This window comes from Polynucleobacter sp. 71A-WALBACH, from assembly GCF_018882365.1.
Taxonomy (GTDB): Bacteria; Pseudomonadota; Gammaproteobacteria; order Burkholderiales; family Burkholderiaceae; genus Polynucleobacter.
Window position 1 is genome coordinate 715792 of sequence record NZ_JACVOP010000001.1, and the last position, 55611, is coordinate 771402.

64 protein-coding genes and 1 pseudogene (2 of these 65 cut by a window edge) are annotated in these 55611 nt (G+C 46.2%); 40 read left to right on the top strand and 25 right to left on the bottom strand.

Annotated elements, in window-relative coordinates:
* Window positions 1-1090 carry the 5' portion of a deoxyribodipyrimidine photo-lyase gene (locus ICN42_RS03710; protein ID WP_216251046.1) on the bottom strand. It extends 401 nt beyond the left edge of the window, so only the first 1090 of its 1491 coding nucleotides appear in the window; it begins with the start codon at window positions 1088-1090; the stop codon falls past the left edge of the window.
* 78 nt (window positions 1091-1168) lie between these two features.
* On the opposite strand from ICN42_RS03710, the gene ICN42_RS03715 reads away from it, so the two are divergent.
* The 8 genes from ICN42_RS03715 (at window position 1169) to ICN42_RS03750 (ending at window position 7801) form a co-directional block, all read left to right on the top strand.
* Window positions 1169-1987 (top strand): YdcF family protein, encoded by an 819-nt coding sequence (locus ICN42_RS03715; protein ID WP_216251049.1) that lies wholly within the window; start codon window positions 1169-1171, stop codon window positions 1985-1987.
* 104 nt (window positions 1988-2091) lie between these two features.
* On the top strand, window positions 2092-2676 hold the full coding sequence (locus ICN42_RS03720; protein WP_216252881.1) for a YqgE/AlgH family protein: 585 nt from the start codon (window positions 2092-2094) through the stop codon (window positions 2674-2676).
* Entirely contained in the window at window positions 2669-3094 is a 426-nt protein-coding gene (gene ruvX / locus ICN42_RS03725) for a Holliday junction resolvase RuvX (RefSeq protein ID WP_216251052.1), read from the top strand. The genes ICN42_RS03720 and ruvX overlap by 8 nt, the downstream gene beginning before the upstream one ends.
* Window position 3095: 1 nt before the next feature.
* Entirely contained in the window at window positions 3096-3602 is a 507-nt protein-coding gene (gene pyrR, locus ICN42_RS03730) for a bifunctional pyr operon transcriptional regulator/uracil phosphoribosyltransferase PyrR (RefSeq protein ID WP_216252883.1), read from the top strand.
* The gene (locus tag ICN42_RS03735; RefSeq protein ID WP_216251055.1) at window positions 3599-4579 is read left to right on the top strand and encodes an aspartate carbamoyltransferase catalytic subunit; all 981 of its coding nucleotides are present in this window, start codon (window positions 3599-3601) and stop codon (window positions 4577-4579) included. The genes pyrR and ICN42_RS03735 overlap by 4 nt, the downstream gene beginning before the upstream one ends.
* A 16-nt stretch (window positions 4580-4595) precedes the next feature.
* Window positions 4596-5963: a hypothetical protein gene (locus ICN42_RS03740; RefSeq protein WP_255539226.1), complete on the top strand. Its 1368-nt coding sequence runs from the start codon at window positions 4596-4598 to the stop codon at window positions 5961-5963.
* Window positions 5964-5978: 15 nt separating this feature from the next.
* Window positions 5979-6878: a DUF6492 family protein gene (locus ICN42_RS03745; protein ID WP_216251059.1), complete on the top strand. Its 900-nt coding sequence runs from the start codon at window positions 5979-5981 to the stop codon at window positions 6876-6878.
* Window positions 6878-7801, top strand: coding sequence for a glycosyltransferase family 2 protein (locus tag ICN42_RS03750; RefSeq protein WP_216251062.1), 924 nt, complete (start codon window positions 6878-6880; stop codon window positions 7799-7801). The genes ICN42_RS03745 and ICN42_RS03750 overlap by 1 nt, the downstream gene beginning before the upstream one ends.
* Before the next feature lie 2 nt (window positions 7802-7803).
* On the opposite strand, the gene ICN42_RS03755 is transcribed toward ICN42_RS03750, so the two are convergent.
* On the bottom strand, window positions 7804-8688 hold the full coding sequence (locus ICN42_RS03755) for an alpha-1,2-fucosyltransferase (RefSeq protein ID WP_216251065.1): 885 nt from the start codon (window positions 8686-8688) through the stop codon (window positions 7804-7806).
* A gap of 303 nt (window positions 8689-8991) precedes the next feature.
* On the opposite strand from ICN42_RS03755, the gene ICN42_RS03760 reads away from it, so the two are divergent.
* The 6 genes from ICN42_RS03760 to waaC are packed head-to-tail and all read left to right on the top strand — an operon-like array spanning window position 8992 to window position 14308.
* Window positions 8992-9624, top strand: coding sequence for a hypothetical protein (locus ICN42_RS03760; RefSeq protein ID WP_216251067.1), 633 nt, complete (start codon window positions 8992-8994; stop codon window positions 9622-9624).
* Window positions 9625-9675: 51 nt separating this feature from the next.
* Window positions 9676-10734 (top strand): dTDP-glucose 4,6-dehydratase, encoded by a 1059-nt coding sequence (gene rfbB / locus ICN42_RS03765; RefSeq protein ID WP_216251069.1) that lies wholly within the window; start codon window positions 9676-9678, stop codon window positions 10732-10734.
* A 6-nt stretch (window positions 10735-10740) separates the two neighbouring features.
* Window positions 10741-11703 (top strand): dTDP-4-dehydrorhamnose reductase, encoded by a 963-nt coding sequence (gene rfbD / locus ICN42_RS03770; RefSeq protein ID WP_216251072.1) that lies wholly within the window; start codon window positions 10741-10743, stop codon window positions 11701-11703.
* A 25-nt stretch (window positions 11704-11728) separates the two neighbouring features.
* Complete coding sequence (gene rfbA, locus ICN42_RS03775) at window positions 11729-12652, top strand: glucose-1-phosphate thymidylyltransferase RfbA (protein ID WP_216252888.1); 924 nt, start codon at window positions 11729-11731, stop codon at window positions 12650-12652.
* Window positions 12649-13215 (top strand): dTDP-4-dehydrorhamnose 3,5-epimerase, encoded by a 567-nt coding sequence (rfbC, locus tag ICN42_RS03780; RefSeq protein WP_255539227.1) that lies wholly within the window; start codon window positions 12649-12651, stop codon window positions 13213-13215. Before rfbA ends, rfbC begins: the two co-directional genes overlap by 4 nt.
* Window positions 13216-13255: 40 nt before the next feature.
* Window positions 13256-14308 (top strand): lipopolysaccharide heptosyltransferase I, encoded by a 1053-nt coding sequence (gene waaC, locus ICN42_RS03785; RefSeq protein ID WP_216251075.1) that lies wholly within the window; start codon window positions 13256-13258, stop codon window positions 14306-14308.
* Between the two features lie 30 nt (window positions 14309-14338).
* Here the strand turns inward: waaC and ICN42_RS03790 are convergent, their stop codons facing one another.
* Window positions 14339-15955, bottom strand: coding sequence for a TolC family protein (locus ICN42_RS03790; protein WP_216251079.1), 1617 nt, complete (start codon window positions 15953-15955; stop codon window positions 14339-14341).
* A gap of 120 nt (window positions 15956-16075) precedes the next feature.
* Here ICN42_RS03790 and ICN42_RS03795 point away from each other — a divergent pair, with 120 nt between their 5' ends.
* Genes ICN42_RS03795 through trmB form a run of 3 tightly spaced genes read left to right on the top strand, consistent with a single transcriptional unit; the run spans window position 16076 to window position 18227 of the window.
* On the top strand, window positions 16076-16927 hold the full coding sequence (locus ICN42_RS03795; RefSeq protein ID WP_216251082.1) for an undecaprenyl-diphosphate phosphatase: 852 nt from the start codon (window positions 16076-16078) through the stop codon (window positions 16925-16927).
* A gap of 45 nt (window positions 16928-16972) precedes the next feature.
* On the top strand, window positions 16973-17431 hold the full coding sequence (locus tag ICN42_RS03800; RefSeq protein WP_216251085.1) for a DUF2721 domain-containing protein: 459 nt from the start codon (window positions 16973-16975) through the stop codon (window positions 17429-17431).
* Window positions 17388-18227 carry a tRNA (guanosine(46)-N7)-methyltransferase TrmB gene (trmB, locus tag ICN42_RS03805; RefSeq protein ID WP_216251087.1) on the top strand — a complete coding sequence of 280 codons (840 nt, stop codon included), beginning with the start codon at window positions 17388-17390 and terminating at the stop codon, window positions 18225-18227. Before ICN42_RS03800 ends, trmB begins: the two co-directional genes overlap by 44 nt.
* 62 nt (window positions 18228-18289) lie before the next feature.
* Here trmB and ICN42_RS03810 read toward each other — a convergent pair whose 3' ends face one another.
* From ICN42_RS03810 to ribBA, 4 genes are all read right to left on the bottom strand, one after another.
* A complete protein-coding gene (locus tag ICN42_RS03810) occupies window positions 18290-19768 on the bottom strand; it encodes an NAD-dependent succinate-semialdehyde dehydrogenase (protein ID WP_216251089.1) in 1479 nt (492 codons plus the stop codon).
* A 138-nt stretch (window positions 19769-19906) separates the two neighbouring features.
* The gene (gene nusB, locus ICN42_RS03815; protein ID WP_370625996.1) at window positions 19907-20401 is read right to left on the bottom strand and encodes a transcription antitermination factor NusB; all 495 of its coding nucleotides are present in this window, start codon (window positions 20399-20401) and stop codon (window positions 19907-19909) included.
* Window positions 20402-20406: 5 nt separating this feature from the next.
* A complete protein-coding gene (ribH, locus tag ICN42_RS03820; protein WP_216251093.1) occupies window positions 20407-20925 on the bottom strand; it encodes a 6,7-dimethyl-8-ribityllumazine synthase in 519 nt (172 codons plus the stop codon).
* 24 nt (window positions 20926-20949) lie between these two features.
* Window positions 20950-22089 carry a bifunctional 3,4-dihydroxy-2-butanone-4-phosphate synthase/GTP cyclohydrolase II gene (gene ribBA / locus ICN42_RS03825; protein WP_216251095.1) on the bottom strand — a complete coding sequence of 380 codons (1140 nt, stop codon included), beginning with the start codon at window positions 22087-22089 and terminating at the stop codon, window positions 20950-20952.
* 141 nt (window positions 22090-22230) lie between these two features.
* Between ribBA and ICN42_RS03830 the strand changes: the two genes are divergently transcribed.
* From ICN42_RS03830 to ICN42_RS03855, 6 genes are all read left to right on the top strand, one after another.
* Window positions 22231-22569, top strand: coding sequence for a type II secretion system protein (locus tag ICN42_RS03830; protein WP_216251097.1), 339 nt, complete (start codon window positions 22231-22233; stop codon window positions 22567-22569).
* On the top strand, window positions 22547-23125 hold the full coding sequence (locus ICN42_RS03835; protein ID WP_216251100.1) for a hypothetical protein: 579 nt from the start codon (window positions 22547-22549) through the stop codon (window positions 23123-23125). Before ICN42_RS03830 ends, ICN42_RS03835 begins: the two co-directional genes overlap by 23 nt.
* A complete protein-coding gene (locus ICN42_RS03840; protein ID WP_216251101.1) occupies window positions 23122-23451 on the top strand; it encodes a hypothetical protein in 330 nt (109 codons plus the stop codon). The genes ICN42_RS03835 and ICN42_RS03840 overlap by 4 nt, the downstream gene beginning before the upstream one ends.
* Window positions 23444-23992 (top strand): GspH/FimT family pseudopilin, encoded by a 549-nt coding sequence (locus ICN42_RS03845; protein ID WP_255539228.1) that lies wholly within the window; start codon window positions 23444-23446, stop codon window positions 23990-23992. Before ICN42_RS03840 ends, ICN42_RS03845 begins: the two co-directional genes overlap by 8 nt.
* Window positions 23993-24039: 47 nt before the next feature.
* Complete coding sequence (gene ribD / locus ICN42_RS03850) at window positions 24040-25155, top strand: bifunctional diaminohydroxyphosphoribosylaminopyrimidine deaminase/5-amino-6-(5-phosphoribosylamino)uracil reductase RibD (RefSeq protein WP_216251104.1); 1116 nt, start codon at window positions 24040-24042, stop codon at window positions 25153-25155.
* 77 nt (window positions 25156-25232) lie between these two features.
* Window positions 25233-25850 (top strand): riboflavin synthase, encoded by a 618-nt coding sequence (locus ICN42_RS03855; RefSeq protein WP_216251107.1) that lies wholly within the window; start codon window positions 25233-25235, stop codon window positions 25848-25850.
* Here the strand turns inward: ICN42_RS03855 and ICN42_RS03860 are convergent.
* The 9 genes and pseudogenes from ICN42_RS03860 to tolQ all read right to left on the bottom strand — a co-directional run.
* Window positions 25851-26078 (bottom strand): annotated as a pseudogene (locus ICN42_RS03860) (type II toxin-antitoxin system RelE/ParE family toxin); the annotation flags it as partial.
* Between the two features lie 49 nt (window positions 26079-26127).
* On the bottom strand, window positions 26128-26382 hold the full coding sequence (locus tag ICN42_RS03865) for a type II toxin-antitoxin system prevent-host-death family antitoxin (protein ID WP_216251109.1): 255 nt from the start codon (window positions 26380-26382) through the stop codon (window positions 26128-26130).
* 88 nt (window positions 26383-26470) lie between these two features.
* The gene (gene queC / locus ICN42_RS03870; protein ID WP_216251111.1) at window positions 26471-27211 is read right to left on the bottom strand and encodes a 7-cyano-7-deazaguanine synthase QueC; all 741 of its coding nucleotides are present in this window, start codon (window positions 27209-27211) and stop codon (window positions 26471-26473) included.
* Between the two features lie 18 nt (window positions 27212-27229).
* Window positions 27230-27961 (bottom strand): tol-pal system protein YbgF, encoded by a 732-nt coding sequence (gene ybgF, locus ICN42_RS03875; RefSeq protein WP_216251113.1) that lies wholly within the window; start codon window positions 27959-27961, stop codon window positions 27230-27232.
* A complete protein-coding gene (gene pal / locus ICN42_RS03880; RefSeq protein ID WP_216251119.1) occupies window positions 27961-28458 on the bottom strand; it encodes a peptidoglycan-associated lipoprotein Pal in 498 nt (165 codons plus the stop codon). Before pal ends, ybgF begins: the two co-directional genes overlap by 1 nt.
* A gap of 107 nt (window positions 28459-28565) precedes the next feature.
* Entirely contained in the window at window positions 28566-29807 is a 1242-nt protein-coding gene (tolB, locus tag ICN42_RS03885; RefSeq protein ID WP_255539294.1) for a Tol-Pal system beta propeller repeat protein TolB, read from the bottom strand.
* An 84-nt stretch (window positions 29808-29891) separates the two neighbouring features.
* Window positions 29892-30707: a cell envelope integrity protein TolA gene (locus tag ICN42_RS03890; protein ID WP_216251121.1), complete on the bottom strand. Its 816-nt coding sequence runs from the start codon at window positions 30705-30707 to the stop codon at window positions 29892-29894.
* Window positions 30708-30725: 18 nt separating this feature from the next.
* On the bottom strand, window positions 30726-31145 hold the full coding sequence (locus ICN42_RS03895; RefSeq protein ID WP_216251124.1) for an ExbD/TolR family protein: 420 nt from the start codon (window positions 31143-31145) through the stop codon (window positions 30726-30728).
* A gap of 2 nt (window positions 31146-31147) precedes the next feature.
* Window positions 31148-31804, bottom strand: coding sequence for a protein TolQ (gene tolQ, locus ICN42_RS03900; protein ID WP_216251125.1), 657 nt, complete (start codon window positions 31802-31804; stop codon window positions 31148-31150).
* Window positions 31805-31880: 76 nt separating this feature from the next.
* Here tolQ and glyA point away from each other — a divergent pair, with 76 nt between their 5' ends.
* Both glyA and nrdR read left to right on the top strand, forming a co-directional pair.
* Window positions 31881-33125, top strand: coding sequence for a serine hydroxymethyltransferase (glyA, locus tag ICN42_RS03905; RefSeq protein ID WP_216251126.1), 1245 nt, complete (start codon window positions 31881-31883; stop codon window positions 33123-33125).
* Between the two features lie 26 nt (window positions 33126-33151).
* Complete coding sequence (nrdR, locus tag ICN42_RS03910) at window positions 33152-33598, top strand: transcriptional regulator NrdR (RefSeq protein ID WP_216251127.1); 447 nt, start codon at window positions 33152-33154, stop codon at window positions 33596-33598.
* Window positions 33599-33601: 3 nt separating this feature from the next.
* On the opposite strand, the gene ICN42_RS03915 is transcribed toward nrdR, so the two are convergent.
* The 7 genes from ICN42_RS03915 to ICN42_RS03945 form a co-directional block, all read right to left on the bottom strand.
* Window positions 33602-34570, bottom strand: a complete 969-nt coding sequence (locus ICN42_RS03915; protein WP_216251128.1) for a GDP-mannose 4,6-dehydratase — start codon at window positions 34568-34570, stop codon at window positions 33602-33604.
* 4 nt (window positions 34571-34574) lie between these two features.
* Window positions 34575-35240, bottom strand: a complete 666-nt coding sequence (gene adk / locus ICN42_RS03920) for an adenylate kinase (protein WP_216251129.1) — start codon at window positions 35238-35240, stop codon at window positions 34575-34577.
* A gap of 104 nt (window positions 35241-35344) precedes the next feature.
* Window positions 35345-36100 (bottom strand): 3-deoxy-manno-octulosonate cytidylyltransferase, encoded by a 756-nt coding sequence (kdsB, locus tag ICN42_RS03925; protein WP_216251130.1) that lies wholly within the window; start codon window positions 36098-36100, stop codon window positions 35345-35347.
* A 36-nt stretch (window positions 36101-36136) separates the two neighbouring features.
* Window positions 36137-36316, bottom strand: a complete 180-nt coding sequence (locus tag ICN42_RS03930; RefSeq protein WP_216251132.1) for a Trm112 family protein — start codon at window positions 36314-36316, stop codon at window positions 36137-36139.
* Window positions 36317-36335: 19 nt separating this feature from the next.
* Window positions 36336-37427, bottom strand: a complete 1092-nt coding sequence (lpxK, locus tag ICN42_RS03935) for a tetraacyldisaccharide 4'-kinase (RefSeq protein ID WP_216251134.1) — start codon at window positions 37425-37427, stop codon at window positions 36336-36338.
* Between the two features lie 52 nt (window positions 37428-37479).
* Window positions 37480-37926 carry a biopolymer transporter ExbD gene (locus ICN42_RS03940; protein WP_216251136.1) on the bottom strand — a complete coding sequence of 149 codons (447 nt, stop codon included), beginning with the start codon at window positions 37924-37926 and terminating at the stop codon, window positions 37480-37482.
* Window positions 37923-38570, bottom strand: a complete 648-nt coding sequence (locus tag ICN42_RS03945; RefSeq protein ID WP_216251138.1) for a MotA/TolQ/ExbB proton channel family protein — start codon at window positions 38568-38570, stop codon at window positions 37923-37925. Before ICN42_RS03945 ends, ICN42_RS03940 begins: the two co-directional genes overlap by 4 nt.
* A gap of 314 nt (window positions 38571-38884) precedes the next feature.
* Here ICN42_RS03945 and xseA point away from each other — a divergent pair, with 314 nt between their 5' ends.
* Both xseA and ICN42_RS03955 read left to right on the top strand, forming a co-directional pair.
* Complete coding sequence (gene xseA / locus ICN42_RS03950; protein WP_216251140.1) at window positions 38885-40114, top strand: exodeoxyribonuclease VII large subunit; 1230 nt, start codon at window positions 38885-38887, stop codon at window positions 40112-40114.
* A 62-nt stretch (window positions 40115-40176) separates the two neighbouring features.
* The gene (locus ICN42_RS03955; protein WP_216251142.1) at window positions 40177-42225 is read left to right on the top strand and encodes a hypothetical protein; all 2049 of its coding nucleotides are present in this window, start codon (window positions 40177-40179) and stop codon (window positions 42223-42225) included.
* Between the two features lie 32 nt (window positions 42226-42257).
* Here the strand turns inward: ICN42_RS03955 and murB are convergent, their stop codons facing one another.
* Window positions 42258-43298, bottom strand: coding sequence for a UDP-N-acetylmuramate dehydrogenase (gene murB, locus ICN42_RS03960; RefSeq protein WP_216251144.1), 1041 nt, complete (start codon window positions 43296-43298; stop codon window positions 42258-42260).
* A 124-nt stretch (window positions 43299-43422) separates the two neighbouring features.
* Between murB and ICN42_RS03965 the strand changes: the two genes are divergently transcribed.
* The 8 genes from ICN42_RS03965 to ICN42_RS04000 all read left to right on the top strand — a co-directional run bounded on the left by ICN42_RS03965 (window position 43423) and on the right by ICN42_RS04000 (window position 49068).
* Complete coding sequence (locus ICN42_RS03965) at window positions 43423-43908, top strand: YajQ family cyclic di-GMP-binding protein (protein WP_216251147.1); 486 nt, start codon at window positions 43423-43425, stop codon at window positions 43906-43908.
* Entirely contained in the window at window positions 43895-44824 is a 930-nt protein-coding gene (gene xerD, locus ICN42_RS03970) for a site-specific tyrosine recombinase XerD (protein ID WP_370626015.1), read from the top strand. Before ICN42_RS03965 ends, xerD begins: the two co-directional genes overlap by 14 nt.
* 65 nt (window positions 44825-44889) lie before the next feature.
* Window positions 44890-45591 carry a glycerol-3-phosphate 1-O-acyltransferase PlsY gene (plsY, locus tag ICN42_RS03975; protein ID WP_216251153.1) on the top strand — a complete coding sequence of 234 codons (702 nt, stop codon included), beginning with the start codon at window positions 44890-44892 and terminating at the stop codon, window positions 45589-45591.
* On the top strand, window positions 45588-45959 hold the full coding sequence (locus ICN42_RS03980; protein ID WP_216251157.1) for an MAPEG family protein: 372 nt from the start codon (window positions 45588-45590) through the stop codon (window positions 45957-45959). The genes plsY and ICN42_RS03980 overlap by 4 nt, the downstream gene beginning before the upstream one ends.
* Window positions 45960-46010: 51 nt before the next feature.
* Window positions 46011-46781 (top strand): GTP cyclohydrolase I, encoded by a 771-nt coding sequence (folE, locus tag ICN42_RS03985; RefSeq protein ID WP_255539229.1) that lies wholly within the window; start codon window positions 46011-46013, stop codon window positions 46779-46781.
* Window positions 46782-47180: 399 nt separating this feature from the next.
* Window positions 47181-47489, top strand: a complete 309-nt coding sequence (locus ICN42_RS03990; RefSeq protein WP_216251161.1) for a high-potential iron-sulfur protein — start codon at window positions 47181-47183, stop codon at window positions 47487-47489.
* Window positions 47490-47729: 240 nt separating this feature from the next.
* On the top strand, window positions 47730-48455 hold the full coding sequence (locus tag ICN42_RS03995; protein ID WP_216251163.1) for a glycosyltransferase family 25 protein: 726 nt from the start codon (window positions 47730-47732) through the stop codon (window positions 48453-48455).
* A 70-nt stretch (window positions 48456-48525) separates the two neighbouring features.
* Window positions 48526-49068, top strand: a complete 543-nt coding sequence (locus ICN42_RS04000) for an HPP family protein (RefSeq protein ID WP_216251165.1) — start codon at window positions 48526-48528, stop codon at window positions 49066-49068.
* A gap of 41 nt (window positions 49069-49109) precedes the next feature.
* On the opposite strand, the gene ICN42_RS04005 is transcribed toward ICN42_RS04000, so the two are convergent.
* Entirely contained in the window at window positions 49110-50330 is a 1221-nt protein-coding gene (locus tag ICN42_RS04005) for a glycosyltransferase (protein ID WP_216251167.1), read from the bottom strand.
* Window positions 50331-50516: 186 nt separating this feature from the next.
* On the opposite strand from ICN42_RS04005, the gene ICN42_RS04010 reads away from it, so the two are divergent.
* The 5 genes in view from ICN42_RS04010 to ICN42_RS04030 are tightly spaced (at most 40 nt apart) and all read left to right on the top strand, a layout consistent with a single transcriptional unit that may run on beyond the window.
* A complete protein-coding gene (locus ICN42_RS04010; protein ID WP_216252895.1) occupies window positions 50517-52037 on the top strand; it encodes a mannose-1-phosphate guanylyltransferase/mannose-6-phosphate isomerase in 1521 nt (506 codons plus the stop codon).
* A gap of 40 nt (window positions 52038-52077) precedes the next feature.
* Entirely contained in the window at window positions 52078-53208 is a 1131-nt protein-coding gene (gmd, locus tag ICN42_RS04015; protein WP_216251182.1) for a GDP-mannose 4,6-dehydratase, read from the top strand.
* A gap of 2 nt (window positions 53209-53210) precedes the next feature.
* Window positions 53211-54191, top strand: coding sequence for a GDP-L-fucose synthase (locus tag ICN42_RS04020; protein ID WP_216251186.1), 981 nt, complete (start codon window positions 53211-53213; stop codon window positions 54189-54191).
* Window positions 54192-54210: 19 nt separating this feature from the next.
* Window positions 54211-54960 carry a hypothetical protein gene (locus ICN42_RS04025; RefSeq protein WP_216251189.1) on the top strand — a complete coding sequence of 250 codons (750 nt, stop codon included), beginning with the start codon at window positions 54211-54213 and terminating at the stop codon, window positions 54958-54960.
* An 8-nt stretch (window positions 54961-54968) separates the two neighbouring features.
* Window positions 54969-55611 carry the 5' end (the start) of an O-antigen ligase family protein gene (locus ICN42_RS04030; protein ID WP_216251191.1) on the top strand. It continues 737 nt past the right edge of the window, so 643 of the gene's 1380 nt are visible here — the first part of the coding sequence; its start codon is at window positions 54969-54971; its stop codon lies beyond the right edge, outside the window.

Below are 55611 nucleotides of genomic sequence, written 5' to 3' on the forward strand. Positions count from 1 at the left end.
GGAAGCTGGCGACGACCATACGAAGGCGGTTATGCATATAGCCGCTTTGGTTGAGTTGGCACATGGCGGCATCCACTAATGGATAACCTGTTTTGCCCTCGCACCAAGCCTTAAATAACTTCTTGGCAGTGGCGCCACTTTCCCATTGGATATTGTCGTAGTCTGGTTTGAAGGCCGCACCCTCAGCCAGTCGTGGGTGATTGGCCAAAATCATGAAATAGAAATCACGCCAGATCAGCTCGCTTAACCAGATCGTTGCACCCATGCCGCCTGCAAGCATACGACGGTGTGCTTCACGGACTAAGCCCCGAATGGAAAGCATGCCAAAGCGTAAGTGGGTTGAAAGATAGCTCACGCCTTTAATGGCAGGGAAATCACGACCGATTTGATATTGATCGATGCGGTGGAGGAAGTCTTCCAGAAAGCTCTGACCACCTTCGGATCCTGGTGGGAGATAAGCTTCAATCCCAGTTGGGCTAAAGCCCATGGACTCTAGAGATGGGAAGGGGGTTTGCAAGGCTTTAGGAATGACCGCTAACTGACCTTTATCGGGGGTGCACTCATAAGCTGCGATATCTTTTTCTCGGAGCGTCTTGAGCCAATTATTTTTATAGGGTGTGAAGATGGAGAAAACAGTATTGGAGTTAGTGAGAATTTCTTTCTTTTCAAAAATTACCTGATCTTTGAAAGTCTCCAATTCAATACCAAGCTTTTCTAATGATCTTGCTATAGAGCCATCGCGGGCAATTGCTGAAGGCTCGTAGTCATGATTGGCATATACGGTATTAACACCCAAGGTCTCCGCAATCTTCGGAATGCACGTAGTAGGCGTGCCAAATTGAACAATCAGTCCGCCACCTTGCTGACGTAATTGCTCATCAATCTGCTTTAGGCCTTGCCAGATAAAGTCTACGCGCCGATCATGCTTAAGGCCGCTGACGTCGACATCTTCAGCCTTCAAGGGATTAAGAATATCCGTATCAAAAATAAATGCCAGCCAAACCTGGGCATTGTTTTTAAGGGCATGGTGAAGTGCGGCATTGTCATAAAGACGTAAATCACGACGGAGCCAAACTAGTGCTTTTTTCATAGCCCCTATATTAGGGCTAATTAGGCTGATTCGCTTGGCTTGCGAGTAATATCCTGCTTATTAATAGATTGCTAATTTATGGACACTATCTTTTTTGTTTTCTCCAAGCTGGTGCAGTTTTGTATTGAACCTCTCAACTGGGTCATTGTTTTTGTGCTGCTCAGCCTATTATTTCTGAGTCTTAGAAAACCCCATCTCTGCAAACGATTCTTACTTTTAGCTTTGGCAGACTTATTACTTGTTGGATGGTTACCCACTTCAGAGATTTTTTTGAGGGTGTTGGAAGATTCAGCCCCAAAAGTTAACCTCTCACAAATATCAGAAAAAGACTTTGGTGGAATCATTGTGTTGGGTGGTGCGATTGAAGGTGGCCAAATCGCCCTGGATCGTGGTGAGGTCTCGATTTATTCCTCGGCCGAGCGTGTCACTAAAGCCTTTGAACTCATTCGCAAATATCCCGATCTGCCCTTTATCTTTAGCGGCTTCTCTGGGCGTCTTTCCCCTCAAGGGATATCTGAAGCAGATGCCTTTAAGCAGTTGGTTGCTGAGCAGGGTTTGCCAGATAAAAATGTCTATTATGAAAATCAATCCCGCAATACCTATGAAAATGTCGTGTTGATGAAGCCAATGATCTTAGAGTTGGGAGCTAATGGCGCCAAAGAAGCTAATGAGCCCCCAAAACCTTGGTTGCTGATTACTTCGGCATCGCACATGTATCGATCAGTAAAGATTTTCCAAAAACAAGGAATTGCAGTGGTGCCGGTTCCCGTGGATTACCAAACCAGTCATTATTTGCGGTGGGGAAAATTTGACCTAGAGGATGGGGTCCAAAACTGGAATAGGCTCATGCATGAGTTTGTAGGTCTTTTGGCCTACTGGATTACAGGAAAGCTCTAGTAATGATGGAGAATTCGGTAAAATAAACTTACATGAACACGGCTAAAAAAGCCCCTGTGGGTCAATCAGCAATCCCCACCCCGACCTCTGATTTAGGGTCCTCGATCTCTTTTTCCGCTGACCACCTCGCCAATCAATTTTTAATCGCCATGCCTGGCATGGTGGACCCCAATTTTGCGGGTTCTGTCATTTACCTGTTTGAGCATACTGAGCGGGGCGCCATGGGCTTAATGGTGAATCGGCCTACAGAGGTGGATTTAGAAACCCTTTTTGACAAGATTGAGCTCAAGCTTGAAATCGCTCCTTTATTGGATCAGCCCGTTTACTTTGGCGGTCCAGTACAAATTGAGCGTGGATTTGTCTTGCATGAACCAACTACTGAGATGCGCTATAGCTCCTCTTTAGCAGTTCCAGGGGGCTTGACTATGACTACTTCTAAGGATGTGCTCGAAGCAGTAGCAGCTGGGGCGGGCCCAAGTAAATTCTTAATGACTTTGGGTTATGCGGGCTGGAGTGCTGGTCAACTTGAAGAAGAGATCACCTTAAACGGTTGGATCAATGTCCCTTTATCCCTTGAGCAGATGAGCGAGATTATTTTTAATACTCCCTTTAGTCAGCGCTATGAACGAACGATGAGCCATTTAGGGTTTGACCCTTCTCATTTATCAGGCGAGGCAGGGCATGCCTGAGGGCATCAGGACGGGTACAGAGCTAACGGTCATGGCCTTTGACTTCGGGACGCGCCGGATAGGTGTTGCTATCGGTAATACTCTCACTTGCCTAGGGCAGCCCATTAAGACTATTGCAGAGGCATCTAGTGATGCTGCTTTTAAGGTAATTGAAGGGCTTTTGAAGGAGTGGCAGCCTAACCGCCTAGTAGTCGGCTTACCTTGCCACCCTGATGGTACTGAGCATGAGATGAGCGCTAAAGCGCGTCGTTTTGGCAATCAGTTGCATGGACGCTTTCATTTGCCGGTGGAGTGGGTGGATGAGCGTTATACCTCGGCTGTTTTAGAGGGAAATCCAGACATGCGAGACAATTTGGATGCCGAGTCTGCGGCCTTGATTTTAGAGCAGTATTTTCTTGAGAAGAATTGGATTGGTTGAGATGAATGCAGAGCAGTCTTATCTAAAATTACTAGAGACTTTGAGTCAGCGAAAAAAAGCTGGCGATTCGTTTGAATTGGCTGGTCTTGCAATGGGTGGTGCTTGGATTGCGGAACGTTTGGCCGCGGATTTAAAGCTACCTCACTTTGGCGTCATCAATGTGGCGTTTCATCGGGATGACTATGCCGAGAAGGGTATGACAGCGCTTCGTACTGCCAGCACAATGCCTACTCATCTTCCTTTTGAAGTGAATGGCGCAAACGTAATTTTGATCGATGATGTGTTGCTGACTGGCCGTACCGTTCGCGCAGCGCTTAATGAGTTATTTGATTTTGGTAGACCTTCCCAAGTCGAGCTGATGGTCTTAGCTGATCGCGAGAATCGGGAGTTACCGATCTCAGCAGATTTTGTAGGGGAGCAAGTGAGTATTCCTGACAATCAAATTTTAGTTTTAGAAAAAGATGGTGCTGGCAAGTTCAGCTTCCAATTAGAGGAGCGCGCAGCATGAGCGGCACTATTAATCCAGCCAGCACTTTTGTAAATCAATTTAATGCTGCTGGCGAGTTAACTCATTTGCTAACTTTGGAAGGTTTGCCAAAAGAGCAAATTCTCCATATTCTGGATACTGCGCAGCAGTTTGTTAGCGTCACTGACCCGGCGAGAGAGGTGAAAAAAGTTCCACTCCTGCGTGGCAAAAGCGTCTTCAATCTTTTCTTTGAAAACTCCACTCGTACGCGTACCACTTTTGAAATCGCTGCTAAGCGTTTATCGGCTGATGTGATTAATTTAGATATCTCCACCTCTTCTACCGCTAAAGGGGAAAGTCTTTTAGACACAATTGATAACTTAGTGGCAATGCAGGCTGATATTTTTGTAGTGCGTCATAGCGTTTCTAGGGCTCCGATTGAGATTGCCCAACACGTTCCCGCACATGTTCACGTTGTCAATGCGGGCGATGGTAGTCACCAGCATCCAACTCAAGGTTTATTGGATATGTATACGATGCGTCACTTCAAGAAAGACTTTAGTGGTCTGAAGGTGGCTATCGTAGGAGATATTGTGCATAGCCGTGTGGCTAAATCGAATATCTGCGCTTTAAGAACTTTGGGTTGTACTGATATTCGTGTAATCGGTCCAGAGAGTCTTTTGCCAAGTGATTTGGATATGTTGGGAGTAAAGGTATTCCACAGCATGGAAGAAGGTCTCAAAGGGGTCGACGTTGTCATGACTTTGCGTATTCAAAAAGAACGCATGGAGGCCGGTCAAGTTCCAGAGGGTGAGGCTTTCTTTAAGCAGTATGGTTTAACACCAGCGCGTTTAGCCTTGGCTAAGTCTGATGCCATCGTGATGCATCCAGGCCCCATGAATCGCGGAGTAGAGATTGATTCAGCAGTGGCGGATGGCCCTCAGTCAGTGATTCTGAATCAAGTTACCTTTGGTATTGCAGTGCGCATGGCCGTCATGTCCATTGTTGCTGGTAACTAATGAGATCGGATATAGCTTGAGCGCTCAAAGTCCTCTGCATCTACCTGCTGTTACTGACAAGAAGCGCTGGCTTATCTTGACCCATGCATTCAATATGGATGGGCGTGCTGCGAGTTTGACCATTACCGATAAGATCCCTTACTTACTTCAGGCTGGTGTGCAGCCGATTGTATTTAGTGCAATCACTGGCTTGAAAGATCAACGCTTCCCTCATCATCAATATATCGCTTGGGGCCCTTCTGGGTTTCGGTTTGACTTTCGTCATTGGGTGGCGAATAAATATGGCCGTGGGTTTATCTATAAGCTCACTACCAGAACAGTGTCCTTACTGTTGGCTCCTCTGATTGCCATTGAAAAACTTTGCCTTGGATATTCTAGTCAATGGTCATGGGCATTGCCGGCGTTTATTCATGGATGGTTTCTAATTCGAGCTGGCAAGGTGGATGTTGTATTTTCTGTGGGCAGTGCTTGGTCTGCCCATCTTGCTGGTGTGTGGCTAAAGAAGGCAACGGGTATTGAGTTGATTTCTGAGGTGCACGATCCTTTGGTAATTCGTAAGAGCCCAGATGATCAGGGGTTTGAGAAACCTAAGAACCGGGATGCGCGCTTTCGTCACTATTTAGAAAATCAACTCACGCGATTTTCTGATCAGGTATGGTGGTTTACTGATGGCGCATTACATTACGCTAAGGTCCGTAATCCTAATCTCAATACTCCTCACAATGCCCACGGCTTTGTAGTGACTCCTGGGGCCGAGCCACCGGGCAGTCTTGAGGATAATCAGGCGCATCAATATACTGATCAACTCAATCTATGCCATTTTGGGTCATTGGCAAACGATCGTTCACTATCTACGATCCTCAAAGCGCTTGTTCCTTTGCTCAAAAAATATCCTGAAGCTAGGGATCACATTCGTGTGCATGCTTATGGCGCTCCTTTAGATTCTTTATCAATAGAGGCCATTAAGCAATTCGGTTTTGAGGATGTTCTGTTGGCGCATGGGCGCTTAGAAAGAGATCCGGTCACTGGTAAATCTGGTCGTCAGCAGGTAGCTGAAAAAATGCAAGCGGCTGATGTTTTGATCTTATTGCACGGAAATGATGAGTGGTGCGCTGAATACATTCCATCCAAGTTTTATGATTACCTATGGACTGGCCGCCCAATCTGGGGCATTACGCATCGCAATCCCCAGTTGGATCAAATGCTTTTAGACAGAGGTGCTTACCTCAGTCCGCAGATTGATGCGGCAGCAATCGAACTTGCTTTAGAGAAAATTTGGCTGGACTGGAGTAATCAGCGACTTATTCAGCCAGCATGGAAGCCCATTGGGGTGGATCAGGCGGTAAATACGATTTTGACTCAAGTTCAAAATAGATCTCAATAAAGCACAGGAACCCATTTGAAAGATTTCGTTCTTTATTGCAAATCCTACTCACGGGATTTTCTTCGACTTCAGAGACTGTTGGAGTCGGTCAAGCGACACAATGTTGACCAGATCCCGTTTTATATTTCTACGGCAATCTCCGAGAAGGCTTTATTGGAAGAAGTGCTCGGTAAAGATGGTTACCAATGGGTAGCTGATGAAGAAATCCTTGCTGCCAATTCTCGGGCTGATTTAGTGAAGTACCGTGAAATGCCGGGAGGACTTTCTCAGCAAATCGTCAAAGCGGAGTTTTGGCGTCTAGGATTAGCTGAAAACTATCTTTGCTTGGATTCTGATAGCAAGTTTATTCGCGACTTCAAGCAATCCGATTTTGTGACTAGTGATAATGTGCCTTATACAGTTCTGCATCAGAACAAAGAGTTATTTCAGATCGCTACTAATCGTGGGTATCATAAAGTAGAGCGTGATTTGAGATTAGAGGCGGAGCGTGTTCAGAAATTATTTAATCGAGTGGGTCCCAGCTTTTATTGCGCGCCGGCGCCATTTAATTGGTCGGCAAAAGTCTGGCAATCTTTAGATCAGGAATACCTGAAACCCAAAGGTATCAGCATTTGGGATCTAATCACTTTGGAGCATCCAGAGTCTTTGATATATGGAGAGGCGATCATGAAGTATCGCGCCATTCCTTTAATCGCTATTGAGCCTCTATTTAGGACATATCACTACGACTGGCAATTTTTCTTAATGAAGCGCTTGGGTGAAACTGAAGCTAAATTAGCTCGACATTATTTTGGTGTGATTTATCAGTCCGCTTGGGATATGGATGGTCATCTTGGATCCCCGAACAAATCATTACCTTCGCGCTTGCTAAGACGCATCAAGCGTTTTGGTCGTTATTTGCAAAGTTACCTCTGATGTCAAAGACGCCGCTAGTGAGTGTGCTCATGCCTGCATTTAATGCAGAGAAGCATATTGCCCAGGCAATCGAGAGTATTTTGCGGCAGACTTATCCCCATTTTGAGTTACTCATTCTGAATGATGGATCTGTTGATCAGACGAAGAACATCCTGAATCAGTTTGATGATGAGCGAATGATCAGAATCGATTTGCCCGAGAATCAAGGTTTAGTCCAGGCTCGTAATCTGTTGGTTGGCGCAGCTAAGGGCGACTATATTGCTTTTTTGGATGCCGACGATATTGCCTTGCCCAACCGCTTGCAGTTACAAGTTTCTTTTTTAGAATCTCATCAAGCGGATATTTGTGGCGGCGCCTATGATTCACTTTATGAAGCTAGAGGAAAGCTAAAAGCATCCAAACAGCGCTATTCAGATGCGGATATCCGCGCCTTAATGACAGTCTGCAGCCCTTTATGTAACCCCGCCGTCATGGGTAGGGCGGAGGTGTTTAAAAAGCATCCTTATCAGACTGGCAAGGACTTTGCGGAAGATTACTCGCTCTGGGCGGAGTTGGCTTTGGCTGAATATCGCTTTGCTAATCTGCGTGAGAAGTTAATTACTTACCGAATTCACGCTAAGCAAACGAGTCAGGTACAAAATTCAGAGACAAATCGAATTTTTAATCACAGTAGAAGCGCTTACCTCACAGGTCTTGGAATGGATGGAGAGTTCTTCCCAAAATCAATCCCTTTAGCCCACAGATTGAAGCGGGCAATGCCATTTATGCTGCAGTTGAATCAGCGGATTCCAGGCATCTCAGTGATGGCCAATTATGAAATTTATGCTCGCTTCCAATTTCGTGGCAATGGGGTGTTAACCCCCTTTACTCGTTTAGAGCGCCTCTTGGTCGCAATACTCGCATCCCTCAGGGGCAGTATTTAGCTTTAGATGCGCTGCCAGTGGGTTGGCAATAAGTCATCCCAGTTCATGGTGAGATCATTGGTCCAGTTGCTTGGGCAGATCACCAAATTATCTGGGTTCTTTGTCAACCAGGCTGCCCACCAACTCAGCGAACTATTGGCTATCAAATGGTATTGACAGTGAGTCATTAACTCCAGCTCCTGAATAACTGCATCATTACTTTCCAGGGATTCAACGAAAGTAATTCTATTTTGATGCGGCAGGTTCGCCTTCACCCAATCCAGGTCATCAGAAAACACAAAGAACTGGGTATTCGGATTTTTCTCCAAAAGCCTATCCATGCCTTCTTGGTAGTATTCCAGTCCGATAAATCCATGTACTTTTGCTGCGCTTGCAAGATGAACGTAGTCACCGCGTCGCACATGAACCATGGCAGAACTACTTGCTTGGATCTGGCTTAGATAATTTTGGTAATGCTGATCTAATGGGGATGCTGGAGTGATTTCTGCCTGGAGTATCTTTTTAACTGACTCAAAGTAACGATAAGATTGCCAATAACCCATCAAGTACAGATTTTGGGTTTTGAAAGCCGGCGCTTTTAAAAGGTGAGGGTCAAAACGATACGGCGTTCTTTCTGAATAAACGTAGGGATTAATCGGCCATAGTTTCTGAAGGATGCGGCGAATGCGTTTTGGTCTCTTCAGTAGGGGCTCTAATGAGATTAAAGCGCCTTTGGTATTTAAGGAGGAAAGTAGTAGTTCTCTAGGGGTGACATCATCATGGCTTTTGGCAAACCAGCCTTGATCAAGCAATAAAGCGCATTGGTGTTTGTGAGCAAGCGCTCTAGCCGTAGCATATTGAAATAGCTGATTGCCTAGGCCGCCTTGGAGCTGTGCGATGATGTTCATAATTCTATAATTAGAACATCAGATGAACTCGATTGGGAGTCTTGTTTCTTAACCGTTTATCTATCGCATTCTGGACAGGATATGACTCTTCACCATTTGTTGCAGCTTGCTAAGAAACGTCAAGTCAAGCTTTAGCACTCACTTGAGAAGCACTAATTTAATTGGCTCTTCAATGCCACAACTCTCCGACAGCACGATGTAGTTCTTGCGCAGGCGGAAAGTGCGCTACAAAATAAATCAGCTCATGAGAATTTACAGGTTTGCCTTAATTCGCCCGACCCGCTAGTTCGCCAGGGCACTCAGTTGAAATTGGAGTTAGAAAAGTCATTTAGCGAATGTCTGTCTGGTAGTAGCAATGAGCGGATTTTGATTCAGATTCCAGATGCGCGTTTTTCACCTGCGGGATACTCGCTCTTTTCTAATCTAATGGAGAGCTTAAATTACATTGGTATTCCTGCGCGAGCCTTGGGCTGGGACGAGGATGTCCAAAAGGCTCTGGACCAATTTAAACCCACCGTTCTGCTCTCAAGTGATAACCATGAATATCTTCGTCGTATTGATTGGGACGTGATTGCTCGATATAAAGTAAATCAACCATTGCGAGTAGGTTTAAGTGCTGCTTTGGAGGGGTATGAGAGTACGCCCTTATTGCCACGTCTGGCCTGGGCCAAGCAGCATCAAATCGATTTTTACTATAGCTATCGAGATGAAGATTACGTAAAGACTCGACAGGAGTATCAACCTTTTTTCGATGTAGGATTTGAGCGCGAGCGTATTGCTTACTTAAAAAATATCGCGCATCAATATTCTGGATTTCTGGATGGTCCCGGCTGGATACAGGTAAAGCACTTTCAATTTAACCGAGAACGGGATCGCTATATTTACGCCCGCGCTAAGTCATTGATAGATCAGTTAAAATTATTGGAACAATCTTAAGTCTTGGCCCATACAAGTGCTTATCTAAGTATCTGATATATAAGGTAAAAAATGATTTTAGTCACCGGTGGTGCCGGCTTTATTGGCGGTAATTTTGTCTTAGATTGGCTCAAAGTGCCCAGTAATGAGGGTGTGATCAATTTGGATAAATTGACCTATGCTGGCAATTTGGCAACTTTAGATTCTCTGAAAGATGATCCGCGCCATATTTTTGTTCATGGCGACATTGGCGATCAAGGTCTAGTTGCAGGATTACTAAAAGAGTATCAGCCGCGCGCCATTATCAATTTTGCTGCCGAGAGCCATGTGGATCGATCGATTCATGGCCCTGCTGAATTTGTCAGTACCAATATCGTAGGTACCTTCAATCTCCTCGAGTGTGCTCGTGAGTACTGGAATGGTTTGGACGATTCTGCAAAGAAAGCATTTCGCTTTCATCACGTTTCTACTGATGAAGTATATGGCTCCCTCTCCGCTACCGATCCTGCGTTTACCGAAACCCATGCTTATGAGCCCAATAGCCCATACTCCGCTTCTAAAGCAGCGTCCGATCACTTAGTGCGCGCCTGGTTTCATACTTATGGTTTCCCAGTGGTCACTACCAATTGTTCCAACAACTACGGTCCTTATCACTTCCCTGAGAAGTTGATTCCGCTGGTGATTCTGAATGCGCTTAATGGCAAGCCTTTACCAATTTATGGTGATGGTCAGCAGATTCGCGATTGGCTTTATGTCGGTGATCATTGTTCCGCGATTCGAGAAGTCTTGGCTAAAGGCAAGTTGGGTGAGACATACAACATTGGTGGCTGGAATGAAAAGGCCAATATCGATGTGGTGAACACTATCTGTGCGATTTTGGATGAGTTAAAGCCGCGTTCTGATGGCAAGTCATACGTAGAGCAAATTACCTATGTGAAAGATCGTCCGGGTCACGATCGCCGCTATGCCATTGATGCTAGTAAGGTGGAGCGTGAGTTAGCTTGGCGTCCTGCCGAGACTTTTGATACCGGTATTCGTAAGACGGTGCAATGGTACTTAGATCATCCTGTGTGGATTGAGGGTGTTGTCAGCGGCTCTTATCGCGACTGGCTTTCAAAGCAGTACAGCTAATCCGCAATGAACATTCTTGTATTTGGTAAAGACGGTCAATTAGGCAAGGCCTTTAAAGGATTGTTGGATTCTCACGTTTCAACATTAGTCGCGCAACCAGTCATCCAGTATGTCGGTCGTAGTGACTGCGATCTTACTAATGAGGCTGCGGTCCTCGCCTTGCTTGCTCAGTTTCAGCCACAATGCATTATTAATGCCTCTGCTTATACTGCTGTCGATAAAGCGGAGGCCGACAGCCAAGTAGCGTTTGCTGTGAATGCTAAAGCCCCAGAGTTGATGGCGCAATATGCCGCTGATCACGATGCTACTTTTTTACATTACTCCACGGATTATGTTTTTGATGGTGAGAAGTACGGCTTTTATCTGGAGGATGATGTACGTCATCCTTTAGGGGTTTATGGCAAAAGTAAGGCCGCAGGAGAAGAGGCGATTACTAGAATATTTGCTAGCAGTAATGGCAAAGGCCAATATGCCATCTTGAGAACTAGCTGGGTCTATGGAGAGGGTGGTAATTTCATTCGCACAATTTTGCGTTTAGCTAAAGAACGTGAAGAGCTCAAAGTAATTGATGATCAATTTGGCGTTCCCACTAGCGCTCAGTGGCTAGCGCAAGTCAGCCTGAGCTTAGCTGTAGATGAGAATATCCAGCTGAGAAGATTTACCTCTGGGATTTATCATGCCGTCCCCGCTGGCGAAACCACTTGGCATGGTTTGTCTCGCCTAGTTGTGCAGACAGCCTTAGATGCTGGTGCCGCTCTGAAGGTGCATCCTAGCGCTATCAAACCTATTCCCGCGATGGAATATCCGCTACCTGCCCCAAGACCTATGAATTCAAGGATGTCGACAGACAAGCTTCGCAAGGTATTTGAGGGTCGAGGCGATATGTCAGAATTACAGCAACTCAATCAACCCTGGGACTTGGCTGTTAAAGCCTATGTTGCTCAGTTGGCCCATGATGGACTTATTTAGAAAGTAAACGATGGCGGTAGATCAAATGAATCGCAAAGGGATTATCTTGGCAGGGGGGTCGGGTACTCGCTTGTATCCAGTTACTCAGGCCGTATCCAAGCAACTGATGCCAGTCTATGACAAGCCCATGGTTTACTACCCATTGACTACGTTGATGCTTGCCGGCATTCGAGATATTTTGCTGATCTCAACCCCGCATGACACGCCACGTTTTGCTGAATTGCTAGGAGATGGCTCTCAGTGGGGTCTCAATATTGAGTATTGCGTTCAACCCTCGCCGGATGGTCTGGCCCAGGCATTTACTTTAGGGAAAAATTTCGTAGGCAATAATCCGAGCGCTTTGGTGCTTGGCGATAATATTTTTTATGGCCATGAGCTGGTTGATCAATTGGATAGCGCGCATGTGCGGAGTAGCGGCGCGACGGTGTTTGCTTATCACGTCAACGATCCGGAGCGGTATGGTGTAGTTGAGTTTGATAAAGACTACAAAGCCCTTTCTATTGAAGAGAAACCACTCAAGCCCAGAAGTAATTATGCCGTAACCGGCCTGTATTTCTATGACAACCAAGTCTGCGATATTGCTTCATCCATCAAGCCTAGTGCGCGTGGTGAATTAGAGATTACCGATGTCAACCGCGTGTATCTTGAAAAGAATGAGTTGAGTGTTGAGATCATGGGCCGTGGCTTCGCCTGGCTTGATACTGGGACACACGATTCATTATTGGATGCCGCAGGTTTTATCGCTACGCTGCAAAAGCGTCAAGGTTTGATGGTGGCTTGTCCGGAAGAGATTGCTTATCGTCAAGGCTGGATTAGCGCAGAGACAGTGCAAAAGGTGGCATCTCAATTGAGTAAGAATAGTTACGGCCAATACTTGAGCAAAATTTTGAATGAACTTAATACTTCTGCTCAACCTGTCGTCTTATCTCATAAGAAAGTGATTGGATGAGCGCGCCATCGAAGTTGCAAGTCACGCCGACCGCTATTCATGATGTCCTGATCATAGAGCCCAAAGTCTTTGGTGATGAGCGTGGCTGGTTTACTGAATCTTTCAATGCGCAGGACTTTGCTCTAGCTACTGGATTGGATGTCGAGTTTGTGCAAGATAATCACTCCTTCTCTCGCCAGTGGACATTGCGTGGCTTGCATTACCAGTTGCAGCAGACTCAGGGCAAGTTGGTACGTGTAGTTGCTGGCAGCGTATTTGATGTCGCTGTAGATATTCGTCAAACATCGCCGACCTATGGCCAATGGGTTGGTGTGGAATTAAGCGCTCAAAATCATAAACAGTTATGGATTCCGCCGGGCTTAGCGCACGGCTTTTTGGTTTTATCCGAAACCGCTGAGTTTCTTTATAAAACAACGGATTACTACCATCCGCAAAGCGAAGCCTGCCTAGCTTGGAATGATTCGACCTTGGGTATCGATTGGCCCTTGCCAAAAGATACGGGTCCGAATATGAATGCCAAGGATGCCGCTGGCCTATTGTGGGATGCTGCCCCGAAGTTTTAAGGTTTTTTGCTTGGTCTGTAAAAGATAAGATAATGCTCAGATGAGCAATGCTGCATTCAATCTCCCCGTATCTGACAGTCCTAAGATCTTATTGGTCAAACTGTCTTCTTTGGGTGATGTGCTGCATAACCTACCGATTGTTTGGGATTTGCGCGCTCGCTTACCTGAGGCACAAATTGATTGGGTGGTAGAGGAGGCTTACGTTCATCTTCTGGAGCCCTTGCGTTCTCGCGCAGGATTTAAGGGAATTGATCGCATCATCCCTTTTGGTCTGCGGCGTTGGAAGAAAAATCTATTCAAGCCCTCTACCTGGAAAGCTTTTTTTGCTTTCCGGAAAGCGCTTCAAGCTAGTGCTTATGATGTGGTGATTGAGACTCAGGGCCTACTTAAGTCAGCCATAGTGTGTTCTCTGGCTAAAAAGAGTCCCAATGCTGTTGTTGCTGGGCTTGCCAATGCCACAGAATTTTCAGGTTACGAGCCCCTTGCAAGATCGTTCTATACGCAGTCAGTACAAGTGCCGACACAATGTCATGCGGTAGACCGCTCTCGCCGGGTGATGTGTTCGGCCTTAGATTGGCCCTTGCTAGAACGAAGCGATGCGCCCCAGTTTTATCCGCAAACATTCGTGCAAAATATTCCAAAATCGCTTGTTCAAGGTTTACAGGTGCCGTATATTTTGTGTTTTCACTCTACCGCTCGGGAGGCTAAGCGTTGGTCTAATGAGCATTGGATTTCCTTAGGCAAAGATTTAGCTACGCGTGGCTATCAAATGGTTTTTCCGTGGGGGAATGCCGCTGAAAAATCTGTCAGCGAGTTATTCGCTTCACAGATCCCTGGCGCTCTTGTACCACCAGCTTTTTCAATTGAAGCAGCTTTTTCAGTTATTGCTGGCGCGGCCTTAACGATTGGTGTTGATACTGGCTTGACACACTTAGCGGCAGTATTAGATAAGCCAACTGTGGAGATATATTGTGATTCTCCGCTGTGGAAGACTGAAGGATATTGGTCTAACAAGATTTGTAATGTGGGTGATATCCACCATCCGCCATCTATTCAAGAGGTGCTAGACGCCTCTCTCAAACTGCTTAATTAGTTCTTTAAATCCCATTGCTGGGATCGACCTTTATCGCAATAAAGTATTAATGGCGAGGAGATCTTCGTCTGATAAAGCTGCTGCATGCGCTTTTAATCTAATGGCATTGAGGATGGTGTTGTAACGCGCCTGTTGCAACAGTGAGCGGGTGCTAATGACCGTATCTAGAGCAATCAATACATCGATGTTGATCAATGTACCCACTTGGAATCCGAGCTTGCTAGATTCCAATGCGGATGTTGAGGAGCGCTCAGCAGCCTCATAGGCCTTGACGCTAGCCAAGCCACCATAGAAACCAGTAAACGCCGTACGGGTGCTTTGAGCGGCAGTACGGCGAGCATTGTCGTAGTTCGCTTTGGCCGCATCTAATAAAGCGGCATTTTGACGAATGAGTGAGCTGTTATATCCACCAGACACTAAGGGAATGTTCATTTGCAAGGCAATAGTGTTGTTGTACACATTGGTTTGCGAAGGTTGATAGCTATTCGGTGTTCCATTGGAAGTGTTGTAGCCACTGGTACCTACCAAGTTAACGGTAGGGTAGTTCAGCGCTTGAGAGGCTCTATAAGTACTCTCTGCTAGGTTGACCGATAGCTGTCCTGCCAGCACATTGAAATTCGCGGTCTCCGCCTGCAGAATCCAATCCTCTAAGGTTTGACCTTTAGGTAATTGCGGATTGACGCTATCAGCAATCGGAATGCCGTTACTATCCTTGCTCTTCATGCGCGGATCTTTTAATACGCCATCTATCTTGGCTTCTTTAGTCAGAGGCTTTAGCGCCCCCACAGAATGCCCTACCAATTGCTCCAATACACCGCGCTTCACAATCAGGTCAGCTTGTGCGGCAATTTCTTGGGAGTTGGCCAGATCCAAGGCGGCTTGCGCAGTATTGACATCAACAATAGTCGCTAGACCAGCATCAAATTTTGCCTGAGCGATATCTAATTGCTGTTTGATTAACCCTTTTTTATTACGATAAAGCTCAACGTTATCTTGGCTGGTCAAGGTATCGAAATAAGCTTGTGACACTCGCAAAATTAAATCTTGTTGCGCTAAGAAAAAGCGCATGTCGGCAATTTTGGTATTCAAGTCACCCTGATTAAACGCCTCAAGGGCTGCCATATTAAAAACAGGCTGCGTCAGCGTAACGGTATAGTTCTTTTGATCAAATACCCTGGAATTTCCAGAGTTGCTCGCCACATTGGTACTACCAACGCCGTGTTGGTAGTAGCGGGTACCGCCAGGGGTTGCATTGGCTTGCGGTAACAGCAGGGATAAGCCCTGCCAATACAGTTCTTTGCTGGCTTGATAGTTAAAGCGAGCGGCATTTAAGACAGGATCACTAAAGGCGGCTTCTTGATAGAGGCGAATCAGATCTGTAGTTTGCCCAGCGTTGGCAGTGCCATTGCCATTCAGGTTAGATGGGGCTCCATTGGTTGGAATAGCTTGCTTGGGCAAGGTAACCATTTGCGGAGGTACATCCAGACCCACTAATGACTGGGCGCTGACTGGTGTTGGCAGGGATGGTCTTGCACCAGTGGCGCTTTGCCCATATGCGTTCAGCGAAAGTGCGCTAAGGCCAAGAGCCTGACTCAGGATTAAACCAAAGGTGGTTAGCTGAGAGAGGCGAAAGCGTGGTGGAGTCATCTAATTCGGATACTTTTCAATGTGCCATGAAGTTTAAGGCTTATTTAAGTAGAGCGCCTCATTTGCACTTTATTTTGCCAAAACTCAGGCCAGCCCCCATCTATCTATAAAATTGCGCCTATGGATCTAATTTTGCTAGCTAAAGCGGTAGTACTAGGGGTAGTGGAGGGCTTGACCGAGTTTTTGCCAATCTCCAGTACAGGGCATCTTATTTTGGTGGGTGACTTGCTCGACTTCAATGATGAGCGAGGGAAGGCTTTCGAGGTCATTATTCAGTTTGGGGCCATCTTGGCGGTTTGTTGGGAGTTTCGTGAAAAGCTCTGGAAAGTCGCTTCAACTGCTAAAACTAGCGCGGTTTCTCGTCGTTTTATCCTAAATCTGCTGATTGCCTCCATCCCAGCAATGGGCTTGGCATTCGTATTTGGCAAACACATTAAAGCGGTTTTGTTTGCCCCCATTCCAGTTGCCAGTGCTTTTATATTGGGCGCCTTAGTTATTTTTTGGGCAGAGCGTCGTCAAACCAAGTTAATGCACTCCCCCAGCAAAACTTACATTGAGTCGGTCGATGATCTAACTCCGTTAGATGCTCTCAAAGTTGGGCTGGCGCAATGTGCCGCTTTGATTCCAGGAACCTCTCGATCAGGGGCAACAATTATTGGGGGCATGCTATTCGGTTTGCCCCGTGCTGTAGCCACTGAATTCTCCTTTTTCTTAGCGATCCCAGTGATTGGTGGTGCTACCGCCTATGAGTTATTGAAGCTGTGGAAAAATCCAGTCTCCTTATCGGGTGATTTTGCTTGGGCAATCGTCGTGGGCTTTATTGCTGCCTTTATCTCCGCCTTTATTTGCGTGCGCTGGTTGATTCATTATGTCGCTGGACATAACTTCATTCCGTTCGCGTGGTATCGCATTGTCTTTGGTTTGTTGGTTTTGGTAAGTGCATATAGCGGTCTAGTGGCTTGGTCTCACTAGTTCACCTTCCCATATGAATGCTAATAGAGGCAGATTGGAGTAAACATGGATGTATCAATTGACGCAATCACGAACAATATTCAGCTAGCGCTTGCCCCAGTCTTTTTATTGACTGCAGTAGCTACCTTGATTAATGCAATCTCCGCGCGCTTAGCTCGCTCAGTGGATCGGATGCGCGCTATTCAGCATCGCATTCAAGAGGGCGATGTGAAAGACAAGGTGATTTTGAGTTACATGATGCGTGAAGCGAATGAGGCAAGAATTCGGGGTCGTCTCTGTACCGTTGCAATCTTCTTTAACGTCTTAAGCGGTGTGTTTATTTCTTTAACTGTTTTAGAGCTATTTTTCTTCCAAGCGGGCGCTGTACGTTCTTTACAAACCACCTATGTCATTTGGACATTTGTGCTTGGCTTACTATCGTTCATGACATGCTTATCTATCGTATTGGGTGAGGTGGTCTATGCCTATCGTTCGGCAGGTTGGAATACTCCCTTCCCAAAATAAAGGCATTAGTACTGTGACTTTTCCTAGAACAGATCGTATCCGCTCTTTTGTGTTGAGGGCGGGCAGAACGACTGCTGGCCAGCAGCGCGCTATTGATGACTTAGGTCCTCAGTTTTTAGTGCCATTTCAAGAGACCACATTAGATCTTGTGCAAACATTTAATGGTTCATTGAGTCCCAAGATATTAGAAATTGGGTTTGGGATGGGTGAGACGACTGCCAAAATTGCCGCGTTGCGCCCAGAAGATGATTTCTTAGCAATTGAAGTTCACCCACCAGGAGTAGGTGCTTTGCTGAAGTTGATTGGTGAGAATCAAATCACTAATTTACGATTGATTCGTCATGATGCGTTTGAGGTGTTGGAAAAGATGATCGCACCCCATTCATTGGATGGCATTCATATTTATTTTGCTGATCCTTGGCACAAGAAGCGCCATCACAAGCGCCGTTTAATCCAGGCGGAGTTTGTAAAGTTACTGGTTTCGCGCCTAAAACCTGGCGCCTATTTGCATTTGGCAACGGACTGGCATAACTATGCCGAACAAATGTTGTTGGTTTTAAATGCGGAGTCCAGTCTCGTGAATACCTCTACAGAGCAAGTACAAGTAGAAACTTTCTCGGCTGATGATGTAGCTAAGTCGGCAGACTCAAAAGAATTTAGACCTACGCCAGAACAACTCAGCGCTTCGCATTCTGGTTATGTCGAGCGACCTGCTTATAGACCGATTACGAAGTTTGAGAACCGCGGCATCAAGCTTGGTCACGGCGTATGGGATTTAGTCTATAAAAAGAAATAATGTGTAGGTGGCTATTCAAAATTGAGAGGTAAAAATAAAGCCACTACTGTGGCTTTATTGTTTTAGAGGCCTAAGCAAACATACTTCAGCTCGAGATATTCATCCATGCCGTAGATGCTTCCTTCACGTCCCAAGCCGGATTGCTTAACTCCCCCAAATGGACCTACCTCATTCGAGATGATTCCAGAGTTGACGCCAACAATACCGTACTCAAGCGCTTCAGCAGCCTTCCAAATACGACCAATATCACGGCTATAAAAATAGGATGCCAATCCAAATTGGCTACTGTTGGCTAGCCTAATTGCTTCCTCATCACTTTCAAAAGAAATGATGGGTGCTACTGGCCCAAAAGTCTCTTCGTAGGTAATGAGCATGTCATTAGTAACATTGGACAGAATCGTAGGCTCGTAAAAGGTGCCACCCAAAGCAGAAGGCTTTCCACCAGCAATCAGTTTTGCGCCCTTGCTCAATGCATCGGCTACATGTCTTTCGACTTTTTCTAATGCGGCTTGCTCGATGAGGGGGCCTTGAGTAATGCCAGCCTCTAGGCCATTACCAACCTTGATTGACTGAATCGCTTTGGCAAACTTTTCTACAAACTCATCCTGTACTTTTTTATGGACATAGAAGCGATTTGCACAGACGCAGGTTTGACCTGAGTTACGGTATTTGGAGGCGATAGCCCCAACAACGGCTGCATCGATATCCGCATCTTCAAAAACAATAAAGGGGGCATGGCCACCAAGCTCTAGAGCTAATTTTTTTACGGTAGGAGCGCATTGCGCCATCAGAATTCGTCCCACTTCAGTTGAGCCTGTGAAGGATAAATGGCGAACTGTAGTCGAGGCGCAGAGGGTTTTACCAATAGCAATCGATTGGTCTGCATCTGCGGTCAGGATATTAATGACACCAGCGGGAACGCCGGCACGCTGTGCCAGTTCTGCAAGTGCTAAGGCACTGAGCGGTGTCAGCTCTGCTGGCTTGATAACAATGGTGCACCCAGCCGCCATCGCTGGCGCAATCTTGCGGGTGATCATGGCAATTGGGAAGTTCCAAGGGGTAATTGCAACGCAAACGCCAATCGGTTGTTTCATCACGATCATGCGCTTATCACTCCAAGTGGTACTTGGAATAGATCCAGCCACTCGCTTCGCTTCTTCAGCAAACCATTCCACAAAAGAGGCGCCATAAGCTACTTCACCAGCTGCCTCGATTAAAGGCTTGCCTTGCTCTAATGTCATGAGAGTAGCGAGGTCTTGAGTATTTTGAATAATGAGATCAAACCATTTGCGCATGACGGCAGCGCGCTCTTTACCAGTTTTGCTTTTCCACTCTTGGAAGGCGCCCTCTGCCGCTTTGATGGCTAACTCTGCATCTTTGGGCTCAAGATTACTTACCTCTGCAATCAGATCGCCAGTGGCGGGATTGTGTACTGCAAAGGTTTTATCTGAGCTTGTCTTAAACCATGCACCATTAATAAAAGCCTCTTCTTTAAATAGGCTTGGATCTTTGAGTAATTTGCGGATATCAATTTTTTGCATGAGGGTGTCTCTTATTTAAAAGGGTGTTTTATTTTATCCCTCAGTGTAGTTTGAATTGCTTCTGAGGGTTCTGGGAAAAATAAAACCCCCTGGACCTCATCGGAAGTGCAGGGGGTGTCATATTGAGTAGGTCTTTAGCTAGCCAGCTTGCACCTCAGTACTACGCAATTGTTGGGCTAAGAGGTCCAATACACCATTGACATATTTATGGCCATCAGTGCCGCCAAAGGTTTTGGCTAATTCCACAGCTTCATTAATGGCAACTTTGTATGGAACCGCTAGGTCAATAGCTAGCTCGTAAGTGCCAATCAATAGTGCGGCATGCTCTACTGGGGAGAGCTCATTAATAGGGCGGTCTAGGGCCGGAGTAATAATGCCTTCGAGCTCATCGGTATGCTCAAGTACGCCGGCAAAAATTCCCTGAAATAAATCATGTTGGCAACGGCGAAATCCTGGATCTTCAGCCAGTTGTTTAGCAATAGCTGCCGCATTTGGAAGGCTGCCTGCGCGGCGCATTACCAAGCTTTGGTACACACCCTGCAACGCATATTCACGGGCGCGACGACGTGGTGTTAGCGAACGCTTAGGGGCGCTAGGGACGGAAGCTGGTGGATTGATAGGGGTCTTAGTCATATCAATCATTGCTCTTCGCTCGGGTGAATTTCGAAATCAATATCAGGGGTAAGGGCTAAAGCGAGGTTGGCCATTTCAACAACGGCCTTGGCACAATCTGCACCCTTTACTTGCACGCGAACTTGCGCTTGTTCGTCAGTCTCGCAGGTGAGAACACCATTGGCAATGGGTAAGCCAGACTCAATGGAGATGCGGGAGATGCCGGAAGCGGATTCATTGGAAACTAATTCAAAGTGATAGGTCTCACCGCGGATTACCGCGCCAAGAGCAACCAGGCCATCGAACTCACCAGTCTCCGCCATTTTCTGGAGTGCGAAAGGAATCTCTAGGGCGCCAGGTACAGTCACCAATTTGATATCGGCTTGGGATACTCCCAGCTTGATAAGTTCTTCAATACAGGCAGTTGTTAAGGCAACGCAATGCTCTTCATTGAAGCGAGCTTGTACGATACCTACACGTAGGTCTTGGCCGTTTAAGTCTGAGGCCAGAACGCCTACTACGGATTCATTATTGCTTGTAGTCATGATTTTGATTGCTTTTTGGATTACTTATTGATGAGATTCAAATGGGGTGTAGCCAGTTACTTCAAGTTTGTAACCGGAAAGGCTTGGTACTGGGCTGGGGTTGGCGAGTAAGCGCATTTTCCCAACACCAAGATCTTTGAGAATCTGAGCGCCAATTCCGTAGCTACGGAAATCAGTTTTGCGAGCCAAAGGTTTTTGCGCTGCTTCAGTGAGAGTGCCGTTGAGCTTATGAAACTGTGCCAACCAATCCACATCATTGGGGGATGCAATGCCAGCCGCGTTTAACAATACTGCTACGCCTGCTGGGGCAGCCGCTAGTTTTTGTAGTGCTTGAGCCAAGGGCCATGAATGGGTGCTGACATGCGCGTCTAAGAAATCCAATGCGGTCACTGGCTCATGTACGCGCACCAAAGTTTCTTCAGTCTCAGATGGCTTGCCATGGACAAGCGCCAAATGAATGCATGAACTCGGGGTATCCCGATAAATAATTCCTTGGAACTTACCCCATGGAGTAACAAACTCTCGCTCACCTTCACGAACCACAATGCTTTCATGTTGGCTGCGGTATTGAATGAGATCGGCAATGCTGCCAATTTTGAGTGCATGTTCTTTAGCGAACTCCAGCAGATCAGGCAAACGCGCCATGCTGCCATCGTCTTTCATGATTTCGCAAATGACGGAAGTTGGAGAGCATCCTGCCATTGCGGCTAAATCACATCCCGCTTCGGTATGCCCAGAGCGAATTAATACGCCACCAGGCTGAGCCATCAATGGGAAGATGTGACCAGGCTGAACCAGATCATTTGGTTTGGCATGCGGGGCTACAGCGGTTTTGATTGTGTGGGCGCGATCAGCTGCGGAGATGCCGGTAGTCACACCAGTGGCAGCTTCAATAGAAACGGTGAAGTTGGTACCCATCGAGGTGCCGTTGTCTCTCACCATCAAAGGGAGGTTGAGTTGCTGGCAGCGCTCACGGGTCAAAGTAAGACAAATCAGTCCGCGACCATGTTTGGCCATGAAATTGACCGCTTCAGCAGTGACATGATCAGCGGCAAGCACTAGGTCGCCTTCGTTCTCACGATCTTCTTCGTCGACCAGAATGACCATCTTGCCAGCCTTGAGCTCGGCAACGATTTCTTCTGTGGAGGCCAGGGTATTTTGCATAGCCCTCTATTTTAAGCTGAGGAGGGGGTTTTAGGGCTGCAAGCGTAGATCTCCTGAAATATTCCTCAATATCCACCGTTTCTGACAATGAGGATCTATTAATGGTATTTTTTTGGCGCTCTGAACCCGAGAAAATCCTGTATGCCTAAATTATCACCAAGATCCATCGCATTGAGCCCTTTGGGTGGCTGCTCTCATGGATTTATCTTGTTAGAGGTCTTGGTAGCTATGGGCTTGGTTGCGGGTAGTTGGGTTGCTTTGGGCAATACCTACCAATTTTTGATTTTACGTTTAGGTCAATTACAAGAGCAGCGCTCCCAAATCAAACAAGCGCTAGACCAACATGAAATCGCCATATTTAGCGTCGCCCAATCGAACAATACAAACCCAAGCCCAAGAAAGTTAGTAAATGAGTCTATTGGAGTGCCTCGTCGGTCTCGCGCTATCCCTGATTCTGGTGGCACCTCTGATAAAAAATAGTGGCGAGTTTGTCGCTAGACAAATTCAGTATGAGAAAACGCAATCGATTGCCGCCGAAGCAGATCGCGCTCTGGAGTTAATTGGTCGCGCCATTCGGATGGCTGGTTATCAGAATGCTAAATCATCACTCCCATCTACAAGAAAAAATACTTCTTCAACTGCTGACATTCAGCTTCAAAAAAATAATGGCTATCGAGGATCGGATTCATTGATGATTCAACATGGGCTTTCTGATGGTGTGGATTTAGATTGCATTGGTAATACCTTGTCAGAAGATCGCACTAAAAATAGTTTTGCCCACCAAGGTTTTTTAGTAGATCGTCAGGCATCTGCGCCCAAAGGCGTGCGTGTCAATGGTGGATCCTTAATCTGCCAATCTTTGGATCGTCAAGGACGACTGCAAAATACGACGCTAATGAATGGAGTTCATCGATTGGCGATTGAGGAGTTACCTGCTAACTCGATCCGAGCCTTTAAGCTTAGGCTAGAGATGACCGATGGCACCTCTATTCATAAGACATTTGAGCGTACATTCGCTACGCGTAACCTCTTGTGATTATTGCTTGGATCTTATCGCTATTACTACTGCTCTCCACACTGATCATTCAATTGGAGCGCTTAGCTGCGCTTGAAGTCATTAGCACCAATACTTATATTGAGTCGCAGAAACAATTTATCGCCGCTGAAAAAGCAATCCTTGAATGCGAGCGCAATCTTTCTCATCTATCAAGTCTTGACAATGCCTCTTGCCATATTCAGTCTGCTGGTAAGCATCTTTGGCTGATATCGAGCAAGGAGAAACCCAGAATAGAAGTGCTGGTATTTTTAGATGAGCAAACGCACAAAGTCAGTCGTTTAAATTGGCGACAGAACTTTGAATAAAAATGAGCTAGGTAGTAGTCTGCTTGAGCTGATGGCAGTCGTGCTGATTATTGCCATTATGGCGACATCAGCAATGCCCCTATTGCATGAGCAAATGGCTGCACGAGAAATCGACATCATCGCGAGACGCTTTATTGCGCATGCTCAATTTGCCAGAGCCCAAGCCCTGACGCTAGGAACTCCCGTCCGCATTACCCCGCTGGCCGATCAGCTCTGGGATGAAGGTTGGGTGATTAAAAGTGGCTGCATTGAGCGCAAATCAAAGACCCCCTGTATTGAGCGTCTGTGGTTTTCTCAGGGCGATATTGCTCCGGTGTATTTCAAGGGTGGGGGTAAGCAGTTTATTGACCCCCATTCTTCTAAACGAGGCATTATTTTTAATGCGGCTGGGGCAGCCAAAACAGCCCAAGGTGGGTTTGTGGCTAACCGCTTGATCTTGGGTCATGAGCGAGACTCTCGCCTCGAGAGGCAGCTGATATTGGGTAGTGGGGGTCGCTGGCGGATTTGCGATCCAGCTAAAGACGCCAAAGTCTGTAGGTAGCGTGGGTAAATTTGCCCCATCTGTCCGCAATCGGTTTTAATAGACCCATGTACAGCGCTGTTGACCACCAATTTATGAGCGAAGCTTTGGCTGAGGCTCAAAACGCCCTTTATTTATCCAATCCTAATCCTCGAGTTGGTTGCGTGATTGTTAAGGATGCTGTGGTCATTGGCCGTGGGTACACCCAAAAAGTCGGCGGTCCTCATGCAGAGGTGCAAGCCTTGGCGGATGCAAAGGCCAATGGTTTCGATCCTGTTGGCTCAACGATCTATGTGACCTTGGAGCCTTGCAATCACACCGGCAGAACACCACCATGCGTTGATGCCTTAATTGCCGCTAGGCCTGACATGGTAATTGTGGCAATGTCGGATCCAAACCCGCTGGTGGGTGGCAAAGGGCTTGAACGTTTAAAGGCATCCGGCATTAATGTGCGCTGTGGTCTATTGGAATCTGAGGCTAAGGCGTTAAACCCCGGTTTTATTTCTAGAATGACTCGAGGCCTTCCTTGGGTCCGGATGAAGATTGCTGCCAGCTTAGATGGCAAGACTGCGCTTCCTAATGGGCAAAGTCAGTGGATTACTGGACCACTTGCAAGGGCGGATGGTCATCATTGGCGTGCTCAAGCGTGCGCTATTTTGACGGGCGTGGGGACAGTCAAAGAAGATGATCCAACACTGAATGTTCGAGATGTCCAAACAGAACGTCAGCCCTGGAAAATTATTGTGGATTCAAGGCTAGAGACACCCCTGAATGCTAATGTACTAAGCAAGCCTGAAGCATCGGGCGTCATCCTTGTTTGCGCTTCATTGGATTCTTCAGAGAGTCAAGAAAAGGCAAAAGCATTCGAGGCGATCGGTATTGAAGTGATTGCGATGGCCAATGCCTATGGCAAAGTCGATTTACCCAAGCTTTTTGTGTATCTGGCAAAAGAGCGCCACATGAATGAAATCCATGTCGAGGCGGGATTTAAACTCAATGGCTCCCTACTCAGAGAAGATTGCGTTGATGAATTGTTGTTGTATTACGCACCCTTCTTTATGGGGGGTGGTATCGGTATGGCTAACATCTCCCCATTGACAGCCTTGGACCAAGGACGGGATTGGAAAATCATGGATCAAAACTTGTTCGGTTCCGATCTTCGTGTGCGTCTTGCCAAGCAATAAGTCGTCCAACATTCCATATTCAACACATCCCCAGCACATCCCCAACACAACCAATAATTCCCATTTAGAATCCCACTATGTTTACTGGAATCATCACTGCCGTAGGGCAAATTAAAAGCGCGCAAGCTAAAGGCGATGGACTGCACTTGGTAGTCGAGGTGCCTGAGGGATATCTTGAAGATGTTGCCTTGGGTGACAGTATTGCGATTCAAGGCGCATGTATGACAGCTACTGAATTGACTAAAAATACTTTTGCATTAGATATTTCACGTGAGTCTTTAAATAAGACGATTGGCCTAGATAAAGTGGGGCCCGTCAATCTTGAAAAAGCGCTACGTTTAAATGATCGCTTGGGTGGTCACTTGGTGAGCGGACATGTTGATGGTGTTGGCAAGGTGGCGCACTTTGCCGCTGTCGCACAAGATGCTTATGGATCTTGGCTTTTGCAAATTGAAGCCCCCAAGGCATTGGCATCGTTCTTAGCTTACAAGGGATCGATTGTCGTCAACGGCGTTTCTTTGACGGTGAATAAAACCGAAGACACTACAAATGCTTGCATGGTGGATATCAACATCATTCCCCACACTCTCCAAAACACGACTTTAGGAAGCCTGAAGCAAGGAGATGCGGTTAATCTAGAGGTAGATTTAATTGCGCGTTATGTTGCGCGGATGATGGAAACTCAACCTAAATAACTATTTTCTTTTGCCAGCCTCTTTATAAACAGCTGACTGATTTCGCTTACCAATTGCGATAATCAGAACGACAAGTTTATGGTCTATGACTTCATAAACTAGCCTATAGCCAAGTGCCGCCAGTTTTATCTTGTAAAAATTGTCCAGGTCACCATGTAACTTGGCAGAAGCAATTCTAGGATTTTGAATTCGCTTCTCAAGCTGTTTTTTAAACTGGCTCCGAACTGAGTTATCTAATTTTTACCACTCTTTTAAAGCAAGTACATTGAACTCAAGACTATAGGTTTTCAAGTTTTACTTTCACGGTTTTCCCGCCGCTACGCGCTTTTATGGTTTTGATGAGAGATAGTTCATCCACTAAGTCAAGAAGCGCTTCATATGCTTTTGCCGACAATAAATAGGCTTCAGGTTTGTTGTGATTTAGTACGGCGACGGGTAGGTCGCCGGCAATCTCTAAAATCTTGCTTGGATTGCGCCTAAGGTCAGTCATACTGACTGTAGTTTTGGCATGAATGGTTTGCGTGATTGTCATAATAAAATACCCATAATTTGGTGCATTATTATGTGTTTTTTATAAAAAGTCAAACCCTTTGCTTGACAGGGAAACAAGCTGTTTTGGCTTAGCTTTTGCGGTAGCGTGTAGGATCGCTTAAGTTAGCTTGCTTAAAGCCTATCTGCCTCAAGCGGCAAGACTCGCACTCTCCGCAGGCTTCGCCGAGATCATTTGCTTGATAGCAAGACACGGTTTGCGAGTAGTCCACACCTAAGGTGGTGCCCAGTTGAATAATCTCCGCTTTGCTCATGCTGATGATAGGCGCATGAACCCGAAAGCGATTCTCATTGTTTAGCGCTTCTACTCCAGCCTTAGTGGCAAGGTTAGCCATGGTCTCGAATGAGGCAACATATTCAGGTCGACAATCGGGGTAGCCTGAGTAGTCGACAGCATTGGCACCATAAAAAATATCTAAGCCACCCAAGGACTCTGCCCAGCCTAAAGCAAGCGATAGCAAAATCGTATTGCGTGCTGGCACGTAAGTAACGGGAATCTCTTGATCTTTGCCTGGCGTGATGGGTATGTCAATAGAAGAGTCGGTCAGGGCTGAGCCGCCGAAACGCGTGAGATCTAAATTCACCACTTCATGACGAATCACACCCATCTTCTTGGCAATATGCTTTGCGGCAGCCAATTCTGAAGAATGACGCTGTCCATAGCTAACGGAAAGTACGTAGGGTGCGTAGCCGAGATCTTTTGCAAGCGCCAGAATCGTGCTTGAATCCAAGCCACCAGAAAATAAAATTACAGCTGGCGCATTTGGTTTGCGTGGAGCTATATTCTGAAAGGCAGCAGACAAGGTTGACATAGTGAAGACGCTTTTTACTTACTTGGTTGCGGCGATGAGTTGCTGCGCGTCTTTTGCCGCTTCTGTATCAGGATATTTGCTGACGATCTCGCTAAACGTTTTTTTGGCAGCTACCTTATTGCCACTTTCCAATTGCGCATTACCTAAAGTCAACATGGCAGACGGAATGCGGGGGTGAGTTGGATAGCGCTTGATTAAGCTTTGAAGTTGGGCAATAGCACCTGCGTAATCTTTATTGGCATATTTACTATTGCCACTCCAAAAGAGTGCCAACGGCACATAGGGGCTCTTAGGATAGCGATTCACAAAGGCGGAGAAGCCTTCATCTGCTTTCTTGAGATTGCCCGATTGGAAGGCCTTTAGAGCTTCATCGTAGGCTTTCTTTTCACCGGGTTGCATGGTGCCAGTGATGCCTTCAATAGTTGCTGTACGTGGCTCAAAATTACCTAGGCGGGTATCAAGATCTTGATAGTAAGTCTTCTGACTTGTGCTGATATCTTCACCTTGCTTTTCAAGGTTTTCAATCTTGCCTCGCAGCTCCGCATTATCGGCTTTGAGTTTTTCAATTTGGTTCTGTAAATCCATTTGCGTGGTTGCAAGTGACTTACGCAATTCCAATATCGCCTTGCGGGCATCGTCATCTGCAAATAGCGCCCATGCATTGCTAGACATGCTTAAGCAAAGAGCGGCGGCGCTTAAACAAAACGCTCGTGAGAGCGTTTGTTTAAAAGAGTGTTGAATGTTACGCATTAGTTAGTAATGTAAACAATATCAGCGCGGCGATTTTCTGCCCAGGCTGCTTCATTATCACCTTCAGCTTTTGGCTTTTCTTTACCAAAGCTTACGGCTTCCATTTGGTCGTCAGAAACGCCCATTAAGTTCAGTGACTTACGGACAGCGTCTGAACGGCGTTGACCCAAAGCCAAGTTGTACTCTGCAGTACCACGCTCATCGGTATTGCCTTGAATAATGATCTTTTGCTTCGGATTGGCTTTTAAGAAGCTAGCGTGCGCAGACAATTGTTTTTGATATTTAGTCTGAACAGTGTATTCATTGAAATCAAAATACACGCTACGTTGGAAGAGCGGGCTGCTCGGATCATTCCATGGCTGTGAGCCAAAGTTACCGCTGCCACCATTGGCACCATCAACATCATCCAATTTGACGCTTGAGCAAGCGGCCAAAAATAATGCTGTTACACCAAAGAGGGTGAGGGTTGCGGCACGGCGTGCGATAGAAATCTTCATGATCTGTCCTTTTTCCTACAAACTGAGTAACTAAATAAGCTAATAGCCAATATTATGCCCCTAAGAGTCCAATATTGGCTATCTAGCCCTGAAGTGAGTGCTGGAACTTAGTCCATAAATGGACCCCAGGATGGCTGACGTACATCAGATCCCGGAATACTTAATACTTGCTTGGAGTTGCCATCTACCGAGACCGCCGCTAAGACCCGTTTGCCGCCGACTTTGGTGGAATACAAGACATAGCGACCATTGGCTGCAAAGGATGGGGATTCATCGCTGGTGCCGTCAGTCAATGCCTGAGAGTCGCCTGTAGCCAGGTTCAGTATGTAAAGTCGGAAAGCGCCGCCAACGTTGGCGATATAAGCCAAATATTTACCATCTGGTGAAATGCGGGGCGATGTTACAAAACCCTGTTTGTAGGTAATGCGCTTAGCGCCTTCAGCCTGTTCGCCTTCTGCACTCATGCGGTAGATCTGGGGATTGCCGCCACGATCGCTTGTGAAGTAGATGTAGCGACCATCAGCGGAATATTGCGGCTCGGTATCAATAGTGTAGCCACGGGTAAGGCGATGCAAGCCTGTCCCATCAGCATTGATGCCGTAGATCTGAGTATTGCCATCTTTTGAAAGGGAGATCGCTAGTTTTTTGCCATCTGGCGACCAAGCTGGTGCGCTGTTATTACCCTTTTGATTGGAGAGGGAAATGCGACGACCAGTAGCAAGCTCGTGAACATAAATTACAGGCTTGCGATCTTCAAAAGAAACGTAGGCCACTTTCTTGCCATCGGGAGACCATGACGGAGAGATGATTGGTTCGCTACTGTTCATAGCATTGCGAATGTTTTGACCATCCGCATCAGAGATCACTAGGCGATAGCGCTTACCCTCTTTAATGACATAAGAAAGGCGGGTTGAAAAGATGCCGCGCTCACCCAGCAGTTTGAAGATGATGTCATCGGCAATTTTGTGAGCGGCAGCGCGCAAATTATCTGCGCTGGAATTGAGATTGAGTCCACCCAAGCTAAGAGATTTACGCACATCAAAGAGTTTGTAATGAATCTCAAACTGACCTGCACCAGTTTGCACAACACTACCGACAACCAAAGCATCTGCACCGCGAGCGGCCCAAGATTTGTAGTTAGGTGTGCCTTCATCGCTTTCGCTAGCGTTACCATTTTCAGTATTTTTAAAGTAACCACTGCGAGCCAAGTCTTGGCGAATAATGTCAGTGATACTGGTTGGTAATTTGTTTTCATCTTTAAAGCGCATCACGGCGATGGGGTAGAGAGACTGTCCTACGCCAGTGATTTCAATATTCATTTGCGCTAAAGCGGGGGTAGTCAAACCCATGACCGACATCAATACTGCAAACGCCGTAACAGCGAATGAAAAAATGTGTTTCTGGGCAATACGCTTAGCAACTTGCAACATGCTTTAGTCCTTGGGTTTAAAGGTCAGCTTAACTTCTCTTTGAGGAATTTTGCCATTGTCGTCTTTCGGCAGACTTTCTGCGCGAGAGAGGGCGAGTAATACTGCGCGATCCCAGCCCGCATTACCGCTAGAGGTCAAAATACTAGTTTCTAGAATAGCGCCGTCAGGTGCTAGATTGACTTTAATGACTGCGGCTGGGTTGCCGCTGACTGATTCCGGGTTAAAGACAATCAAAGGCTTCACTTTCTTAATCACTTTGTCTGTCCAGCCGGGAGGGGCATTGCCACCACCGCCAACACCACTGCCACTAGTGCCACCACTGCCACCTTCCGCGCCAGCAGCTGCACGCAGACGCGCCAATTGATCAGCGCGAACTTTTTCGGCAGCCGCATTGGCTTTAGTGTCTGCTGGAGTAGCCGCTTTGGGCGCTTCTACTTTTTTGGCCGGCTCCGTCTTTTTAGGCTTCTCTTTTTCTTTTTCCTTAGGCGGGATGGGTTTTACCGGCTTAGGTGTTTCTTTTACTTCTTTTTTAGGAGGCTCTTTCTCGACCTGCTTTTTCTTGATCGCGATATCGGCAGCTTCTTCCTTCATTTCTGTTTTTACTTCTGGTACCACAGGCGCCTCTACTTGCGGGCTCGCATCCCATAGTTCTACCTCGACTCCAGAAGGCGTAGAGTTATTCCAGTTAATGCCGATGACTAAGAATGCAACTAAACCTAAGTGCGCAGCCAGCGAAAAACTAAAAGCACGTTTAGTACTTTCGTTTTTAGTAAGACGTCCTCGCGAGAAGCCTGAGTGAAAAGTTTGCGCGCTATTCATGTATCAATACAAAGAGAGTTATTGGCTCTTGACGGCTAAGCCGACACGCTTCACACCATTCTCTTTGAGCTTTGACATCACTTCCATTACTACTTCATATTTAATGGATTTATCCGCAGCAAGAACGACTGGTTGCTCGGCAGACTTCTCTGCTTGTGAGCGAGCAAATGCACCGAGTTCAAATTTATTCAACGTTTGAACGGGATCACCATCTTTACGAACGATGACATTCTCATTGGCATCAATGGTTAAGAAGACAGGTGGCAAAGATTGCACTTTCGCACCGCCTACCGTTGGTAAATTGACGACGCCAGGATTGACCATGGGCGCTGTCACCATAAAGATGACTAGGAGCACCAACATCACGTCGATGTAAGGCACTACATTAATGTCAGCCATTGCCCGACGCTTCGAGGACTTTCTAAAAGATCCGGCCATGCTTATTTGCCTGAGGCTTGACGTTGCAAGATGTTAGTGAACTCTTCAATGAAAGTTTCAAAACGAATCGCCAGGCGATCCACATCGGTGGCTGCGCGGTTGTAGGCAACCACTGCAGGAATCGCGGCAAATAGGCCAATAGCGGTTGCGATCAGTGCCTCGGCAATACCTGGGGCTACTGCAGACAAGGTGGCATTTTGGACGTTAGCAAGACCGCGGAAGGAGTGCATGATGCCCCAAACGGTGCCAAAGAGGCCGATATAAGGTGACACTGAGCCTACGGAAGCTAAGAACGGTAGATTGGCCTCTAACATGTCCATTTCGCGCTGGTAGGTGGCTTTCATGGCGCGGCGGGCGGCGTCGATTTCACGAACTTTCATGAACTCTTGCATGCCAGCCTCAAAGATGTGCTCTAAAACCGCATCGCTACGGGTATTACGCTGGGCAGCATCTAAAAGGGTATTCAGGTCCCCGCCGGACCAAAAGTCACGCTCAAAACGCTCGGTATCCTGTCTTACGCCCCGTAAAATGGCAGTTTTCTTAAAAATAATGGTCCAAGAAGCCACGGACATGCCCATTAATAACAACATTACTAACTGGACTAATAGGCTGGCATTAAGGACTAGGGAGAGGAATGAGAGGTCTTGTGTAGGTGTCATGGTGGATTTTGTATGATGTAGGTTGATTTTACTAAGTTAATTCACTCAGCAATCCAACTTCTTCAGGATTATTACTATGTTTGACCGCCAAAACACTTTAGCCAAAACTGACCCAGAATTGTGGGCAGCCATTCAGAATGAGAATAAGCGTCAGGAAGACCATATTGAACTCATTGCCTCTGAGAACTACACCTCACCAGCAGTCATGCAGGCGCAGGGCTCACAGTTAACCAATAAGTATGCTGAAGGCTATCCAGGCAAGCGTTACTACGGTGGTTGTGAATTTGTGGATGTGGCCGAGCAATTGGCGATTGAGCGTGTGAAAGCCTTGTTTGGTGCTGAAGCGGCTAACGTGCAGCCCCATTGCGGCGCATCTGCTAACCAAGCAGTCTTTTTAGCGTTCTTGAAGCCAGGCGACACATTCATGGGCATGAGCTTGGCTGAAGGTGGTCACTTGACCCACGGTATGGCTTTGAACATGAGCGGCAAGTGGTTTAACCCAATTGCTTATGGCTTGGATAAAAACGAAGAAATCGATTACGAGCAAATGGAGCGTTTGGCTCGTGAGCACAAACCCAAATTAATTATTGCTGGTGCCTCTGCTTATTCTAAAAAGATTGATTTCGAGCGTATCGGTAAATTAGCTAAAGAAGTGGGCGCGATTTTCATGGTGGATATGGCTCACTATGCAGGCTTAATAGCTGCTGGTGTGTATCCAAACCCAGTACCGCATGCGGATATTGTGACCTCTACTACTCACAAGAGTTTACGTGGCCCCCGTGGTGGCATCATCTTGATGAAAGCTGAGCATGAGAAGGCTATCAATTCTGCGGTATTCCCAGGTTTGCAGGGCGGTCCATTAATGCATGTGATCGCCGGTAAGGCCGCTGCATTTAAAGAGGCTCAAGAACCAGGCTTTATAGATTATCAAAAGCAAGTCGTTGCCAATGCCAAAGCCTTGGCTGAGACCTTGATTGAGCGTGGTCTACGTATTGTTTCTGGCGGCACAGATTCTCATGTGATGTTAGTGGACTTACGCGCTAAGAAGATGACCGGTAAAGAAGCTGAACGCGTATTGGGTGAAGCGCACATTACTTGTAACAAGAATGGCATTCCGAACGATCCAGAAAAACCAATGGTCACTAGCGGTATTCGTTTAGGTTCCCCTGCAATGACAACCCGTGGCTTTAAAGAAGCCGAAGCAAGACAGGTTGGCAATTTTATTGCGGATGTTTTGGACAACCCAACCGATGCTGACAATATCGCCAAGGTTCGCGCTCAAGTTGCTGAATTGACAAAGCGTTTCCCGGTATACGGTTAAGCACTAGAGTCTGAAGAAAGCACTGATTGCGCTGCCCCTTTTGCCATAACGACGATACCCAGGTTTTAGATACCCGGGTATCGGACGAGGGCGATACCATTCGCCGTCGTCGCCGTTGTTCAAAATGCGACAAACGATTTACGACCTACGAGCGTGTAGAGCTGGTGCTACCAGCGATTGTGAAGAAGAATGGTAGCCGCGTTGATTACAGTCATGACAAGTTAGCAAGCTCAATCAAACTCGCATTACGTAAGCGCCCAGTTTCTTCTGACTCGGTTGATGAGTCTATCGGCCGTATTGAAGAAAAATTACTCAGCCTAGGCGAAAAAGAAATCCCTAGCGAACGCGTAGGCGAGTTGGTAATGCGCGAGCTTAAGCGTCTTGATAAAGTAGCCTACATCCGCTTTGCGTCTGTCTACAGAAGCTTTGCGGACATTGAGTCTTTTGAGAGTGCACTTAAAGAGCTAAAGTGAAACTTAGTTCAGATATTTTTTTGTCTGTGCTTCACACATCATTTGAATAACACCATCGATATCGGTCGGGTGTTTCCAGTTTAGAATTTTGATTGCTTTAGTTGGATCGCCAATACTGAAAAGAATTTCATTGGGCCTAAAAAAGCTCGGTTCAATTTCCACGTGGGCTTGCCAGTCTAAATCAAAATATTCAAAAGCCTTGGCGGCAAAATATTTCAATGACACCATTCGACCGGTGGCGATCACAAAGTCCTCAGGCTTATCTTGCTGCATCATCAACCACATGGCTTCTACATACTCCGGCGCCCAGCCCCAGTCGCGAGAGATATCTAGATTTCCGAGTTGAAGAGTCTTGAGTTGCCCAGCTTTAATTTTTGCAGCCCCGGCTATAATTTTTTGAGTTACAAAGCGCTCTGGACGCAATGGTGATTCGTGATTAAATAAGATTCCAGTGCAGGCATATAAACCATAAGATTCACGATAGCTATTTACTAACCACTTGGCGGTAGATTTAGCTACCGCATATGGGCTACGCGGTGCAAATGGGGTATTTTCATTTGCGGGGATGTCGCCCGTATCGCCAAAGCATTCGCTCGACCCCGCATTATAAAAACGTACGGGTTTATTTAATAAGCGAATAACCTCCAGAATATTTAAGGTGCCTATGGCAATGCTCTCGATAGCCTCTACCGGCTGGTCAAACGAGAGGCCAACCGAAGTTTGTCCAGCTAGATTGTAGATTTCATCGGGATTGAAAACCTGGATTGCATTGAAAACGCTTCGGAAGTCGTTGATCGAAACTGAAATCAGTTTTACTTTATCTCGAATACCTAGGGTACTAAGGTTGTTAAACGAAGAGGCCATCACATCACGTGATGACCCTATAACCTCATAATCTTTCTCTAGTAAATGCTTGGCAAGGTAGGCACCATCTTGCCCGGTAACGCCAATAATTAATGCTTTTTTTTTCACTAACTTACTTTAAGACCGAAAAAATAGAAGCAGTAATGTCATCAACGCTACCCGTGCCGCTGACCTTGCGATAGGCAGGAGCCTTTACTTTGTCAGCCGCATTGCTTTGCGTTGCCCAAGTGGAGTAGTACTCAACTAAGGGACGAGTCTGATCGTTATATACCTGTAAGCGCTTGCGAACAGTTTCTTCTTTGTCGTCATCACGCTGAATCAAGGCTTCACCCGTGACATCATCTTTGCCTTCAACTTTAGGTGGGTTGAAAGTAACGTGATATGTCCGGCCTGAAGCGGGGTGAACGCGGCGACCACTCATGCGATCAATGATGGCATCAAACGGTACGTCGATTTCTAGAACGTAATCGATAGGTACGCCAGCATCTTTCATCGCTTGCGCCTGAGGAATGGTTCTTGGAAAACCATCGAACAAATAACCCTTGCTGCAATCAGGTTGGGTTAAGCGATCTTTTACCAAGCCAATGATGATCTCGTCAGAGACAAGACCACCTGCATCCATAATCTTTTTAGCGGCAATGCCGAGTTCAGTTCCAGCCTTAACAGCAGCGCGTAACATATCGCCGGTTGAGATTTGTGGAATGGCAAATTTTTCGCAAATGAACTGAGCTTGTGTTCCTTTGCCAGCCCCTGGTGCACCGAGCAGAATTAACCGCATTGTTTTCCCCTTAGAAGATTCTTATTGTCCCGTATTTTTTCGGGATCCTTAATGCCTAATTCCTAGGATTATCCCCGAGAACCTTCAAATAACTGGATTGTTGGCTAATTAGCCAAGATGCGGCGTACTCGCTCGAGATCTTCTGGGGTATCAACCCCTGCTGGCGGGGCTTTGCTGGCAGTATGGACGGCAATTCGGTAGCCGTTCCAGAGGGCGCGTAACTGTTCAAGAGCTTCGGCCTGCTCTGGTGGCGCTGGTTCAAGGCGGGCATACGCCTGCAAAAAATCAGCCCGGTAGGCGTAAATGCCTAAATGCCTTAAGTGGGTAACGGATGCGCCGGCTTCTGGGTCGCGTACAAAAGGAATGGTGGCTCTGGAGAAGTAGAGCGCTTCATTAGCGCGGTTGAGAACCACTTTGACCACGTTGGGATTATTGATCTCCGCGACATCAGTAATTGCTACTGCCACGGTAGAAATCGCACAGGCGGCATTGTCGGCCAAGGTTTGGGCAACTTGATTGATCAGTTCTGGAGGAATCAGTGGCTCGTCCCCTTGCACATTCACTATTAAGGTATTGGCTGGAAGCTTTAATAGTTGCGCTACTTCTGCGATCCGATCGGTTCCAGTGGGATGATCTGGACTAGTTAAGAGGCATTCAATTCGATGTTCATCACAAGCGGCTTGTATCTCAGGAGAATCGGTGGCAACTACGACGCTTTGCGCTAATGATTGTTGGGCGCGTTCAGCCACTCGAATAACCATCGGCTTACCGCCAATATCGGCGAGCGGTTTACGAGGCAGGCGGGTGGAGCCTAACCTAGCAGGAATCACAACTAAAAATTCTGGGGGCTTAGCGCTCATATTGGGCTGAGATTAAATCACTCTAGATGGATTGCGTTAACTGCACTCATCGGCAGATAGGGTGCGCGCCTCATCGATCAACATCACCGGGATATCGTTGCGAATAGGGTAAGCCAAACGATCAGCCTTGCAAATGAGCTCATGCTTTTCAGCATCTAAATGCAAAGTACTTTTGCATAAAGGGCAAACCAAAATCTCTAGTAATCGCTTGTCCATATTGGGTCTTTGCTATCTTTTATAAAGTGTATTGATTTGGGTTGGGTCTTTGCAAAATAGACTGCAACCAATCCGCGAAAGTATTCGGCATCTCTAAATGCATCGGTACAACCCAAATACGCTCATCGTTTATTAAGGCACATTTTACGGCATCCTTCTCGGTAATCAGAATGCATTCCGCATTGATGGCACTGAAAAACTCTGGAGTAAAAGTGCTGTGATCGGGTAAGCCAATCGTTTTGGCGGCAATGCCACTAGCGAGCAAATCACCAAAGAAGCGTTGTGGATTACCAATTGCCGCGACGGCCGTCATCTTATTGGGAAGATAGGCGTCGGCAATGGCAGCCAATGATTGCGTATTACTGGGGTTCACTAGTTGATAGGGTGTACCCAATTGGCTATTGAGTGTAAATGCGCGCCGCCCTAAAAAATACTCATCGACATGGCTTGGATTATTTTTTAAGCCTGTCATGAGTGTTGCATCACGATCGCGGGTGCCAGCTTCTCGCAATGGCCCTGCAGGTAGTAAAAAGCCATTGCCCTCACCACGTGGGTCGCGAACCACGAGTTCAATATCGCGACCACCTTCACGAGCAGGCCAACGTACTAGCTTGCGATGCTGCAAGCCATCATCGCTGATGATGACATTGACTTCAGGATTATTTTTAAGCAGCAAAGCAATGCTGTGGACGCGCTTGGGATGAACCCAAATTGGAAATTGATTGTGCGTGCGTTTAGCGATTAAAACGGGTTCATCGCCGACTTCTAGCGGATTGGAATCGCTCTTAACTTGGAGTGGCGTGCTGAGTGTATTGGCGCCATAACCGCGACTAATGATTCCGGGGCGCCAACCCATGCGTGCGAGTTGCTCGGCTAAGCCAATCACAATGGGCGTTTTTCCGGTGCCGCCTACACGGATATTGCCCACGATGATGATGGGCACCGCTTGCGTTTTTCGCTTTCTGAGATCTAGATCCTCAATCAGGTTGAGGCCGCGATTGATTAATCCGTAGATCCAAGACAATGGCCAAAGCAAGAGGCTGACAGGTCCACGCCTCTCCCAGAACTGAGGAGCCTGATTGAAAAATGACGGGCTTTTATGGGATGACATTAAAAATAATAAATATGGGTTTGATCGTAGTGACTGAATATTGACTGAGTATTTACTTTTTACTAGTTTGACTGCTAAACACAATATTAGATAGATTGGCATCGCGCGCGGCTTCCAGGGCACTCATCACCGCTTGATGGGGCGCTTTAGCATCGGCATCGATGTTCACTTGAATCGCAGTATCTTTATTGAGCGCACTGAGGCTGTTGCCGAGTTGACTGCGGTCTGTCACCTTGCCATTAATAGCGAAGCGCCCATCACGACTCACTGCAATATGAATTTGTTTCACTTCCGACTGGCTGCTTGCGCCATTAGCGGTAGGCAGGGTGATGGCTAGCTCTTGATAGCGGGTGAAGGTGGTGGAGATCATTAAGAAGATCAACACCACTAGCAGCACGTCGATAAAGGGAATGAGATTAATCTCGGGCTCTACTGGAGATGAGCGACCTCCCAGTGAAAATTGGCCTCGGTACTGCAGCTTCTGCTCTAGCCAACTCATTTTGTATCCGCGGGCTGGATATGGCTAGCGTACAGCTTTTTAAATAATTGACGAGTAAATTCTTCGCACTCATGTTGGCGGTGATTGGCCATGGCGCGTAAACCACGCCAAGCAGCCAGTGCCGGAATGGCGATCATCAGACCAAATGCGGTGTTGTAGAGCGCTACAGAAATCCCATGCGCCAGTTGTTGTGGGCTGCCCACACCACTAACAGCGCCTTGACTGCCAAAGATTTCAATCATGCCAACGACGGTGCCAAAGAGTCCCAACAAGGGGGCTACGGTGGCGATTGTGGCTAGGGCGCCTAAATACCGCTCTAGCTTGAGCCAAGTCGATTGAGCGCTTGCTTGGAGCTCTTCGAGGGCGGCATCGGCTGAACTGCCGACCATTTTTTCGTGAAGGGCGCAGGCAAATAGTGGGCCAACGGGCGAAAGTTGGCTAATCGAGCTAATTTCGGCATCAGAGACTGATTTTTGCTGGGAAAGAGCATTGGCTAAGCCAAATACCGACTCCAGACTATCTTTGGGAAAAATGTGTATTTGGCGCAAATACCAGGTGCGCTCAATGACAATAGCCAGCCCGATAATAGAGATGATGAGAAGGGGCCAGATTGGCCAGCCAGCAGACAGTAAGATTGAGTACATAAGCTCAGTACTTTAGCTGAATTAAGAATGGGTTTTGACAAAGGCATCCTGTGGATAACTCTGTGCAAAACTTTTTAGAGGATGGGCTGTAAGTCCTTGATTGATGGTGCGACACCCTGATTTCTGGAGAAATCCCTGAATTGAGGGTTGAATAATTTATGTTATAAATCAACAAGATAAAGGCTATCTGTTGGTTTTATGAGACGATTTGGGTCAGTAATTACTTACTTATAGAGCTTTAGCCAAGGGTAGATGGGCTTCTGTGGATATTTATTGACCGCTAGTCCTGATGGCTGTGTAGAAAAAGAGAAAAAATGTCCGAAATATCAAGGGAAATTCTGAGTGTTGGCGACCTGAACCGCGCCATTGCGAGCTCGTTGGAAGAGCGCTTTGATACCGTCTGGGTTAGCGGGGAGATTTCTAATTTCAAGGCTTATGACAGTGGTCACTGGTACTTCTCATTGAAGGATGAGGAAGGTCAGATCCGTTGTGTCATGTTCCGTGGCCGTAATGGGCAAGTTGGCTTTATGCCCCAATCAGGGGATCTAGTCGAAGTGAGCGCTCAACTGGGTCTGTATGTGCCCCGCGGTGATATCCAACTCACAATTCAGACCTTACGACGTGCTGGCATGGGCGGACTTTATGAGGCGTTCCTCAAGCTCAAAGCCAAGTTAGCAAAAGAGGGTTTATTTGATGAGGATCGCAAGCGCGAGATCCCAACCCATCCGCGAGCGATTGGCATCATCACATCGCCTCAGGCCGCAGCCTTAAAAGATGTACTCAGTACCTTGGCCAGAAGAGCGCCCCATATTCCAGTGGTGATCTATCCAACCTTAGTACAGGGACCAGATGCCCCAGCAGGAATTATTGCCGCACTCAAAGCTGCTGAAAAAGAAAATGCAGTGGATGTCATTTTGCTGGTGCGTGGTGGAGGAAGTATTGAAGATCTATGGGCATTTAATGATGAGCGCTTGGCCTATGCCATTGCGGATTCGCAAATTCCTATAGTCAGTGGGGTTGGTCATGAAACGGATGTCACGATTGCGGACTTTGTTGCTGACTTGCGTGCGCCCACACCTACGGGCGCGGCAGAGTTAGCTGCGCCACGCCGTGATCAGATGCTGCAAGAGCTCGATGCCATCATGCAAGCACTCTTACAACGAGTGAATCAACGTGTAGAGCGCGAAGCGCAAACCTTGGATCAATTGGCGCTCAGATTAAGCCATGCATTGCCAAACCCTGATCGTATGCGCGAGCAAATACGCAGCTGGCAACAGCGACTTCATCAAGCCTGGACTGTGCGTGTAGAGAGTTGGAAGCGTGATCAAGGGCATTACCAATCGCAATTAGAAATGCTCAACCCACAAAGAACCTTAGAGCGCGGTTATGCGGTCATTCTGAATAACCAGGGGCAATCCACAGGGGATCAAGCGATGCATGCAGTGCGTAATCCTAAAGAGCTAAATACCGAACAGGTCTTCCAGGTGCGCTTGGCAGAGGGTCAGGTAGAAGTCGAGTTTGCAAAGATTGCATCGAACTTGTGAGTTCGTGAACTGATGTGTTTCTTTCATTTGCTGTTTTGATCATTTTTAAGTACAAACAAGCTATGACCTTGATGAGAACTTTCTTGCTGCTGGTAGCCACGAGCATTGGCATTATTTTGCTCAGCTCCTGCAGTGGTAGCTCCACCCCTAATAATGTGGTGGTCAATGGTACGGTGAGTTCCGGTGGGAGCGCTCCAGCAGTAGCCATCAGTGGGGCAACCGTTTCTATTTACCAGGCGCAAACAGGCACTCCTGTATTGGTTGTGCAAACTACCACTGATGGTTCAGGAAACTTCACTGCCAAGGTGCCTGTTAGCAGCTCCAATACCAATAGCAATCCAGCTTTGTACTATGCGGTGGCAACTAAGTCACCCAGCATTCAGCTTATAGCAAGCCTGGGAAGTGGGCCTCTGAATTCCGTCAGAATTAATGACTTAACTACTATCGCTACTGCCTATGCGTTCTCTCAATTCTTTCAAACCGATCTCTCGATAGCGGGTTCTGCAATTCCTTTGAGCATCGCCGCGGGAATGGCCGAGAACTTAGTTGCCGCAGAGTCTGGCTCCGCTTCCCTGGTGATTCAGACAACGCCGAATGCTTATGAGACGAATACCTGGAGTGCGCTTGGTACTCTGGCGAATAAATTAGGTGCTTGCACTCAGGGTTTAAGTAATGCTTGTACTGCTTTGTTTGCGGCAACGCCCGCTGCGAATGCCGCTATCCCAGCCAACACCTTACAAGCGGCCCTCAATATTGCGCGCAATCCCGCCAATAATGTCACCGGTATTTTTAATTTAGCGAATGCGAGTAACGCCTATGCCCCCGCATTAACAGCCAATCAGGGCCCAAGCTCTAGCGTCGTTCGAGAAAAGCTGGACGCATGGACGATGGCTGTGAAGGTAAACAACAGCGGTAATGCCAATTGCCCTTTTGGTGGTCCTGCCAATGTGGCATTTGATGTTAATGGCTATGCTTGGATTAATAACAATGTGATTCAAGGTACGGCTAACTCTTCCAATTGTTTGATGGTGCTGCAACCAAACGGTAAGCCTGCTACCGGACTGGCCAACACCCCGCTTTCACCTATTACTGGCGGTGGCATCTTAGGTTCTGGTTTTGGGGTAGCTATTGATACTTTAGGCAATATTTGGTCGGGTAACTTTGGCTGGGGTAATAACGTTCCTAATATCGGCAGCGTTACTAAATTATCTTCTCGCGGTGTACCTATCTCTCCGTCTACTGGATACACCAATAGTCTTTTGCAGGTGCAAGGTATCGCCGTAGACCAATCTAATAATATTTGGATGGCTAGTTATGGCAATGATCAAGTGGTGGTGTATCGCAACGGAGAACCTGCTAATGCTGTGACTTATTCCAATGGTGTTTCTCAACCGTTTGGCATGGCGATAGCTGGCGATGGAACTGCCTGGGTCACTTACCAAGGGACTGGTAAGGTCGCAAAGCTCAAGATGACGAATGGAGTTATTTCCAATGTATTTACGGTTAATCTGCCGGGGTACAACAATATTGTGGCTCTGAGTAATAGTCGCCCCAAGGGCATTGCGGAAGATTCTCAAGGGAATGCATGGGTAGCTGATGGCAAGGCTTCTACTGTTTATGCAATTAACTCTAGTGGTGCGATTATTGGCACCTACACAGGCCAGGGCATCAACGGACCGTGGGGTGTTTCATTAGATGCCAAAGGCAATCCTTGGGTTGCTAACTTTGGCTCGCTATCACCAAGTGATCGTTATAGCATCGTGCAACTGTGCGGTGCAACTGGTAACTGTCCTGTTGGGGTTGCGATGGGTGCGGCAATTTCTCCTAGTACTGGATATACATTGCCATCGGCTGGAAGCCAAGTGCTATTGAATTCAGGAGCTCCTTTATATGGCACAGGTTCGCCTCCTTCCTATTTACCGCTAATGCGACTGACCTCCGTGAATGCCGATATGGCTGGCAATATTTGGGCAGCAAATAACTGGAAGCCTAGTGCGTACGTAGATGGCATATCAAGCGACCCGAACCCTGGTGGTGATGGCATGGTGATCTTTGTTGGTGTGGCTGCACCAACGAAAGCACCGACCTTGGGGCCGGCGCAAACACCTTAATTGCTATTAATGTATTGCCCTAAATTGAGAGTCTAGAGAATGTTGGGTTCAATCTCTAGTTGAACCCCAAATACTTTTTGTACTTTTTCTTGGATCGATTGCGCTAATTCAAGAATATCCTTGGCTGTTCCGCCGCCATGATTCACCAGCACTAAGGCTTGGTTTTGGTATACCCCAACGGACCCCATCGTTTTTCCTTTGAATCCGCACTGATCGATGAGCCAGCCTGCAGCTAGTTTGCGCATACCCGTTTGATCAGGGTAAGACACGAGTTCAGGAAACTGCAGTTGTAATGTTTCAAACTGCGCATTGGGTACTACGGGGTTTTGGAAAAAACTACCTGCATTTCCAATGACTTTGGGGTCTGGTAATTTATGGGTCCGAATGGCGCAGACAGCTTTGAAAATGTCTTGAGCGCTGGGTCTTACTTTGTGATCGATAAATTGTTTTGCCAAGTCTGCATAGTGAATGCGAGGCTCCCAAGCTTTGGGGATTTTAAAGACGACCCTTGTCACAATATATTGTTGGGGATGTTGCTTGAAGTAGCTATCGCGATAAGCAAATTGGCATGCTTCTTTTGGGAGAGTGGCAAAGGCATGGGTCTGCGTATCGAATGCTTCGATGCTGTCAATAAAGTCGGCAACTTCCGCTCCATAGGCTCCAATGTTTTGGATCGGGGCAGCGCCCACTGTTCCAGGAATGAGTGCGAGGTTTTCTAGGCCTGGCACATTGTGCTCTAGGGTCCAAGAAACAAATTCATGCCAATTGACGCCTGCTCCAACGCTTATGTAAGTGTTGCTGTCATCTGATTGAATGATTTCCTGATCAAGAATATTCATCAGCAAGGTGGCTCCAGGCAAGCTTGCTGGAAGGATGACGTTGCTGCCTCCACCCAGAATGCGCCACGGCATTTTATTTTTTTTAATATCCGCAATTAATAAGGGGAGTTGATCTGCAGCGGTGATCTCATACGCTAACTCGGCACTCACCTCAAATCCAAAGGTATTGCGGTGTTTTAACCCCATATTGGGGGTCAATTTTGGCGAGAGGGGCGCATTTTGTGCGGAGTTCATGCCACAATCTTATTCGCAATCGTATTTAACGCAGGCTTTCTGTTACAAAATCACAGAAAGCCTAATCGATTTGCGAGGGTATAAGGCCCAATAAGATGATTAAGAGAATACCTAAGGAGTTGATATGCCATCATTTGACGTAGTTTGCGAACCAGACATGATTGAGTTGAAAAACGCAATCGAGCAATCCAATAAAGAGATTACCAATCGCTTTGACTTCAAAGGGTCTGATAGCCGTGTGGAGCAAAAGGATGAGGCGCTTATTCTATTTGGCGATGATGATTTCAAATTGGGTCAAGTTCGCGATGTCTTGATCAGCAAGATGGCCAAGCGCAATGTGGATGTGCGTTATCTCAAAGATGACAAAACTGAAACCATTGGTGGCGATAAGCGTAAGCAGACCATGAAAATTCAGAAGGGCATTACTTCTGAGCTTTCCAAAAAGGTTGTGCGCATCATTAAAGATAGCAAGATTAAAGTGCAGGCCAGTATTCAGGGTGATGCAGTACGCGTTACTGGTACTAAGCGCGATGATTTACAAGAAACTATGGCTTTGTTGAAAAAGGAAGTAACTGAGGCTCCTTTAGGCTTTAATAATTTCCGTGACTAATGTAGCAAGCAATATTCCACCAGCAAGCCAAGAAGCCATTGAGCGCTTCTGTGATGCTTGTTGGTTGGAGGATGGGCTAGCGCAAAATAGCTTGTCTGCCTATCGCCGAGACCTCTTGCTCTTGGCCCAGTGGCTTTATAAAGATTCTGGTGCGGATCTCTATAGCGTTACAGAAAAAGATCTCACAGCCTATATTGCTCATCGCCGAGCAGATAAGGCTACTACCGCCAATAGACGTCTTACGGTGTTCAAGCGTTTTTATCGCCATGCTCTGCGAATCAATTTAGTTAGGAGTGATCCCTGTATTGGTTTGCGTGCCGCTAAACAAGCCTTGCGCTTTCCTAAGACGCTGAGCGAGGATCAAGTCTCCGCTTTACTCAATGCCCCTGATGTGGAGACACCGCTGGGATTGCGCGATCGCACTATGCTGGAATTAATGTATGCCAGTGGTTTGCGTGTTTCTGAAATTGTTTCTTTAAAGACGGTAGCACTTGGCCTAAATGAAGGTATCGTCAGAATTGTTAATGGTAAGGGTGGCAAAGAACGCTTAGTGCCATTTGGTGGTGAGGCAGGGCAGTGGTTGCGTCGCTATTTAGCGGAGGCAAGAACGCCATTATTAGAGGGGAAGACTTCGGATGCGGTATTTGTGGGTCGTCATACGGGTACAGGCCTAACTCGACAGGCATTTTGGGCACTCATTAAGCGCTATGCCACGATTGCGAATATTCCAGTCGCTTTATCGCCTCATACCTTGCGACATGCTTTTGCAACCCACTTGCTCAATCATGGGGCGGATTTACGGGTGGTGCAGCTGCTTTTGGGCCATGCGGATATCTCTACCACCCAGATTTATACCCACGTAGCCCGCGAACGCCTCAAATCCATTCACCAGCAGCACCATCCTCGCGGAACTTAGAGTCAGCTACAAAGCTAAATTGGCCATCACGGATGCTTTAAGGCATAAGTGTTTAAGATAGCGCTATGGATTTGAACCTTACCCCCGCCTTGTTATTAATTCCGATTGCGTATTTGATTGGCTCAATCTCTTTTGCGGTGGTGGTCAGTAAGTGCATGCGTTTACCTGATCCCCATTCTTATGGCTCTGGTAATCCAGGTGCTACCAATGTTCTGAGGACTGGTAATAAGTTAGCGGCTATCCTCACGTTAATAGGGGACGCTCTTAAAGGTTATTTTGCTGTGATGCTGGCGAGAGTAATACTCGGTGATGCATCTTTGTCATCGACACTCAATTCCTGGTTGTTATGTGGCGTGGTGATTGCCGTGTTCTTGGGCCATCTGTTTCCGATCTTCCATGGCTTTAAAGGTGGCAAAGGTGTTGCTACTGCTTGCGGAATTTTGTTTGGTATTAATTGGATTTTGGGTGCGGCAACTTTGGGTACCTGGATCATTGTGGCGATGTTCATGCGCTACTCATCTCTGGCAGCTTTAGCGGCCGCCGTCTTTGGCCCAATCTATTTTGTTTTCTTATTTGGTTTTCAGCCCATGGCTATCGCTTTACTCGTGGTGTGTTTACTTCTGATTTGGCGTCATCGTAGCAACATTCAAAATCTCATGAATGGCACTGAGTCACGCATTGGCTCTAAGAAAAAAGCGAAAGCCGAAGCTGAGAAGAGAACGAATACGCAAACAAATAAGCAGGCAAATACAGAAGGTCAGTCATGACTATTGCCTATTGGAGTGTGCTATTCATGGGATTATTTCCCTATGTAGCAGCAGGTATCGCTAAAAAAGGGTTTGAGGGTTATGACAACGCCTCACCTCGCCAATGGTTAGCAAAACAGACGGGATTTCGGGCGCGAGCTAATGCCGCTCAAGCCAATCTTTTTGAATCCCTTCCTTTATTTTTTGCAGCAGTAATCATTGCATCTGTAGCTAATGCTCCACAAAACAGGGTTGATTTACTGGCGATGGGATTTGTTGTGGCGCGTATCGCATATCTTGTTTGCTATGTGGCTAATTGGCCAACTGCTCGATCTATCGTGTGGCTAGCTGGTATTGCCTGTGTGACCTCACTCTTCTTTCAAATTTAATGTATTAAAAAATTCAACGTAAACATATTCATGCCCACTAAAAAAATTCCTATGAAGACAGTTAGTAAGGTTCTCGCTAAAAAAGCGACGAGCACACTACCTACAAAGCAAGTTGCCAAGAAAGCTACTCCTCAAAAGAGTGACAGCGGCACACCTTTGTCCGTAGTGATTCGTCGTCGCATTGAGGCGCAAAAAGCACGCTTTCATGCAAATGACAACATCTCTAAATTCATTAAACCTGGTGAGTTAGAGGGCTTGGTGGATGAGGTTGCAGAAAAGATGCAGGCCGTTCTTGAGAGCTTGGTCATTGATACGGAGAGTGACCACAATACTAAAAATACAAGTCAACGTGTGGCTAAGATGTTTGTTAAAGAGGTATTCAATGGTCGCTATGTCGAGCAGCCAACATTAACCAAATTCCCGAACGTCAGCCGCCTAAATGAGTTGATGATTATTGGCCCCATTACCGTCCGTAGTGCTTGCTCTCATCACCTTTGCCCAATCATGGGTCGCATTTGGATTGGAGTATTACCAAGTAAAGAGTCTGCTTTGATTGGCCTCTCCAAGTATTCACGTCTCACTGAATGGGTGATGTGTCGTCCACAGATTCAGGAAGAGGCGGTAGTGGAGTTGGCAGATATGCTCGAGAAGAAAATTAAGCCGATTGGTGTCGCAATCGTGATGGATGCGGACCACTTCTGTATGCAATGGCGCGGTGTTAAAGATCGTGATTCCAAGATGGTGAATAGCGTGATGCGTGGCGCCTTCCTAAAAGACTCCAATTTACGTAGAGAGTTTTTATCTCTCCTAGAGAAAAGATAGGGTCTGTAGATGAAGGGCTGGTCTTTGGTGCAAGCTATGTATAGGGCTATAGGCGTTTGTTTGATAGCTTTTGCCCTTTTCGGGTGCTCCTTATATCCCGACAAAAATAGTGACCCAGCTAAAAATAATAAGGCCACCTTTCAGCGTGATGCGGTAGATTGTGCCCAAGCGTATCCAGAGGCTGGCTCAGGAGTGCATGTTAAGGAACGAATTGCCTGTATGAATCTCAAAGGCTGGCACTAGTTAGGCCATATCCCAAGACATTTACTCTTTGAGAACAATTCTCAACAAAAATACCAATAAAATCATATAGTTACATTGTCCATACCAGAGTAGTTTCTTCTGTTCTATGATCCACACAGTTGCTATATTTGTTCCATCTCACCCTCTGGAGTCCATATGAAAAATAGTCGTCGCCAATTTATGATTTTGTCCGCTGCTGGTGCTTGCACCTTGGCTTTGAACGGTAAAGTTCAAGCTCAAGCGATGGTTGCTGAAACTGATCCACAAGCTGCTGCATTGGGTTACAAAGCAGATGCTTCTAAAGTAGATAAAGCAAAGTACGCTAAGTACGCTGCTGGTCAACAGTGTGACAACTGTGCATTGTTCCAAGGTAAAGCTGGCGCTGCTGCTGGTGGTTGCTCATTGTTTGCAGGTAAACAAGTTGCCGGCAAAGGTTGGTGCTCTGCTTACGCTAAGAAGGCTTAATTCAAGCTTAGCTCTGAGTTATTAATTAAGCTTCGCAATAAAAAAGACTGCAGATGCAGTCTTTTTTATTGCCAAAAATATATCGGCATACCCCATTAACAATCAATCTGGATTGATCCACAGCTAGCGTCGTAGTTACTATGTTGGTTATACCTTCCGATAAAATTAGCACTACGCAAGAACATCGCATTTGCATATGACGTAATTGGAAATAGTTATCACCCCTTAAAGAGGCTTGCAGTGGAAAATCTGAAAATTTTTGTATTAAATTTAGATCGTGCGGTTAGTCGCCGGCAGGCAATGGAAAAGCATCTATCCGAAATGGGTTTGAAGTTTGAACTAATATCAGCGGTTGATGGAAGGACACTTTCCCCAAATGACCGAAGTAAATATTCGGAGGAAGAGGCAATCAAAGCAGTAGGCCACCCATTGATTGATACCCAAATTGGTTGTGCGTTAAGCCATGCAAGACTCTATGAAAGAATTGTGGCGGAAGGTATACCTGAATGCTTAATTTTAGAAGACGATGCTTTGCTGGGGGAAATGTTCTTAAAGGTGATGGAGCATCGCAATCAATTTCCAGATAATTGGGATATGATCAATTTTTATACCAGGACTCCACAAGATCCTATTGGCCCATTCCTAACAGACATCTATCGCTGCTCTAAATTTTTAGGGCCAGCAAGTCATTTGGCTGCATATTTAATATCGCTCCGGGGCGCTAAGAAATTATTGCGTAAGGTATATCCAATTCGATACGAGGCTGATGGTTTAACTGGTAGGACTCAAGTAGCTGGAATTAACTCCTATGGAATTAGCCCTGCTGTTGTCGCATCTCAGGATGTTGAGAGCACTATTTGGGATCAGGAGATCGTGGAGGCTCATCGCATTAAAGGCGCTAAACGATATCTTGATAAGTATGCAAGGTCGCTGAGAAAGAGGCTTAATCGTTTCATTATCGAATGAGATAGAGAGTTCCGTATCTTTTCGCAGCACGGAATATTGGCCCCTTAGAGATAGGAAAGAAAGAATATTAATGAGGCACATACTGCAAGCCTGGGTTAGGCGTTACTTTTTTTACTTAGGTGGCGATCAGCCCCATGTCCCCATGATCGAGAAAATTCGCTCGGTGATGGGTGCTTTTATTGGCTTGATGGTGGTCATCGCTGCTGCCAAATATCTTGGCGAGCTGGGTGGCATTGATGAGTGGTTGATGGCTTCCTTGGGGGCAAGTGCACTTTTAGTTTTTGTGCTTCCAGGAAGTCCAATGGCTCAGCCTTGGGCTGTAATAGCTGGCAATACACTCTCCGCTCTTGTTGGGGTTTCCTGTGTGTATATGCAAGTAGACCCAATTATTTCGCTGCCTTTAGCTGCTTCTTTATCTATCTTCGGAATGTTTCAACTTCGATGCCTACACCCGCCAGCTGCCGCTGTGGCGCTTATCGCGGTTCTAGGCCACATTACTAGTTATCGATATGCCTTATTTCCGGTAATGATTGATTCTATTTTGCTGGTTTTGGCGGGAGCTTTATATGCCAATCTCACGGGCAAGTCATATCCTAATCGACCGTCTCGTTAGTCTTGTCGGTCTCATTGCTTAGTTGATAAAAAGCATGAGATCTACGAGTTCATTTTTTCTAATTGTTTTAGAAATGCCTCTGCTCTATGGAAGGTAGTGTGTTTGGAAAAGACTTCCTGTTGAGCAAGCAAGGCGGCTTTTTGTCCAAGCACTGGATTGTTAATGAGCTCAAGAAATAACTCGGTATATTCCTTGGGATTTTCCGCAATAAATATCGCCTCTTTGCTAAAAGTTTTATCAAGTAGTTTGGGGTGATCAATGAGCTGAGGCGCTCCACAAGCAGCTAGCTGGTAAGTTCTTTCGTTTAGCTCATACACATTATTGAGTTGTTCAGGTAGGTGAATATTCAACCCTACTTTTGCACGAGAATAAATATATCGATCGCGATCGCGATTGAAAGAGAAATTGTTGATGTGGTTCCATCCAGGGCCGTCAATAAAACCCGGATAGCATTTTGCAATTTCTTTCATGTACACGATGTGCTCACGTTTACGTGAGGCAATCAAAACATAATCTAGGTCACGCTCGCAACCTGGCACTGGGTAGTACCGCAATACATTGGCCCCCCAGGGTAAGCAAAGTAATGGCAGTCCTGCGTTAGCAAATGCTTTGTACACCGGTTGAGAATTGACGTAGTCAACATCACGAAAGCTGTATAAAAAATCAATTTTATTTTCAATAGCCCATAAAAGTTTTTCGGTATTAGGGGCTGTATCGTTTTCTAGTAGCGGGGCGGTAATGCCTACTTTTAGCTTATGCCGAGTTTTGTATTTGGCAATTCCATTCCAATCAACTCTATTTAGATAACTATCGTGTTCACTAGTCAGGAAGACGGTTGGCTTGAATGACTCAACCACCTCATTGGAATCTTGATTCCAGCCCAAGATGGCGGTTGGCACACCCAAATAATTGAGGCATTCAGCAAGATTTGTGAAAAGAGAAAAGCCCGCTGGTGAGCTTTCAGCTGATGGCACATGGATCAGAATTCGTTCAGATGTCTGATCGGCATAGCGGTTTTTAAAAAGTCGGCTAATATCCTCACGCAGAAGAAATCCTTGTACAACTGTAGGGTCGGCAGACTGAAGATAGTTCTGCTTTACTTCTATAAACTCTTGATTTTTAAGGGAATTTTCAGCTATTTTGAGGGTAAAAGAGCGTAATTCCTGAGTTTTGGGGTGTAAAAAAGCGGTGAAAGCCCATTTTTCATAGGAACGCTTCAGTTTTAGCTTTTTCTTACTCAGTGCTTTTAATAGGGCGCCCATGCTTATCCTCGGTATAAAGCGCTTATAAACCGCTAAATCAAGTCAGCGCCTATTGAGATTATAGATAGCTCTAAAATCGGCTCTAAGTGTATGAAAAGGCTTAAAATCTCCTATTAAATTAATAATTAATGCCAAGTTCATTTTTTATTTGCACCTAATCACTTTAACGATATTTTTTTGGCCCCTATGACCCTTGTTACTCCAGTGATTCTGTGCGGTGGGTCCGGTACTCGGTTGTGGCCCCTTTCCCGCTCAGGTTTTCCAAAGCAGTTCTTAGTGCTTTCTGGTGACGGGTCTGGACAAAGTTTATTTCAACAAGCTATTGCAAGGATTCATTCAATAGCAAGTGCTCAAATCGGTCTAGGCTCAACGTACATTGTGACCAATGAAGAGCATCGTTTCTTAGCGCTTGATCAATTACGTGAATTAAAAAAAGAATTTACTAACTTTGAGGCTACTTTATTGTTAGAGCCATCGGGTCGAAATACTGCGCCCGCATTGAGCCTAGCTGCTTTTCAAGCTAAGGACAGTCAAGTTGGCTCTGCGGAAGGTATAAGCCCGTTTAACCATGACCCTATTTTGGTGATTACACCGGCTGATCAAACAGTGATTAATACTGCGGCTTTTACTAAGGCCTTACAGAATTGCGTCTCCCTAGTGGATGCTGACAAAACAAGCCAAACGATTGCGATTTTGGGCATTACTCCGACTGCCCCAGAAACTGGCTATGGTTATATCCAGCGCGGCGGAGAGCAGGGCGCCCATCATGAGTTTACGGTTGAAAAGTTTGTTGAAAAGCCTGACGTATCCACTGCTAAAGAATATTTAGCTGCTGGCAACTATCTTTGGAATAGCGGCATGTTTGTTTTGCGCGCTAGTACTTGGTTAGCAGCATTAAAAGAATTTCGACCTGATATTTTTGGTGCTAGTGAAACTGCTTGGCAAGCACGGTCTTCGGATGTGGCGGCTGATGCTACTTTTATTCGTCCAGATAAGGCTTTATTTAATACGATTCCAAGTGAGTCGATTGACTATGCTGTTATTGAGAAATGCCCTGGCACCCACTATCAGGTGAAGATGGTTGAGCTTGATGCTGGCTGGAATGACTTAGGCGCATGGGAAGCGGTTTGGCAAGTGGGTCAGCAGGATAGCAATGGCAATGTCAGTAGTGGCGATACATTGCTTTCGGACACTAAAAACTCCTTAGTGCATGCGAGTAGCCGTTTGGTCAGCGCTGTTGGCCTAGAAAATATCGTGATTGTAGAAACGCCAGATGCGGTGCTAGTAGCTGATCGCTCAAAGAGTCAAGACGTCAAAAATATTGTGTTGCAATTAGAATCACAAAAGCGGGAAGAGAAAAATCTGCATCGTAAAGTATCAAGGCCCTGGGGCTGGTATGACAGTATTGACGAAGGCGAACGCTTTAAAGTAAAGCGTATTCAGGTCAAACCTGGAGCCTGCCTTTCTTTGCAAATGCATCATCATCGTGCAGAGCACTGGATTGTGGTCAAGGGGAGTGCAGAGGTTACCAATGGCGATAAAGTCATTGTGCTCACAGAAAATCAAAGCACCTATATCCCGCAGGGTCAAACCCATCGCCTGGCAAATCGTGGCGATACCCCTTTAGAGATTATTGAAGTACAAACGGGCGGCTATCTTGGTGAAGACGATATCGTGCGTTTTGAAGATACTTATGGGCGTAGTTAAGGTCGCATGAAAAAATTGATTGTAAAAAAAGAGTAAAGATATGACAAATAAACAAAAAGTTGCCCTTATCACTGGTATCACCGGTCAAGACGGCTCTTACCTTGCCGAATTCCTGCTGGAGAAGGGCTACATTGTTCACGGTATTAAGCGCCGCGCCTCTTCTTTTAATACCGAGCGTATTGATCATTTATATCAAGATCCTCACGTGAATCACCCGGATTTGATATTGCACTACGGTGATTTAACGGATACCAGTAACTTGGTCCGGATCATTCAGGAGTGTCAGCCGGATGAGATTTATAACTTAGGCGCCCAGTCTCACGTAGCTGTTTCGTTTGAATCTCCTGAGTACACGGCTGATGTCGATGCCATGGGCCCACTGCGCATGCTAGAAGCTATTCGGATTTTGGGTCTAGAAAAGAAAACCCGCTTTTATCAAGCCTCGACTTCTGAGCTTTATGGCTTAGTACAAGAAATTCCTCAAAAAGAAACTACCCCATTTTATCCACGTAGTCCTTATGCCGTAGCCAAAATGTATGCCTATTGGATTACCGTGAACTACCGTGAGGCTTACGGTATGTACGCCTGCAACGGCATCTTGTTCAATCATGAATCTAAGCGTCGCGGTGAAACGTTTGTTACCCGTAAGGTGACCCGTGGTTTAGCGAATATTTCTCAAGGTTTGGAGAAGTGCTTATTCATGGGTAATATCGATGCCTTACGTGACTGGGGTCATGCCAAAGACTATGTCCGTATGCAGTGGCTCATGCTGCAACAAGATAAGCCAGAAGATTTTGTGATTGCTACTGGCGTTCAGTTTACTGTTCGTGAATTTATTATCCGCAGCGCCAAGCAATTGGGCATTACTTTGAAGTTTGAAGGCACTGCCGAAAATGAAAAAGCGATTGTTGCCAGCATTGAAGGTGATAAAGCACCGGCCCTCAAAGTAGGTGATGTGGTTGTGCAAATCGATCCTCGTTACTACCGTCCTACCGAAGTAGAAACCCTCTTGGGCGACCCCACTAAAGCGAAAACAAAACTTGGTTGGGTTCCAGAAATTACTCTTGATCAAATGATTGTAGAGATGGTGGCTAATGACTTAGACCAGGCTAAGCAACATGCCTTGCTAAGCAAACATGGTTACTCGGTGGCTGTGGGTAAAGAAAATTAAGCATGACTGCAGATTTAAACCAGAAAATCTATGTAGCAGGTCACCGCGGCATGGTCGGATCGGCCATTGTGCGCAATTTACAAGCTCAAGGCTATACCAACATCGTTGCAAGAACTCATGCTGAATTAGATTTAACCAATCAAGCAGCGGTACAAGAGTTCTTTAGGCAAGAAAAGCCAGATCAAGTGTATTTAGCTGCTGCTAAGGTTGGGGGTATTTATGCCAACAACACCTATCCCGCGGAATTTATTTACGACAATCTGATGGTGCAAAACAATGTCATTCATCAGGCATTTGTCAGCGGGGTAAAGAAATTGCTGTTCTTAGGTTCTAGCTGTATTTATCCTAAGCTAGCCCCTCAGCCTATGAGTGAAGATGCCTTACTCACTGGAAAATTAGAAGCAACCAATGAGCCCTATGCCATTGCGAAAATTGCAGGCATCAAAATGTGTGAGAGTTATAACCGTCAATATGGCGAGAGCCATGGTGTGGATTACCGCTCAGTAATGCCTACCAACTTGTATGGGCCTGGTGATAACTACCATCCAGAGAATAGCCATGTCATTCCGGCGCTGATTAGGCGTTTTCATGAGGCCAAGATTAGCAATGCCCCAGAAGTGGTAATTTGGGGTACGGGCACACCCAAAAGAGAATTCTTATATGTGGATGATATGGCCGCCGCTTCGGTCTTTGTGATGCAATTAGATAAGCCAAGCTACGACAGTCAAACGCAGCCGATGCAAAGTCATATTAATGTTGGTTTTGGCGGTGATGTGACGATTGCTGAATTAGCAAAAGCAGTTGGAGCGGCAGTTGGCTATCAAGGCAATATTGGTTTTGATGCTACTAAGCCGGATGGTGCTCCCCGTAAGTGGATGGACTCTGGAAGGCTAAATCGCCTGGGATGGAATGCGCAGATGATGCTTGATGATGGTCTTAAATTAGCTTATGCCGATATGCTCTTGCAGCTCAATTTAAAGTAAGCACTGTCAGCGAATCACATTGGCAAATAAAAAAATCATCTTTAAAGTCGAGTATGGTGGTCTTGGGGATCATTTGTTCTATAGCGCTCTGCCACGTTTATTAAAAGAGCAGAAGTTGGCCGATGAAGTCTATATCTCTGATAAAAGTAACTTCAGAAACCCTGCAATCTTTGATCTGATTTGGAAACATAATCCGCATCTAAATGGTATTGGTCCTGACGCTCCAACTTCCTTGACAGAGATTCACGATAGCAAAGAGCAAAAGATAGTTAATATCATTTTTGAGCGCTTTGGTTTGCATTCGGAGAAAGAATTTCCAGTAGAGGTGTATCAAGAACTAGAGATGCCAAACACGCTAGGAGGTAAATATATTGACCTCAATTATGTGTCCTTTATAGGCGCCTTTTCCTTCTTAGATAAGATTAAGGTCTATCGCCAACACCCAGATCACATCATGATCAACCCAGATAAGCTGACTAGCTTCTTATTTGCAAAATGTAAAAAAATAGTTACAAAATCTCTCCTAGAATACGCTGGCCTGATTGCCTCATCGAGTTCTTTTATCACCTTAGCTTCAGGTGGTGCTACCTTGGCCGCTGCGCTTAAGAAGCCTTCCGTTGTTTATTACGGGTATGGACAAAGCACCATCTTTCATCATGGAATGCATCGCTATATCCAGGTTGGCGGCGCATCCTTATTCAGAAGAAGACTTGCTAGGCTTTATAACAAGCGCAATGCAAGGCGCTTAAAGCGTGCTAAAAATAAATAAGACCAATGATGAATTCTTATTTAAATCGAGACTTGCCTGTTCCTCATGCCTTAACCCTAGCCTTAAGCTGGCTCTTTGCAATTTTGTATGGAGTGTGGCTTTTACCTAATACCGTTTTTACAAGAAATGTTTGCTTAATTGCAGGGGCACTTCTGAGTCTGCTCGTAATTGTGCCGCGTTGGCGATTGCTCCTGCAAAAGAGAGCCGCTCCAATTTGGTTGATTGCCATACTTTTTCTGTGGATTACTTTTCACCTATTCTTTATTGGGCAAGATTACTCAACGCAATTGATGGAATACACCAAGAGTTGGAAGAAGATTTTTATTAGTTCGGTGTTTGCAGTAGGGCTGGGAATGGCAATCGTTAGTAACTTTAAAGATCCTAAAAGATTAGCGATTTACTGGCGAGTTATCTACTTTGGCTTGATGCTACCTATGGTGATTTATTTCATCAAGCTAGGGACTACTACATGGGCACCGCTTTTTGGAATCGAGCTTTCCCCACATTTAATGATCTCTCGAGAGATCTTTACTGATCCGTTTGCAGTCCATCGCTCGGGCTATGTATTTTTTGTTATGCCTGCTTTAGCCATTGGAATTGCTAAGTTAGCCCATGCGATGTTGAGTGGGAAGTTTTCTCCAAAAGAAAATC

What these genes read in the sequence shown, in the direction of transcription:
- ICN42_RS03715 (WP_216251049.1), top strand. Translation starts at nt 1,169, where the DNA reads ATGGACACTATCTTTTTTGTTTTCTCCAAGCTGGTGCAGTTTTGTATT.
- ruvX (WP_216251052.1), top strand. Translation starts at nt 2,669, where the DNA reads ATGCCTGAGGGCATCAGGACGGGTACAGAGCTAACGGTCATGGCCTTT.
- pyrR (WP_216252883.1), top strand. Translation starts at nt 3,096, where the DNA reads ATGAATGCAGAGCAGTCTTATCTAAAATTACTAGAGACTTTGAGTCAG.
- ICN42_RS03735 (WP_216251055.1), top strand. Translation starts at nt 3,599, where the DNA reads ATGAGCGGCACTATTAATCCAGCCAGCACTTTTGTAAATCAATTTAAT.
- ICN42_RS03750 (WP_216251062.1), top strand. Translation starts at nt 6,878, where the DNA reads ATGTCAAAGACGCCGCTAGTGAGTGTGCTCATGCCTGCATTTAATGCA.
- ICN42_RS03755 (WP_216251065.1), bottom strand. Translation starts at nt 8,688, where the DNA reads ATGAACATCATCGCACAGCTCCAAGGCGGCCTAGGCAATCAGCTATTT.
- rfbB (WP_216251069.1), top strand. Translation starts at nt 9,676, where the DNA reads ATGATTTTAGTCACCGGTGGTGCCGGCTTTATTGGCGGTAATTTTGTC.
- rfbD (WP_216251072.1), top strand. Translation starts at nt 10,741, where the DNA reads ATGAACATTCTTGTATTTGGTAAAGACGGTCAATTAGGCAAGGCCTTT.
- rfbA (WP_216252888.1), top strand. Translation starts at nt 11,729, where the DNA reads ATGAATCGCAAAGGGATTATCTTGGCAGGGGGGTCGGGTACTCGCTTG.
- rfbC (WP_255539227.1), top strand. Translation starts at nt 12,649, where the DNA reads ATGAGCGCGCCATCGAAGTTGCAAGTCACGCCGACCGCTATTCATGAT.
- waaC (WP_216251075.1), top strand. Translation starts at nt 13,256, where the DNA reads ATGAGCAATGCTGCATTCAATCTCCCCGTATCTGACAGTCCTAAGATC.
- ICN42_RS03790 (WP_216251079.1), bottom strand. Translation starts at nt 15,955, where the DNA reads ATGACTCCACCACGCTTTCGCCTCTCTCAGCTAACCACCTTTGGTTTA.
- ICN42_RS03795 (WP_216251082.1), top strand. Translation starts at nt 16,076, where the DNA reads ATGGATCTAATTTTGCTAGCTAAAGCGGTAGTACTAGGGGTAGTGGAG.
- ICN42_RS03800 (WP_216251085.1), top strand. Translation starts at nt 16,973, where the DNA reads ATGGATGTATCAATTGACGCAATCACGAACAATATTCAGCTAGCGCTT.
- trmB (WP_216251087.1), top strand. Translation starts at nt 17,388, where the DNA reads ATGCCTATCGTTCGGCAGGTTGGAATACTCCCTTCCCAAAATAAAGGC.
- ICN42_RS03810 (WP_216251089.1), bottom strand. Translation starts at nt 19,768, where the DNA reads ATGCAAAAAATTGATATCCGCAAATTACTCAAAGATCCAAGCCTATTT.
- nusB (WP_370625996.1), bottom strand. Translation starts at nt 20,401, where the DNA reads ATGACTAAGACCCCTATCAATCCACCAGCTTCCGTCCCTAGCGCCCCT.
- ribH (WP_216251093.1), bottom strand. Translation starts at nt 20,925, where the DNA reads ATGACTACAAGCAATAATGAATCCGTAGTAGGCGTTCTGGCCTCAGAC.
- ribBA (WP_216251095.1), bottom strand. Translation starts at nt 22,089, where the DNA reads ATGCAAAATACCCTGGCCTCCACAGAAGAAATCGTTGCCGAGCTCAAG.
- ICN42_RS03830 (WP_216251097.1), top strand. Translation starts at nt 22,231, where the DNA reads ATGCCTAAATTATCACCAAGATCCATCGCATTGAGCCCTTTGGGTGGC.
- ribD (WP_216251104.1), top strand. Translation starts at nt 24,040, where the DNA reads ATGTACAGCGCTGTTGACCACCAATTTATGAGCGAAGCTTTGGCTGAG.
- ICN42_RS03855 (WP_216251107.1), top strand. Translation starts at nt 25,233, where the DNA reads ATGTTTACTGGAATCATCACTGCCGTAGGGCAAATTAAAAGCGCGCAA.
- ICN42_RS03865 (WP_216251109.1), bottom strand. Translation starts at nt 26,382, where the DNA reads ATGACAATCACGCAAACCATTCATGCCAAAACTACAGTCAGTATGACT.
- queC (WP_216251111.1), bottom strand. Translation starts at nt 27,211, where the DNA reads ATGTCAACCTTGTCTGCTGCCTTTCAGAATATAGCTCCACGCAAACCA.
- ybgF (WP_216251113.1), bottom strand. Translation starts at nt 27,961, where the DNA reads ATGCGTAACATTCAACACTCTTTTAAACAAACGCTCTCACGAGCGTTT.
- pal (WP_216251119.1), bottom strand. Translation starts at nt 28,458, where the DNA reads ATGAAGATTTCTATCGCACGCCGTGCCGCAACCCTCACCCTCTTTGGT.
- tolB (WP_255539294.1), bottom strand. Translation starts at nt 29,807, where the DNA reads ATGGGTTTGACTACCCCCGCTTTAGCGCAAATGAATATTGAAATCACT.
- ICN42_RS03890 (WP_216251121.1), bottom strand. Translation starts at nt 30,707, where the DNA reads ATGAATAGCGCGCAAACTTTTCACTCAGGCTTCTCGCGAGGACGTCTT.
- ICN42_RS03895 (WP_216251124.1), bottom strand. Translation starts at nt 31,145, where the DNA reads ATGGCCGGATCTTTTAGAAAGTCCTCGAAGCGTCGGGCAATGGCTGAC.
- tolQ (WP_216251125.1), bottom strand. Translation starts at nt 31,804, where the DNA reads ATGACACCTACACAAGACCTCTCATTCCTCTCCCTAGTCCTTAATGCC.
- glyA (WP_216251126.1), top strand. Translation starts at nt 31,881, where the DNA reads ATGTTTGACCGCCAAAACACTTTAGCCAAAACTGACCCAGAATTGTGG.
- adk (WP_216251129.1), bottom strand. Translation starts at nt 35,240, where the DNA reads ATGCGGTTAATTCTGCTCGGTGCACCAGGGGCTGGCAAAGGAACACAA.
- kdsB (WP_216251130.1), bottom strand. Translation starts at nt 36,100, where the DNA reads ATGAGCGCTAAGCCCCCAGAATTTTTAGTTGTGATTCCTGCTAGGTTA.
- ICN42_RS03930 (WP_216251132.1), bottom strand. Translation starts at nt 36,316, where the DNA reads ATGGACAAGCGATTACTAGAGATTTTGGTTTGCCCTTTATGCAAAAGT.
- lpxK (WP_216251134.1), bottom strand. Translation starts at nt 37,427, where the DNA reads ATGTCATCCCATAAAAGCCCGTCATTTTTCAATCAGGCTCCTCAGTTC.
- ICN42_RS03940 (WP_216251136.1), bottom strand. Translation starts at nt 37,926, where the DNA reads ATGAGTTGGCTAGAGCAGAAGCTGCAGTACCGAGGCCAATTTTCACTG.
- ICN42_RS03945 (WP_216251138.1), bottom strand. Translation starts at nt 38,570, where the DNA reads ATGTACTCAATCTTACTGTCTGCTGGCTGGCCAATCTGGCCCCTTCTC.
- xseA (WP_216251140.1), top strand. Translation starts at nt 38,885, where the DNA reads ATGTCCGAAATATCAAGGGAAATTCTGAGTGTTGGCGACCTGAACCGC.
- ICN42_RS03955 (WP_216251142.1), top strand. Translation starts at nt 40,177, where the DNA reads ATGACCTTGATGAGAACTTTCTTGCTGCTGGTAGCCACGAGCATTGGC.
- murB (WP_216251144.1), bottom strand. Translation starts at nt 43,298, where the DNA reads ATGAACTCCGCACAAAATGCGCCCCTCTCGCCAAAATTGACCCCCAAT.
- ICN42_RS03965 (WP_216251147.1), top strand. Translation starts at nt 43,423, where the DNA reads ATGCCATCATTTGACGTAGTTTGCGAACCAGACATGATTGAGTTGAAA.
- plsY (WP_216251153.1), top strand. Translation starts at nt 44,890, where the DNA reads ATGGATTTGAACCTTACCCCCGCCTTGTTATTAATTCCGATTGCGTAT.
- ICN42_RS03980 (WP_216251157.1), top strand. Translation starts at nt 45,588, where the DNA reads ATGACTATTGCCTATTGGAGTGTGCTATTCATGGGATTATTTCCCTAT.
- folE (WP_255539229.1), top strand. Translation starts at nt 46,011, where the DNA reads ATGAAGACAGTTAGTAAGGTTCTCGCTAAAAAAGCGACGAGCACACTA.
- ICN42_RS03990 (WP_216251161.1), top strand. Translation starts at nt 47,181, where the DNA reads ATGAAAAATAGTCGTCGCCAATTTATGATTTTGTCCGCTGCTGGTGCT.
- ICN42_RS04000 (WP_216251165.1), top strand. Translation starts at nt 48,526, where the DNA reads ATGAGGCACATACTGCAAGCCTGGGTTAGGCGTTACTTTTTTTACTTA.
- ICN42_RS04005 (WP_216251167.1), bottom strand. Translation starts at nt 50,330, where the DNA reads ATGGGCGCCCTATTAAAAGCACTGAGTAAGAAAAAGCTAAAACTGAAG.
- ICN42_RS04010 (WP_216252895.1), top strand. Translation starts at nt 50,517, where the DNA reads ATGACCCTTGTTACTCCAGTGATTCTGTGCGGTGGGTCCGGTACTCGG.
- gmd (WP_216251182.1), top strand. Translation starts at nt 52,078, where the DNA reads ATGACAAATAAACAAAAAGTTGCCCTTATCACTGGTATCACCGGTCAA.
- ICN42_RS04020 (WP_216251186.1), top strand. Translation starts at nt 53,211, where the DNA reads ATGACTGCAGATTTAAACCAGAAAATCTATGTAGCAGGTCACCGCGGC.